General features: G+C 61.5%; 52 protein-coding genes (2 of these 52 only partly in view). 3 read left to right on the forward strand and 49 right to left on the reverse strand.

Annotation, left to right across the window (positions count from 1 at the left end):
* From FJE54_RS12785 to FJE54_RS12955, 35 genes are all read right to left on the reverse strand, one after another.
* Nucleotides 1-979, reverse strand: the 5' portion of a protein-coding gene (locus FJE54_RS12785) for an XdhC family protein (protein ID WP_180326735.1). It extends 209 nt beyond the left edge of the window; only the first 979 of its 1,188 coding nucleotides appear in the window; the start codon lies at nucleotides 977-979; its stop codon lies beyond the left edge, outside the window.
* Nucleotides 980-1,163: 184 nt separating this feature from the next.
* A complete protein-coding gene (locus FJE54_RS12790; RefSeq protein ID WP_139653200.1) occupies nucleotides 1,164-1,664 on the reverse strand; it encodes a hypothetical protein in 501 nt (166 codons plus the stop codon).
* Between the two features lie 29 nt (nucleotides 1,665-1,693).
* Nucleotides 1,694-2,749: a hypothetical protein gene (locus tag FJE54_RS12795; RefSeq protein ID WP_139653201.1), complete on the reverse strand. Its 1,056-nt coding sequence runs from the start codon at nucleotides 2,747-2,749 to the stop codon at nucleotides 1,694-1,696.
* 20 nt (nucleotides 2,750-2,769) lie between these two features.
* Nucleotides 2,770-3,708: an FAD binding domain-containing protein gene (locus FJE54_RS12800; protein WP_139653202.1), complete on the reverse strand. Its 939-nt coding sequence runs from the start codon at nucleotides 3,706-3,708 to the stop codon at nucleotides 2,770-2,772.
* 14 nt (nucleotides 3,709-3,722) lie between these two features.
* Nucleotides 3,723-6,017 (reverse strand): xanthine dehydrogenase family protein molybdopterin-binding subunit, encoded by a 2,295-nt coding sequence (locus tag FJE54_RS12805; RefSeq protein WP_139653203.1) that lies wholly within the window; start codon nucleotides 6,015-6,017, stop codon nucleotides 3,723-3,725.
* Entirely contained in the window at nucleotides 6,017-6,730 is a 714-nt protein-coding gene (locus tag FJE54_RS12810) for a (2Fe-2S)-binding protein (protein WP_139653204.1), read from the reverse strand. Before FJE54_RS12810 ends, FJE54_RS12805 begins: the two co-directional genes overlap by 1 nt.
* A gap of 271 nt (nucleotides 6,731-7,001) precedes the next feature.
* On the reverse strand, nucleotides 7,002-9,596 hold the full coding sequence (locus FJE54_RS12815) for a helix-turn-helix transcriptional regulator (RefSeq protein WP_139653205.1): 2,595 nt from the start codon (nucleotides 9,594-9,596) through the stop codon (nucleotides 7,002-7,004).
* Nucleotides 9,597-9,881: 285 nt separating this feature from the next.
* Complete coding sequence (ppdK, locus tag FJE54_RS12820) at nucleotides 9,882-12,620, reverse strand: pyruvate, phosphate dikinase (protein ID WP_139653206.1); 2,739 nt, start codon at nucleotides 12,618-12,620, stop codon at nucleotides 9,882-9,884.
* A 277-nt stretch (nucleotides 12,621-12,897) separates the two neighbouring features.
* Nucleotides 12,898-13,785 carry a pyruvate, water dikinase regulatory protein gene (locus FJE54_RS12825; RefSeq protein WP_139653207.1) on the reverse strand — a complete coding sequence of 296 codons (888 nt, stop codon included), beginning with the start codon at nucleotides 13,783-13,785 and terminating at the stop codon, nucleotides 12,898-12,900.
* A 4-nt stretch (nucleotides 13,786-13,789) separates the two neighbouring features.
* Nucleotides 13,790-15,877 carry a glycine--tRNA ligase subunit beta gene (glyS, locus tag FJE54_RS12830; protein ID WP_139653208.1) on the reverse strand — a complete coding sequence of 696 codons (2,088 nt, stop codon included), beginning with the start codon at nucleotides 15,875-15,877 and terminating at the stop codon, nucleotides 13,790-13,792.
* Between the two features lies 1 nt (nucleotide 15,878).
* A complete protein-coding gene (locus FJE54_RS12835; RefSeq protein ID WP_139653209.1) occupies nucleotides 15,879-16,826 on the reverse strand; it encodes a glycine--tRNA ligase subunit alpha in 948 nt (315 codons plus the stop codon).
* Nucleotides 16,827-16,868: 42 nt separating this feature from the next.
* Nucleotides 16,869-17,438 carry a signal peptidase I gene (gene lepB / locus FJE54_RS12840; protein ID WP_139653210.1) on the reverse strand — a complete coding sequence of 190 codons (570 nt, stop codon included), beginning with the start codon at nucleotides 17,436-17,438 and terminating at the stop codon, nucleotides 16,869-16,871.
* A gap of 269 nt (nucleotides 17,439-17,707) precedes the next feature.
* Entirely contained in the window at nucleotides 17,708-18,274 is a 567-nt protein-coding gene (gene lepB, locus FJE54_RS12845) for a signal peptidase I (protein ID WP_139653211.1), read from the reverse strand.
* A 71-nt stretch (nucleotides 18,275-18,345) separates the two neighbouring features.
* Nucleotides 18,346-19,083, reverse strand: a complete 738-nt coding sequence (gene trmD / locus FJE54_RS12850; RefSeq protein ID WP_139653212.1) for a tRNA (guanosine(37)-N1)-methyltransferase TrmD — start codon at nucleotides 19,081-19,083, stop codon at nucleotides 18,346-18,348.
* A gap of 84 nt (nucleotides 19,084-19,167) precedes the next feature.
* Nucleotides 19,168-19,563 carry a ribosome maturation factor RimM gene (locus FJE54_RS12855; RefSeq protein ID WP_255467427.1) on the reverse strand — a complete coding sequence of 132 codons (396 nt, stop codon included), beginning with the start codon at nucleotides 19,561-19,563 and terminating at the stop codon, nucleotides 19,168-19,170.
* A 120-nt stretch (nucleotides 19,564-19,683) separates the two neighbouring features.
* Nucleotides 19,684-19,938: a KH domain-containing protein gene (locus FJE54_RS12860; RefSeq protein WP_139653214.1), complete on the reverse strand. Its 255-nt coding sequence runs from the start codon at nucleotides 19,936-19,938 to the stop codon at nucleotides 19,684-19,686.
* Between the two features lie 4 nt (nucleotides 19,939-19,942).
* Nucleotides 19,943-20,188 carry a 30S ribosomal protein S16 gene (gene rpsP, locus FJE54_RS12865; protein WP_139653215.1) on the reverse strand — a complete coding sequence of 82 codons (246 nt, stop codon included), beginning with the start codon at nucleotides 20,186-20,188 and terminating at the stop codon, nucleotides 19,943-19,945.
* A gap of 253 nt (nucleotides 20,189-20,441) precedes the next feature.
* A complete protein-coding gene (locus FJE54_RS12870; RefSeq protein ID WP_139653216.1) occupies nucleotides 20,442-20,948 on the reverse strand; it encodes a GNAT family N-acetyltransferase in 507 nt (168 codons plus the stop codon).
* Between the two features lie 7 nt (nucleotides 20,949-20,955).
* Nucleotides 20,956-21,795, reverse strand: coding sequence for a hypothetical protein (locus tag FJE54_RS12875; protein WP_139653217.1), 840 nt, complete (start codon nucleotides 21,793-21,795; stop codon nucleotides 20,956-20,958).
* Nucleotides 21,789-22,535 carry an ABC transporter ATP-binding protein gene (locus FJE54_RS12880; protein WP_139653218.1) on the reverse strand — a complete coding sequence of 249 codons (747 nt, stop codon included), beginning with the start codon at nucleotides 22,533-22,535 and terminating at the stop codon, nucleotides 21,789-21,791. Before FJE54_RS12880 ends, FJE54_RS12875 begins: the two co-directional genes overlap by 7 nt.
* Before the next feature lie 35 nt (nucleotides 22,536-22,570).
* On the reverse strand, nucleotides 22,571-23,986 hold the full coding sequence (ffh, locus tag FJE54_RS12885) for a signal recognition particle protein (RefSeq protein ID WP_139653219.1): 1,416 nt from the start codon (nucleotides 23,984-23,986) through the stop codon (nucleotides 22,571-22,573).
* Nucleotides 23,987-24,114: 128 nt separating this feature from the next.
* Nucleotides 24,115-25,035: a signal recognition particle-docking protein FtsY gene (ftsY, locus tag FJE54_RS12890; RefSeq protein ID WP_139653220.1), complete on the reverse strand. Its 921-nt coding sequence runs from the start codon at nucleotides 25,033-25,035 to the stop codon at nucleotides 24,115-24,117.
* 3 nt (nucleotides 25,036-25,038) lie between these two features.
* A complete protein-coding gene (gene smc / locus FJE54_RS12895) occupies nucleotides 25,039-28,581 on the reverse strand; it encodes a chromosome segregation protein SMC (protein ID WP_139653221.1) in 3,543 nt (1,180 codons plus the stop codon).
* Between the two features lie 5 nt (nucleotides 28,582-28,586).
* Entirely contained in the window at nucleotides 28,587-29,459 is an 873-nt protein-coding gene (gene rnc, locus FJE54_RS12900) for a ribonuclease III (RefSeq protein ID WP_139653222.1), read from the reverse strand.
* Between the two features lie 5 nt (nucleotides 29,460-29,464).
* On the reverse strand, nucleotides 29,465-30,511 hold the full coding sequence (gene plsX / locus FJE54_RS12905) for a phosphate acyltransferase PlsX (RefSeq protein ID WP_139653223.1): 1,047 nt from the start codon (nucleotides 30,509-30,511) through the stop codon (nucleotides 29,465-29,467).
* A 234-nt stretch (nucleotides 30,512-30,745) separates the two neighbouring features.
* Nucleotides 30,746-30,925 carry a 50S ribosomal protein L32 gene (gene rpmF / locus FJE54_RS12910; protein WP_139653224.1) on the reverse strand — a complete coding sequence of 60 codons (180 nt, stop codon included), beginning with the start codon at nucleotides 30,923-30,925 and terminating at the stop codon, nucleotides 30,746-30,748.
* Nucleotides 30,926-31,218: 293 nt separating this feature from the next.
* Complete coding sequence (locus tag FJE54_RS12915) at nucleotides 31,219-33,030, reverse strand: ABC transporter ATP-binding protein (protein WP_139653225.1); 1,812 nt, start codon at nucleotides 33,028-33,030, stop codon at nucleotides 31,219-31,221.
* A gap of 26 nt (nucleotides 33,031-33,056) precedes the next feature.
* Nucleotides 33,057-34,322 carry a chloride channel protein gene (locus FJE54_RS12920; RefSeq protein WP_139653226.1) on the reverse strand — a complete coding sequence of 422 codons (1,266 nt, stop codon included), beginning with the start codon at nucleotides 34,320-34,322 and terminating at the stop codon, nucleotides 33,057-33,059.
* 285 nt (nucleotides 34,323-34,607) lie between these two features.
* A complete protein-coding gene (locus FJE54_RS12925; protein ID WP_139653227.1) occupies nucleotides 34,608-35,159 on the reverse strand; it encodes a YceD family protein in 552 nt (183 codons plus the stop codon).
* Nucleotides 35,159-35,629: an ATP synthase subunit B family protein gene (locus tag FJE54_RS12930; RefSeq protein ID WP_139653228.1), complete on the reverse strand. Its 471-nt coding sequence runs from the start codon at nucleotides 35,627-35,629 to the stop codon at nucleotides 35,159-35,161. The genes FJE54_RS12925 and FJE54_RS12930 overlap by 1 nt, the downstream gene beginning before the upstream one ends.
* Before the next feature lie 197 nt (nucleotides 35,630-35,826).
* Nucleotides 35,827-36,309: a pantetheine-phosphate adenylyltransferase gene (coaD, locus tag FJE54_RS12935; protein ID WP_139653229.1), complete on the reverse strand. Its 483-nt coding sequence runs from the start codon at nucleotides 36,307-36,309 to the stop codon at nucleotides 35,827-35,829.
* On the reverse strand, nucleotides 36,306-36,905 hold the full coding sequence (gene rsmD, locus FJE54_RS12940) for a 16S rRNA (guanine(966)-N(2))-methyltransferase RsmD (protein ID WP_139653230.1): 600 nt from the start codon (nucleotides 36,903-36,905) through the stop codon (nucleotides 36,306-36,308). Before rsmD ends, coaD begins: the two co-directional genes overlap by 4 nt.
* 1 nt (nucleotide 36,906) lies before the next feature.
* On the reverse strand, nucleotides 36,907-39,138 hold the full coding sequence (locus tag FJE54_RS12945; RefSeq protein WP_255467429.1) for an ATP-dependent DNA helicase RecG: 2,232 nt from the start codon (nucleotides 39,136-39,138) through the stop codon (nucleotides 36,907-36,909).
* 18 nt (nucleotides 39,139-39,156) lie between these two features.
* A complete protein-coding gene (locus FJE54_RS12950; RefSeq protein WP_139653231.1) occupies nucleotides 39,157-40,791 on the reverse strand; it encodes a DAK2 domain-containing protein in 1,635 nt (544 codons plus the stop codon).
* A gap of 70 nt (nucleotides 40,792-40,861) precedes the next feature.
* Complete coding sequence (locus FJE54_RS12955; RefSeq protein ID WP_139653232.1) at nucleotides 40,862-41,209, reverse strand: Asp23/Gls24 family envelope stress response protein; 348 nt, start codon at nucleotides 41,207-41,209, stop codon at nucleotides 40,862-40,864.
* 218 nt (nucleotides 41,210-41,427) lie between these two features.
* Between FJE54_RS12955 and rpmB the strand changes: the two genes are divergently transcribed.
* The gene (gene rpmB / locus FJE54_RS12960; RefSeq protein ID WP_139653233.1) at nucleotides 41,428-41,616 is read left to right on the forward strand and encodes a 50S ribosomal protein L28; all 189 of its coding nucleotides are present in this window, start codon (nucleotides 41,428-41,430) and stop codon (nucleotides 41,614-41,616) included.
* A 326-nt stretch (nucleotides 41,617-41,942) separates the two neighbouring features.
* On the opposite strand, the gene queD is transcribed toward rpmB, so the two are convergent.
* From queD to rpe, 6 genes are read right to left on the reverse strand one after another with little or no spacing between them, the layout of a single operon-like run.
* A complete protein-coding gene (gene queD / locus FJE54_RS16175) occupies nucleotides 41,943-42,914 on the reverse strand; it encodes a 6-carboxytetrahydropterin synthase QueD (protein ID WP_218971932.1) in 972 nt (323 codons plus the stop codon).
* Nucleotides 42,911-43,633: a zinc ribbon domain-containing protein gene (locus tag FJE54_RS12975; RefSeq protein ID WP_139653234.1), complete on the reverse strand. Its 723-nt coding sequence runs from the start codon at nucleotides 43,631-43,633 to the stop codon at nucleotides 42,911-42,913. The genes queD and FJE54_RS12975 overlap by 4 nt, the downstream gene beginning before the upstream one ends.
* Before the next feature lie 9 nt (nucleotides 43,634-43,642).
* Nucleotides 43,643-44,539 carry a Nif3-like dinuclear metal center hexameric protein gene (locus FJE54_RS12980; RefSeq protein WP_139653235.1) on the reverse strand — a complete coding sequence of 299 codons (897 nt, stop codon included), beginning with the start codon at nucleotides 44,537-44,539 and terminating at the stop codon, nucleotides 43,643-43,645.
* 26 nt (nucleotides 44,540-44,565) lie between these two features.
* A complete protein-coding gene (locus tag FJE54_RS12985; protein ID WP_139653236.1) occupies nucleotides 44,566-45,375 on the reverse strand; it encodes a histidinol-phosphatase in 810 nt (269 codons plus the stop codon).
* Nucleotides 45,366-46,571 carry a cysteine desulfurase family protein gene (locus FJE54_RS12990; protein ID WP_180326649.1) on the reverse strand — a complete coding sequence of 402 codons (1,206 nt, stop codon included), beginning with the start codon at nucleotides 46,569-46,571 and terminating at the stop codon, nucleotides 45,366-45,368. The genes FJE54_RS12985 and FJE54_RS12990 overlap by 10 nt, the downstream gene beginning before the upstream one ends.
* Nucleotides 46,564-47,295, reverse strand: a complete 732-nt coding sequence (gene rpe, locus FJE54_RS12995) for a ribulose-phosphate 3-epimerase (protein WP_139653238.1) — start codon at nucleotides 47,293-47,295, stop codon at nucleotides 46,564-46,566. Before rpe ends, FJE54_RS12990 begins: the two co-directional genes overlap by 8 nt.
* A gap of 180 nt (nucleotides 47,296-47,475) precedes the next feature.
* On the opposite strand from rpe, the gene FJE54_RS13000 reads away from it, so the two are divergent.
* Together FJE54_RS13000 and FJE54_RS13005 are read left to right on the forward strand one after the other, a co-directional pair.
* A complete protein-coding gene (locus FJE54_RS13000) occupies nucleotides 47,476-48,012 on the forward strand; it encodes a methylated-DNA--[protein]-cysteine S-methyltransferase (protein ID WP_139653239.1) in 537 nt (178 codons plus the stop codon).
* Nucleotides 48,009-50,024, forward strand: a complete 2,016-nt coding sequence (locus FJE54_RS13005) for an NAD(P)H-hydrate epimerase (RefSeq protein WP_139653240.1) — start codon at nucleotides 48,009-48,011, stop codon at nucleotides 50,022-50,024. The genes FJE54_RS13000 and FJE54_RS13005 overlap by 4 nt, the downstream gene beginning before the upstream one ends.
* 454 nt (nucleotides 50,025-50,478) lie before the next feature.
* Here the strand turns inward: FJE54_RS13005 and FJE54_RS13010 are convergent, their stop codons facing one another.
* The 8 genes from FJE54_RS13010 to cmk form a co-directional block, all read right to left on the reverse strand.
* Nucleotides 50,479-51,039 (reverse strand): hypothetical protein, encoded by a 561-nt coding sequence (locus FJE54_RS13010; RefSeq protein ID WP_139653241.1) that lies wholly within the window; start codon nucleotides 51,037-51,039, stop codon nucleotides 50,479-50,481.
* Nucleotides 51,036-52,037: an NAD(P)H-dependent glycerol-3-phosphate dehydrogenase gene (locus FJE54_RS13015; protein ID WP_139653242.1), complete on the reverse strand. Its 1,002-nt coding sequence runs from the start codon at nucleotides 52,035-52,037 to the stop codon at nucleotides 51,036-51,038. The genes FJE54_RS13010 and FJE54_RS13015 overlap by 4 nt, the downstream gene beginning before the upstream one ends.
* 114 nt (nucleotides 52,038-52,151) lie before the next feature.
* Nucleotides 52,152-52,829 (reverse strand): glycerol-3-phosphate 1-O-acyltransferase PlsY, encoded by a 678-nt coding sequence (gene plsY / locus FJE54_RS13020; protein ID WP_139653243.1) that lies wholly within the window; start codon nucleotides 52,827-52,829, stop codon nucleotides 52,152-52,154.
* A 7-nt stretch (nucleotides 52,830-52,836) separates the two neighbouring features.
* Nucleotides 52,837-54,153, reverse strand: a complete 1,317-nt coding sequence (der, locus tag FJE54_RS13025; protein WP_139653244.1) for a ribosome biogenesis GTPase Der — start codon at nucleotides 54,151-54,153, stop codon at nucleotides 52,837-52,839.
* Between the two features lie 10 nt (nucleotides 54,154-54,163).
* Entirely contained in the window at nucleotides 54,164-55,555 is a 1,392-nt protein-coding gene (locus FJE54_RS13030) for a DUF512 domain-containing protein (RefSeq protein ID WP_139653245.1), read from the reverse strand.
* A 3-nt stretch (nucleotides 55,556-55,558) separates the two neighbouring features.
* The gene (gene ispH, locus FJE54_RS13035; RefSeq protein ID WP_139653246.1) at nucleotides 55,559-56,395 is read right to left on the reverse strand and encodes a 4-hydroxy-3-methylbut-2-enyl diphosphate reductase; all 837 of its coding nucleotides are present in this window, start codon (nucleotides 56,393-56,395) and stop codon (nucleotides 55,559-55,561) included.
* Entirely contained in the window at nucleotides 56,392-57,252 is an 861-nt protein-coding gene (locus FJE54_RS13040) for a lysophospholipid acyltransferase family protein (RefSeq protein WP_139653247.1), read from the reverse strand. Before FJE54_RS13040 ends, ispH begins: the two co-directional genes overlap by 4 nt.
* Before the next feature lie 92 nt (nucleotides 57,253-57,344).
* A protein-coding gene (cmk, locus tag FJE54_RS13045; protein WP_139653248.1) for a (d)CMP kinase crosses the window boundary here: on the reverse strand, nucleotides 57,345-57,671 show its end. The gene runs 351 nt beyond the window's last position; the window shows 327 of its 678 coding nt (coding positions 352-678); the start codon falls outside the window, past its right edge; its stop codon occupies nucleotides 57,345-57,347.

Below are 57,671 nucleotides of genomic sequence, written 5' to 3' on the forward strand. Positions count from 1 at the left end.
CGTATCCGCTGTCGACCAGCGCCTCGTAACGCGAAAGCTGCGTCGTGTAGCGGCCAAGCGAGCCGATGTAGAATGCAGGCGATTCGAGCGCACACCCCAATGCGGGCACGTCGATCTTCGGATCGTGCGTAAGCGCGCATACCGCCGTCGCCGACGTAAGAGGGATGCGCGGGAGCGCTTCGTGCGGCCAAGCCCGCACAAGCTCATCAACCATCGCGAACCGCTCCTCGGTTGCGAATGCGCCTCGCGGGTCGACGACGATCGTCCGGTAGCCGAGCTCGTGCGCCATATGGCACAGGTGAACGGCCACGTGGGTTGCGCCGATGCAGACGAGCTGCGGAGCGGGATCCTGCTGCGAGAAGAACACGGTCGCATCGCCGACGTGTGCGGTGGAAGCATTTCGCTGCCCGCTTTCGAGAAACGCAGCCGAAGCCTCCCGCAAGAACCCTTCACCCAAAGCATCGCACAGGTGCGCTGGCGCGATGCAGAGCCATCCGCCCGCATCGAAGCATACGACGCCTTCGGCCCGTGCCGCATCTTCAGAACATACCGCTTCTGCCAGAACGAACGTCTGCCCGAGCATGCGCGCATCGGAAGCCGAGCATACCGACGAGCGAATATAGCGAGCCCCGCGCTCTATCAGCGCGCGCTCAAGGGCGAACAGCGACGGATCGAGCGGGGATACGAGCACCTCGACGCTGCCCCCGCACGAAAGGCCGACTTCCTGCGCCTTTCGGGTTTCAGCATGAAACGATTCGAGGCGGGCAAAGCCGTCGTCGAGGCAATCGAGGGCGGTGCCCACCACGCTGCCCTCGATGCAGCCGCCCGAAACGGATCCGCAGATGCGTCCCTGTCCGTCAACCGCCATCAGCGAACCCGCCGCGCGCGGAGACGAGCCCCACGTTTTGACGACCGTCGCAAGCGCGACCGGTTCGCCGTCCTCGATCCACTGCTGTATCGTTGCACTCAATTCCCTCATGCTTGCTCCTTGCCGTCGTCTTCGAAACACCTCGTGCTTCGGGCTCGTATCCGAATCCGACATGCGAAACCCCGGTCGCCTTTGCCGACCCTTGGTCCTGCATCCGCACCCGGTCCCGCGCTGCCGCCGCGAGCCGGGCGACTGCAGCGAGTGCAGCCGCCCGAAGTCGCGGGTTCGAGCGTTACTACGGCGCTTTATGGCACGATGCGCACTCCTCGTTTTCAAGGTCAGCCGTAGCGTGGCTCGGCGGTTGCTGGGCACCGGCACCCCCGTCTTTATGGCAGCTCAAACAATCGGCTCCGTTGTCCCCGTGCCCCATGACGGGCGGCTGGCCGTTTATCCCGTACGCGGGCACGTATTCGCGGTCGGTGTAATCGGTGATTCCCTCGATCGGCTCGAGATTCTCGGACGTCACGCCCCCGACGGCACCCCCCGCGATGCGCTCCTGCTGGAGCTCCTCTTCTTCCGAACCTTCGATGGCCTTGCCGGCAGTGATCTCGGCCTCGGCTTCAGGATCGTACGGGGTGTAGTCCCCTTTTTGCGCGCTGTCATTACTTTCAGGCTGCGACGGTTCGGCGGTCTGCTCGCCGCCGCTCGGTGCGCACGCGGCGAGCATGAGCGTGCATGCCAGCGCGAGAGCCGCAAGCCCGACGGGCAGCGCCTTGTTCAGTGCTCTTGCTTTCATATGGTTCTCCTTTTCGGCTCGTATCGTTGTTAAGCCAGCACACCCGCAATGCGGGTTAGTTCAGATTCTCGGTATCCGACCTGGGTGCATGCAATTGGGGGCACGCGTATATCCTCGAGCATCCCTTCGGGAAACGATCCGCTCGCATCCTTGCAGATAACCTGCACCGGCCGCCTCGAGCGCACCGCGCCAATGCGCTCGACGAACGCCGAGACGAACGCGGGATACGCCATGTCGGCCGGCTGCAGCACTTCGCAGAACAGATCGGGGCATACGAGTTTGAGCTTCTCGCGATCCGCCACAACCTCGATCGCATCGAGCGAATCGAGCTCGTAGAGCAGAAGTACCCGATGCCCGAGCAATCCCTCGGTGTTGCCTCCCGCAGAAGTATCCCGCCTGCGCTGTATCTTCGCACCGTAATAATCGAGCTCTCGGGCAGCCTCGGTTTTCATGGCGAACACGCGGCCGTCCTGCGTCTCGAAAGCAGCTTCGGGCATACGCCTCTCGGGCGAGGTCGTCTGCGAGCCGATGGTCACCGAATCGGTATCCACCGCGTGCACCTCGACGGTATCGGGCGAATACACCGCATAGAACCTCGTCGGCTCAAGCGCTGCAACAATCCCGAAGTACGCCCACAGCTCGTATGCGCAGCGCTCGAGGGTCTCGCAGAACGCCGGCAGCTCGAGAATCGCCCGCTTTTCGAGTCCTTCGACGCCGTATACGTTTTGCACGACGTCGAGCACGAGTCCGAACGACGGCTTTTCAAGCGCCGAAACGGGATCGGCGAGAAACGCTTCGAGCGTGGCGGGAAGCTTCAGCTCCCGCAATCCCGTCATCGCAAGCACCCTCTCGCGCTGGGCAGAGCAGAGCGAAGAGATGCGCCTGGCCTCGTCGATCCGCTCGGAGAGCACCTCCTCGGTCAGGCGGTGCTGCACCTCGGCGACTAGGCCGTAAAACCGTTCCCGCGAATCGGGGGGAACGGCGAGGCTCGTACGCGTTACACCGATGCCCGCCTCGCTCGAGACGAATTCGCAGAGCGCATCGAGCGCCCCCGTCCATTCCGCAGTGTTTCCGCTGGCCTTCATCTTGTACCTCCGTTGCGCTCTTAAGCGATGTCGAGCAGCGTGCGCTTCACGAGCGTACGCGCGATCTCGACTTTGTAGGCGTTCTTCGACATCGGCGCGCATTCGGCAACCGCAGCATCGCCCGCCGCCTGGGCGCTCGATTCGCTGATGCCGCCCGACACCTCGGCTTCGGCAGCTTCCGAGCGCACAGGGGCCGGGAACACCCCGCCGAGCACGACGCGGCATGCGCCGTCCTGCCCCTGCGCCGCCGCGCAGTTCACGAGCGGAAAATCGATCGATTTGCGCAGAGCGAACTTCTGAAACGCGCTCTTCTGCGCCTTGGGCACCTTGATCTGGGTTACCACTTCGCCGTCCTCAAGCACGTTCGAGCGGGCGCCGTTTGCACGGAAGAACTCCTCGGCAGGCACCTCGCGATCGGTCGTCACGATGGTTGCACCGAGCGCAACGAGCGCAGGTGCGGTGTCGTGCGAGCTGACCGCGTAGCATCCGTCCTGATCGCCGTAGATGGAGTGGTAGCGGTTGTCGCCTATGCGTGCCGGACAGTACTCACCGCCCTTGCGCAGGCAATGGAACCGATCGTCGGGCGTGCGGAAATACCAGCAGCGGTGCATCTGGCATATGTTGCCGCCGATGGTGGCCATCGAGCGGATCGTGGGCGAAGCAGCCCGCTCGCACGCCTGGGAAAGCGCCGCGCACCCCGTGGCCACAGCCTCGCTCTCGGCAACGTCGGCGAGCTTCGCGAGAGCACCGATAACGATCGCATCGCCCGCATCCTCGATGCCGTCCATATCCCCGATCGTTTTAAGATCGATGACCGTTATCGGATACGTCGGCAGTATCTCGTCTTTGAGCGTGCCGATGAGATCGGTTCCCCCCGCGATGAACATCGCGTCGCCCTTCGAGGCGTTCTGAGCCGCCTCTTTCGCCGAGGAGGCTTCCATATGGGTGAAGTGCTTCATAATCGATGTACCTCCTATTCCGGGAGTTTGCCCAAGGCGGCGAGCACCTTGTCGGGCGTGTAGGGGACCATGGGGATGAACGCCCCGATGGCATTTTGTATCGCCAAGCCGACCAGCGCCGGGTTCGCGTGCGCGTGCGCAACGCCGGTCGATCCGTACGCGCCGCCGCCGCAGCGCGTCTCGACTGGAACGGATACGACGTTGGGCTGATCGACGATCGTCGGTACCTTGTAGTCGTACAGATTCCCATTCAGAAGCACTCCGGTATCTTCGTCCCAGATGAGCTCTTCGCGCAAAGCGCGTCCGCTGTTCATCGTGATGGCGTTTTCGATCTGGCCGATCGCCGACGACGGGCGGATAACCTTGCCGAAGTCGTGCGCGCACACGTAATCGAGTATCTCGACAAGCCCGGTTTCTGGATCGACGGCGACTTCGCAGAAATCCATGTTCATCGTACGGATGACGTCGGTCTGGAACGGAACCTTCGGTTTGCCGCAGTACCCTACGGCAAGCTGACCCAAGCCGATGAGCGGCACCTGCGTCGAAGGATCCGCCTTGAGCGTCACCATCGAATCGATGAGATCGACTTCCTCCGCCGTGACACCGAGCGTCGCCGCACCGACCGCGAGGATCTGCTCGCGCAGCATCACGGCCGCCTCCTTGGCCGCCCAGGTACAGGTGGAACCACGGTCTGCCGCATCGCCCTGCTGCCAGTTGTTGTAGTTGGGCGCGTAGTACACGATGACGTCTTCGGGCTTCATGCCGAGCTCCTCGGCGATGACGAGCTGCGTCGCATCGGGCCAGTACGTGCCGATGAGTGCTTCGGCGTAGGGCATGTAGATCTTGCCGTCGATGCCCATGCGGAGGTTGATGTTGTACGAGATCATGCCCCATGTCTGCGAAGCGGCGGGACGGCACGAAACACCGTGCAGACGACCGTCGTCAAGCGTACGCTCGCCGGCGAAATGCCATTTCTCATCCCATTTGAACGCTTCCTTGCCCGCCGCCATACACGCTTCGAGCGACGGCGCGGTCACTTTGATGTTCTTCATGATCACTTCGGTGAGGTCCATCTTGAGCACATCGGCTATCTTCGCGAGCGCAATCGCAAGCGGCTCGTACATGGGCTGGCCCGGATCGGCCGTCGTGCAGGCGCCGTTCGTCACGTAATAGCCCATCTCGGAGTAGATGTTCGGACACACCGTCTGCTTGAACCCCTGCGCGTTCGGCGGCAGCACGAGATGGCCGTGCGTCTTGTCGCCATAGCCGCCGCGGGCGCCGGTCTGGTGCACGTTTTTCGACTGCACCGCCACAAGCGTACCGTCGTCTTTGAAGCCGATGCGCACGCTCAGATACGTTTGCGGAACCGCCGCGTCGAACGACTGGCGACGCGTTTGCACGCAGCGCACGGGTACACCGCCGAGCCGCTTGGAAAGCACCGGCGCGAACTGCGCGCCGCGTTTCTCGACGAAATCGCAGTAGCGGGCTGCCATATAGGGCGAAAGCGCCCGGTACTTGTCGGCGTAGCTGTTCGCGCCCAAAAAGGCCGAAACGATGGGCCCGTTGCTCGGGAAATGGGCGTGATTGGTCACATAGCACATCTTCTCGCCGTCGGGATTGCCCCACGGGTCGTTGTCCCAGTACGCGAAGTACGCAGGCGGCATAGGCCTGAACTGGCTCCACATGGGGCGCCCGTAATCGATCATCTCGATGTGGTCCGCTTCCTTGAAGCCTTCCTCGGCACTGCCGAGCTCCCATTCCACCGCGGCTCCGAACGTGTTGCCGGTCATATTGGAGTCGGGGTTCATCTCGGGGCGGAGTATCGGAGCGCCCGGCTTGGCGGCTTCGCGCGCATCGAGAATGAAAGGCAGCACCTCCCACTCCACTTCGATGAGGTCGAGCGCCTTCTTGCACACCTCTTCGTTGATCGCGACAACGACAGCTCCCACCTCGTCGCCCTCGAATTCCGCCTCATCGCCCAGAAGCGGGCTCGCACCGAACTCGTAGTAGCTCGGACGTCGCTGCGGCATGCTCGCAAGTTCCTCATCCTCGTAGGTGAGCACGAGTTTCACGCCCTCGAGCGCCTCGGCTTTCGACACGTCGAGGCTCTTCACCTTCGCATGGCCGTAAGGACTCCTGAGCGCCATGGCTATAAGCGTGCCATCCATCCACAAGTCGCTCGGGTATTTCGCCGCGCCTGACACCATGTCCCACGACTGGCGCCCTGGATGCTCCCACGTACCGACAACCTTGAAATCCTCTCGATCCTGATTGGTGCCCTCAGGCTCCCAAACGCTCGTCTCTCCCATCAGTTACCCTCCTTGATAGCAGTGGCGGCTTCCTGAATCGCCTGCACATGGCGCGAATACGTACCGCAGCGGCAGATGTTTCCCGCGAGCTCGGCGCGGATCTGATCTTCGGTCGGATCGCCATATTTCGATATGATGTACTTCGCAACGGTGAACTGGCCCGGCGTACAGTAGCCGCACTGGGCGGTATCGTGCTTCACGTACGCCTCTACAAGCGGCCGGTATGTCGGATCGGCCGCTATGCCCTCCGACGTTTCGATCTCTTTGCCCTGCACCTCGACGGCGAGCGTCGAACACGAAAGGGCGGGCCGGCCGTCGATGAGAACCGTACACGAACCGCATCCCCCGCGATCGCACATCTCCTTCGCGTTGCCCGTGAGCCCGACGGCCCGCTGGAGGGTCTCTTTGAGCGTCCAGTGCGGTTCGACCTGCACCTTGATCTCGTTGCCGTTGATAGTGAGCGCCGCGCACTGCGGTACGGCGGCATCGGGATGGCTTTCGGTGAAGTGCTTGACCAGCGCATCGTAATCGGTCGTAGATTGCCCGCATACCGGGCAGGTGTACACGAAATCGGTCACCGTGACGGTTTCGGCATGGGCGACCTCGGGTGCTCCGATGATCGAGCCGATGCCGAGGCTCGCGGCTCCGGCGGCCGCTATGCCTGCGAAGCCTCCTGCTTTGAGAAAGTCGCGACGTGATACGTCTTGAGCCATACTTTCTCCCCCTTGTCTTATAACGTGGTTGACTGTGTAAGCGCAGCCTACCTGCGCTTAGCCCTGACGGGCATGACGGATGATCCCCCTTTCCTCTCGCGATAACTCTACGGATAGGGGGAGTACGGGGCTATTACCCGATGGGGTACTTTTGGGGGTAATGTAGCGAAGACGGCACGTGCTTGTACCGCTCGGCACGCACACGCACACCGCATGCTGCGCGAAATCGCGCCTGAGAACTGCGCATTCCGCGCGCCTCGACTGAAAGAACCTAGATGATGCCCTGCTCTTTCAGAAGCGCGACCGCCTCCATCTTCGAATGCACGCCGAGCTTAGCGTAGACGTTGGCGAGATGCTTTTTCGCGGTATCGCGGGTTACGAACATGGCCTCGGCAGCCCGAGCGACGGTATAGCCCGACGCGATAAGCTTCACGACATCGGTTTCGCGATCGGTGAGATTCGCTCTCGTAGGATGGTAGGACCCGTGCGCAAGTTCGCGCAGAAGCGGACTTGCCGATTCCTGCTGCGCTTCGACTGCGCGAAGGGCAATCGACTGCACGTAGAGGGCGTTTCCACGCAAAAGCTCATCGAAACCGTAGAGGACGCACCGCTCGAGCGCCTGATCGAAATAGGATTCAGCGCGGTTGAACCGAGCTACCTTCTCCGAGAAGACCGCCGCAACAGCGAGCGCGTGTACCTTCAGATACCGCTCGTCTTCATCGATGTCTTCGGCAAACGAGCAGAGGTCCTCGTACTTGGCAATGCGGTCGAGGTGGTACGCCACCATGTATTCGAACAGCCGAACGTACTGCTTCGAAGCGCATACGGCGGCATGCTCGACAGCCTTGGTCCTGAACGCGTCGCAGTAGTCCTTCGCCATCGTAAACGTCGGGAATACGATGAGCGCGCCGAACTCGTTTGCCTTCATGGCGTTGAAAAACACCTGTTTCGCGGTACGGTCATTCAAGCGGTACAGCGTTTTCGCCCTCAGGGACTCCGCTTCGGCGAGCTTCTCGGGCACGATTCCGTCGCTTGAGGCGAATTCGAGCAGATCGTACGATTCGAGGACACCTTCGAAATCACCCCGCTCGTACAAGCGGATCATATCGGTGAGAAACGCATACGTGAGCATCGGCTTGAACCGTCGTTCGGAAGGCTCGTACAACCCGAGCGCCCTCTCGTTGTACTGGCGGGCTTCGTCGAGATACCCCAGGTTCGCGCATACCATCGCGAGGTTGCAGCATGCAGAGCACGTCAGCGTCTTGTTCCCGTAGCCGCTTTGCAGCTCGACCGTCTTGAGAAACGCCCGCTTCGCCGCAAGCGGGTCGCTGTCGCAGAACGCCGCCGCCTGCACCTGGCGCATCATGCCGCGCAGGTAAAACTCGTTTTCAGGCAGGCTCGCAAGAGCCTTTTCGGTGTAGAGGAGCATTCCTTCGGGTTCGTTTCGAAACGAAGCGAGGTAGGCGTTCTCCACCATGCAGAGCGCATAGAGGAAATCCTCTTCCCCATGAAGCCTGCTCATCGCGTGGGCGATGCAGGCGTCCGCCTTTTCGCTCATGTCGTTGAGCGCATAGGGCATGGCGAGGACCGCGCACACCATCGGGCTTCTGAACAGCTCGCTTTCGGGAAGAAACGAAGCCCATCGCACCACCGAATAGTGGTTGTCCGACATGTAGGCTGCCTGCCAGTTCTTGATGATCACCATCCGGATCTTCTCGTAGTCCCCGATGCGGGCGGACAATTCCACTACCGAGTCCACGTAATCGTTCTCCTCGAACCAATCGCGCGCCGCTCGGCATGCGGCTTCGATGCGATCGCGACCGCATCGGGCAAGGCGCTCGTGGAGCATGTCGGCGAGCAGACGGTGGTAGCGGTACCAGTTTTCCCGATCTTCGCGCTCGACCTTCTCGATGAAGAGGTTGTTGCCCACGATGAAATCGAGGTTCTCCATCGCCTCCTGCTGCGTGCAGCCGCAGATGCGCTCGGCAAGCGGAAGGCAGAACGAACCGACGACCGAAGTCAGCACCATGAACTGCTGCAGCGAATCCGTAAGCCCGTGCAGCACTTCTTCGAACAGGTAGTCGTCGATGCTGCCCTTCGCCTTCGCAATCGCCTCGCCGAGACGGTCCTTCGCCTGGCCTTTACCGAGCAGCGATACGAGACGGTTGCCGGTGGGCCACCCGCGGGTGACGCGGTAGATGGCATCGATCTCATCGTGCGAGAAATCGAAGCCCATCTTCGCGAAGAACTCGGCGGTCTGGGTTTTCGAGAAGCACAAGTCGGCCTCGACTATCTCGTTCAGGCTCCCCTCGACCCTCATTTTCGACGTCGGGAACCGCAGCGTTTGCCGGGACGTGATGACAACGTGCGCGTTGGGGGGAACGCGCCGCATGAAGTAGCTCATGCTGTCGTTGATTGCAGAAGAATCGTGCACGGTGTGGAAGTCTTCGAGAACGCACACGAAATCGCGGCCGTATTCGGCCATCTGGATGGCGAGCGCATCGATCACGGGCTTCATCGCCTCGGCGTCGTTGACAAGGCGCATCTCGTCGAACGCGCGGCATATCCCCTTGTCCGCAATACGCAAAGCGGCGGTAAGGTAGAGCCAGAACCGATCGAGCGAGCGGTCTTCGGGTTCGAGCAGAAACCATGCGACCGGCACACCTTCGAGCGATCGCGTCCATGTGACGGTGCCCGTGGTTTTTCCGAAACCCGCCGACGAGACGATGGAGGTTAGAGGATGCGAAAGCGCTTTGTCGAGCTTTGCGACCAGCCCGCTGCGCTCGATGACGTTCGCCGTGAGCGAAGGTACGTTGATCTTGGACGGCACAATGACGATTTCGTTCGATGCTATGCTTTCACTCACTGCAACATCCCCTTACTGCAGCTGATTCGATGCCCAAAACCGCAAGCATCGACGTTTCCCTCACGCTATTGTAGCAAATTACACGACTGCGGGCCCGCACGCTTCCGCACGCGACCAGTGGGCGCGAGAGGTCTGATCAGCAAGACCGCATCGAGAATCAGCCTTGCCCGAGACGCTGCGGCTTTGCTCGCGCATCGCACAAAAAACGCCCCGGCCACTACAGCCGGGGCGCCTATGGGTTTTTCCGTCGCGCGAACCGCGTGCTCTCGCCGCGCGTATGCGAACTTACTTGTCGCGCGTGTTGCCCATCTTCTCCTCGAGGGCAGCCTGAGCAGCCGCGAGGCGGGCAAGCGGCACGCGGTACGGCGAGCAGCTGACGTAGGTAAGGCCGATTTTGTGGAACGTCTTCACCGAATCAGGATCGCCGCCGTGTTCGCCGCAGACGCCGAGCGTGATATCGGGGTTGGTCTCGCGGCCTTTCGAGCAGCCCATGTCGACAAGCGCCGCAACGCCCGGATCGACGGTCTCGAACGGGTTGTACGGAAGCAGACGGCGCTCGAGGTAGCGCGGGATGAACTTCGATTCGACGTCGTCGCGCGAGAAGCCGAACGTCGTCTGCGTGAGGTCGTTGGTGCCGAAGCTGAAGAAGTCGGCTTTCGTGGCGATCTCATCGGCCGTGACGGCGGCGCGCGGCAGCTCGATCATGGTTCCGATCGGGATATCGAGCGCAATGCCCTCCTCCTCGGACACTTGGGCGATGACGGCCTCGGCTTCTTCGCGCAGCACAGTGAGCTCGGGCAGCACCGAAACGAGCGGGATCATGATCTCGGGCTTGGGATCGAGTCCCTCTTTCTTGAGGCGGGCAGCCGCCGTGGTGATGGCGCGCACCTGCATGGCGGGAAGCTCAGGATACAGGATCGCAAGACGGCACCCGCGAAGGCCCAGCATCGGATTCGCCTCGGCCATAGCGTCCACTTGGCCCAAAAGCTTGCGCTTCGCAGCGATGTCGGAGGCGGCGGCGCCGGTTGCCTCCATGCGCGCGATCTCCACATCGAGCTCGCGCGGGCTTTCGAGGAACTCGTGCAGCGGCGGATCGAGCAAACGCACGATAACCGGAAGCCCGTCCATGGCCTTGAACATGCCGTAGAAATCGCCCGTCTGAGCGGCGAGCAGGTCGGATAGCGCCTTCTCGCGCACTGCTGGATCGTCGGTGAGGATGAACGACTGGATGATCTGCTTGCGGTCACCGAGGAACATATGCTCGGTACGGCACAGTCCGATGCCCGTCGCGCCGAAGGAGCGCGAAAGCTCGGCATCCTCGGGATTGTCTGCGTTGGCGCGCACGCCCATGGTGCGGAACTCGTCGGCCCATTCGAGGATCGTATCGAGGTCGCCCGTGAGCTCGGGCAGCACGAGCTCGACCGCGCCGAGAACGACGATGCCCGTCGTGCCGTCGATCGAGATCATATCGCCTTCTTTGATGACGACGTCGGATCCGGCGACTTCGGCCTGCTTCTTCTCTGCGTCGATCTTGAGCGCTTCGACGCCGCAGACGCACGGGGTGCCCATACCGCGGGCGATGACGGCCGCATGCGAGGTCTTGCCGCCGTGCGAGGTCAGGATGCCTTCGGCGGCGATCATGCCAGCGAGATCGTCGGGATTGGTCTCCCAGCGCACGAGCACGCACTTGCGGCCCGCTTCGGCGACGGCCACCGCGTCGGCAGCCGAGAACACCGCTTCGCCGACAGCGGCGCCGGGGCTTGCGTTCAGGCCCTTGGCGAGCACGTCGTAATCGGCGGTCTTGTCGAACTGCGGATGCAGCAGCTGGTCGAGCTGCTCGGGATCGACGCGCATGACGGCCTCTTCCTTGGTGATGAGGCCTTCCTTTTCCATTTCGATGGCAATGTGGAGCGCGGCGGCGGCGGTGCGCTTGCCCACGCGGGTCTGCAGCATCCAGAGCTTGCCCTGCTCGATCGTGAACTCGATGTCGCACATGTCGCGGAAATGGTTCTCAAGGGTGACGAACACCTCTTCGAGCTCGCGTCCCGCATCTTCGAGACCCGCGACGTGCTTCAAATCGGCGATGGGGCTCGTGTTGCGGATGCCCGCCACCACGTCTTCGCCCTGGGCGTTCACGAGGTAGTCGCCGTAGAATTCCTTCTCACCATTGGCGGGGGTGCGCGTGAACGCGACGCCGGTTGCAGACGTTTCGCCCTTGTTGCCGAACACCATCGACTGCACGTTCACAGCGGTGCCGAGATCGTCAGCGATTTTGTTCTGCTTGCGGTACAGCGTGGCGCGCGGGTTGTTCCAGCTGCCGAATACCGCTTCGATTGCGAGGCGCAGCTGCACGTCGGGATCTTGCGGGAAGGAAGCTTTGCCGTCCGAGACGAGCGAGGGATACTCGGCCACGTCGACGTTGTCGGAGAAAATCTGCTTGAACTCGCTCACGAGCTCCTGCAAATCCTCGGCGGTGAGATCGGTATCGGATTTGACGCCGCGGGCGTTCTTCATGGCCGTGATAGCGTTTTCGAACAGATCGCCGTCAAGCCCCATGACCACGCCGGAGAACATCTGGATGAAGCGACGGTAGGAGTCCCAGGCGAAGCGGGGGTTGTCGGTTTGCTTGATGAGGCCGTTGATCGACTCGTCGTTCAAACCGAGGTTCAAAACGGTGTCCATCATACCCGGCATCGACATCGGAGCGCCGCTGCGAACGGAGACGAGCAGCGGATCTTCGGCATCGCCGATCTTCTTTCCCATGCGGGTTTCGAGATCCTCGCGGTACTCCTCGATGGTGTCCAAAGCGCCCTCGGGCCACGTGTTGTCGGCGTTGGCGTACTCCATGCATGTTTGACACGAGATGGTGAATCCCGGAGGCACCGGCAGGCCTATGTTGGCCATTTCGGCGAGGTTCGCGCCTTTGCCGCCCAGAACCGCCTTCATGTTCGTGTTGCCCTCGGTCACGTTGTTGCCTTGTGCGTCCTTGCCGAACGCGTAGACGCGCTTAACTTCTTCGGTCACCTTTTTTCTCCTTAGCGCTTGGTTGCCAAAACACACACCACGTACTCATTATGAACCAAAGCCCCCTTGACAGGCCCCCGTTCATCATATCAGCAGAGGTCGGGCGCTCTTTTATAGTACCGCAAACAGGCCTCGTCTCAATGCCATCCGAGCGCTCTGCGGCGCACCTGTACGGCAGACGGGCAGACAACGGCTTCGAGCGGCTTTGTGCAGAGACACCGAGAAATCGATCGTCGACAAACCGGGCGAAAGGGCCATCCCGCACACGGCACGCACCCTATATGAGCACGTCGCTCGAAACGGGATGTACGCGCTCGTAGTAGCGCAGGATCTCCTGGGCGGTTTCCTCGACGGCGCGGTTGTCGGTGCGCACGACGATGCAACCGAGCCGGCGCATGAGCGCCCTCGACTCCTCGAGGTCGCGGTGCACCTCTTCAGGGTCGGCGTAGCTCGCCGCCACCGCGCTCGCGTTGCCGAGGCGGCGCTGGCGGATGTTGATGAGCACTTCGGGCGTCGTCATGAGCCCGAACAAGCGGGTCGAATCGACGTCTTCGAGTTCGCGCGGGGGATCGGTATGGAGATCGAGCGGGATGTTCGCCACTTTATGCCCCTGCTGCGCAAGGTAGATGGAAAGCGGCGTCTTCGAGGTGCGCGACACACCGATGAGCACGATGTCCGCCTGCGTGAGATCCTGCGGGTTGCGGCCGTCGTCATGGGCGATCGTGAACTCGAGCGCGGCGATGCGCCTGAAGTAGTTCTCGTCGGCAACGTGCAGACCACCCGGCTTCGTAGACGGCGCGAGCCCGCTTACCTCCGCAATGGCGTCGATCGCCGCCGACAGAAGATCGACGGCGACGATGTTGGGGTGCTTTTCGACGTAGACCTTGAGCTGAAGGCGAAGCGTCTCGTCGACAAGCGTGTAGAAGACGAGCAAACGGTCGGATCCAAGCACCTCCAAATGATGCGCCCCGTGCTCTTCGAAGAACAGCTTGATGTCCGAAAACTCGTTCACCTTCGGCAGTACTTCGATGCAGGGATCGGTGACGCCGAACTGGCTCGTAGCCGCACGGGCGACGGCCTGCGCCGTCAAGCCCACCGAATCGCTGATAACGTGGATGGTGGGAAGCGGCGTCGTGTTATCGACCGTGACAGGTTCGAGCACCATTGGGCTACCTTCCGAGTTTCGCCATCTTGCCGAAATCGGCAACCTGCGAAAACACTCCGACGAAGCGGTTGAGCAATCTGAGGCGGTTGTTCTTGAGCTTGTCGTCCTCGTCCATGATGAGCACGTCTTCGAAGAAGCGGTCGATGGGCGCGCGCAGCGCGGCAAGCTCGCGAAGCGCCGTCGCGTACTCGTTTTCCGCAAGCGCGGCATCCACCTTGGCGCGCACGTCCGAAAGGGCGGTTGCAAGCGATGTTTCGGCATCGCCCATGAGCGCCCGATCCACCTCGTCGCCAAGCGATGCGTCTCGCAGATTGTTCGCACGGGCATACGCGATTGCAAGATCGTCCATCACGTCAGCCATGCCTTCGCGCGCAGATTGCAGGGCGGAAACGCGCGCGATGATCTCGGCAGGCTCGGTCGCGCCGGTCGCGAGCACCGCGTCGACCACATCGGAAGCGCTGCCGCCGTCTCGCAGCATCACCTTCGTCCGCGTGACGAAGAACTCCGCAACCTCGCGCGCCACCGCATCGCGGTCGAACTCGACGGCGGCATACGTATCGAGTGACGAGGAAATCGCGGAGTCGAGCGAGACGGGAAGCCCTGAGGCGAGCATGTTCACGATGCCGATGGCGGCACGGCGCAGCGCGAAGGGGTCGGACGAGCCGGTGGGGCCCTGGCCTACGGCGAACAGCCCGCAGATGGTGTCGAGCTTATCGGCCATGGCAACGACTCTGCCGACCGTGCTCTCAGGCATGTCGTCGCCCGCGAAACGCGGACGGTACTGATCGGCGATAGCACGCGCAACCTGGGCGGTTTCACCTGAGGCTTCGGCGTAGTACGCACCCATGATGCCCTGGACGCTCGTGAATTCGACGACGGCGTTGCTCACGAGGTCGGCTTTGCTCAGATACGCGGCACGATGCGCATCGGCGGCGTCTTCGGCGGATAGCCCCGCATCGGCTGCGAGCTCGTCGGCAAGGCGCACGACGCGTTCGGTCTTCGCCTTCATCGTACCGAGCGATTCCTGGAACACGACCTCGTCGAGCCTTTCGACGTAGCGGTCGAGCGGCACTTTGAGATCCTCTTCGTAGAAGAACTTCGCATCGGCAAGGCGCGCCCGCACCACGCGCTCGTTGCCGTCTTGGATGGTAGAGGCGCAGTCGGGATTGCCGTTCGTCACGACGATGAAGCGGTTCGTGAGCTTCTTATCGGCATCGTAGAGCGGGAAGTAGCGCTGGTGCATGAGCATCGCGTCGACGATGATCTCTTCGGGTACGCGCAGAAACTCCTCGTCGAACGAGCCCACGAGCACCGTCGGGTACTCTGCGAGGTTGATCACTTCAGTCAGCGTCTTCTGCGGCAGCTCGGCGGTAAAGCCGGTCTCGCGCTCGACAGCTGCAACGCCGGCGCGGATGGCCTCTTCGCGCAGCGCTTCGCTCGGCACGACGTACGCGTTCGAGATGACGTCGATGAGCTTTTCAGCCGATGCGACCGTATGGGGGCCGGGTGCCAAAAACCGGTGGCCGTGCGTCGTGTCGCCGGCAACGAGGTTCGCGAACGTAACCGGTACGACCTCGGTTCCGTATAGGGCCACAAGCCAGCGGACGGGGCGCGAGAAGTATACGCTTTGGGTGCCCCACCTGCACGACTTCGGCCACGAGATCGCCTCGATGAGGCCGCCGAGCACCTCGGGCAGAAGATCGATGACCGAACGTGCCGGAATGCTCTTTTTCGCATACACGTACTCGATGCCGTCGACTGTCCTGCGCTCGAGTTCGTCGACCGAAACGCCCTTTCCGCGCGCGAATCCTTCGGCGGCCTTCGTGGGCTCGCCCTCGGCGTCGAACGCGATTTTGACGGACGGTCCCTTGTGCTCTTCGACGAGCGACTCGGTCTGCTCGGCCACCTCTTCGACAACGGCGATCAGACGACGCGGCGTCGAATACACGGCGGTCGTTCCGTGCGGTATGCGCACAGCGTCGAGGGCGTCGGGCACGAGCGATTCGAGCTGCTTGGTCGCGTTTTTAAGATCGAAAGCGGGGATTTCCTCGGTTCCGATCTCGAATGCGAGAGTGCGCGCGTTCTCTTTCATGCTACTCCCCTTCCTCTTCCTCGTCGCCGACCGGAGCCTGGCCCACCACGTGCTCAAGATACGAGGCGCACACCGCTTTGGCGAGCGTGCGGACGCGCAGGATGTAGGCCATGCGCTCGGTCGCGGAAATCACGCCGCGGGCGTCGAGCAGGTTGAAGGCGTGGCAGCATTTGAGCACGCTGTCATAGGCGGGAAGCGGAAGCCCCGCATCGAGCACGCGCATGCATTCGCGCTCGCGCTCGTTGAATTCCTGGAACAGAAACTCGGTGTCGGCAACCTCGAAGTTGTATGCCGAGTATTCGCGCTCGTTTTCGAGGAACACATCGCCGTACGTGAATACGACTCCGTCAGCGCCGCGGCTCCATACGATGTCGTAGATGGAATCGACGCCCTGGATGTACATGGTCAGGCGTTCGAGCCCGTAGGCGATCTCGACGGGGACGGGATTGCATTCGAAGCCGCCGACCTGCTGGAAGTACGTGAACTGCGTAACCTCCATGCCGTCGATCCACACTTCCCAGCCAAGCCCCCATGCACCGAGCGTAGGGCTTTCCCAATCGTCCTCGACGAAGCGCACGTCATGGGCGTCCACGTCGATGCCGATGGCGCGCAAGGATCCCAGGTACAGATCCTGGATGTTGTCCGGGGAGGGTTTGATGAGCACCTGGAACTGGTAGTAGTGCTGCAAGCGGTTCGGGTTCTCGCCGTAGCGTCCGTCGGTCGGACGGCGGCAGCCCTGCACGTATCCCGTACGCCACGTGTCGGGACCGAGAGACCTGAGCGTCGTGGCGGGCGCGTTCGTACCGGCTCCCACCTCGTTGTCGTAGGGCTGCAGGATGACGCAGCCGGCGCTTGCCCAATATTGCTGCAGACCCATAATGACGTCTTGGAACGTCGGGGGCAGCGCTTCTTGCGTGCGGTCGGTCGCCGAATCGTTTGGTGATGCCATGGTTCTCCTCGTGTCCTTGGTTCGTACCTTTTCCGATGAGCCCTACTGGAGAACGCCGAAGTTCTCCAAGGGCCAATAGATGAAGCAGCCCTTGCCGGTTACGCTCGACTCCTTAACGGAGCCGAAGTAGCGGGAATCTTTCGAGTTGGTGCGGTTATCCCCCATCATCCACAGCTCGCCTTCAGGAACCGTGTAGGGATAGCTTATGTCGACGAGCGTGCTCGCGAAGGGATCGGAGGGAAGGCCGTGGGTGTAGGGCTCGTCGAGGGCGACGCCGTCGACGTAGACCCTCCCGTCGATGAGGTCGACGGTCTGCCCGCCCGTCGCGATGCAGCGCTTGATGAGGATGCGACCGGGTATCTCCTTATCCTCGAACGTCACGATGTCGCCCGGCTCTATGTCGCGGAAGTAGTAGCTCACGCGTTCGGAGAACACCTTGTCGCCGGTCATGATGGTGGTCTCCATCGAACCGGAGGGAATCTCGTAGGGCTGGATGACGAACTCGCGCAACAGCCACGAAAGGCCGACGACGAGCGCGACGAGAAACAGGAAGCTCAGCAGACTCCGCAGCACGGAGCGCTTGGGGGCATCGGCGTGTTGACCGGCATCCATGAACGTTTCGCTTCCTTTCCATCCAGACCTCGCCAATCGATACGCCTGAATACGATTCGACGGTATATGATACCGCTTCGCGTCAAAGCGTATGCGTCGGTAGATAAACATTTCAGAAATCCACGATCGAGAGCGCGCCGGGGCGCTTTCTGAAACGGTGCCCGAACGACTGCGGCGTCGCGAAAAGCCCCCGACGCACTCGTGCCCGCGCATAACCCGCACGACACCGACAAGATGCGGATCGGGGCGCGCGGGCGCCTCCTTGGCGCTTACAAGGTCCCGAAATGGGAGGGCGGCCAGTACACAAGACAGACCCGGCCGGTGACGCTCGATTCTTTCACCGATCCAAAATACCGCGAATCGTTGGAGTTCGTGCGGTTGTCCCCCATCACCCACAGCTCGCCTTGCGGAACCGTATAGGGGTAGTTCACTTCGACGATGGTCTTCGACAAGGGATCGGAGGGAAGGCCGTGGGTGTAGGGCTCGTCGAGGGCGACGCCGTCGACGTAGACCCTCCCGTCGATGAGGTCGACGGTCTGCCCTGCCACCGCAATGCAGCGCTTAAGCAGAATACGGCCTGGAATCTCGTTGTCCTCGAACGTCACGATGTCGCCCGGCTCTATGTCGCGGAAATAGTAGCTCACGCGTTCGGAGAACACCTTGTCGCCGGTCATGATAGTGGTCTCCATCGAACCGGAGGGCACTTCGTAGGGTCGCACGACGAATTCCATGATCAGCCTCGACGCACCCACTGCAACGACGACGATGACGAGGATGGTGAGAATGCTTCTGAAAAGCGACGGCTTATGGGTCTCGGCATGCTGCCCGGCATCCATGTACGTTTATTTCCTTTCGGTTCGTCGGTCGGTCTGAGCGTATACGTGCGCGCTGTGCGCGCACCATGATCCTAACGCGGCATTGCGGCCTTAAGCGACGCCAGAATAGCATGGTCGGCCGCATCGAGGTTCGCCGTTTCGAGCAGATCCGGCCTCAGGCACAGGGTGCGCTTGAGACTCTGCTCGCGCCGCCACCTATCGATGGCGGCATGGTTGCCGGAGAGAAGCACGTCGGGAACCTCCATCCCGCGGTACACAGCAGGGCGCGTGTACTGCGGATACTCGAGCAATCCGTCGTAAAAGCTCTCGTCGATGGCACCCGCCTCGTCCCCGAGCACCCCCTCGATCTTGCGAACCACGGCATCGATTACGACCATCGAAGCGAGCTCGCCGCTCGTGAGCACGTAATCGCCCACGGAAAGGATCTTGTCCGCCAAAGCGTAGGCACGCTCGTCGATCCCCTCGTAGTGGCCGCACACGAACAGAAGGCGGTCGCGTGCAGCAAGCTCGATGGCGAGCGCATCGGTGAACGGCTCGCCTTGAGGACCGAGGAAGATCGTGTAGGGCTTCGAAGCTCCCTCCGATGCGATCTCTTCGAACGCCTCGAATATCGGTTCGCACTTCATCACGAGACCTTGGCCCCCGCCGTAAGGGTCGTCATCGGTCGTACGGTGCCTATCGTGCGTCCAATCGCGCAGATCGCGGGCGGTAAATTCAAGGATGCCCTTCTCTTGCGCTATGCGCATCATCGACGCACCCATGACGGCATCGAACATGCCGGGAAACGTCGAGAGCGTTTCTATCTTCATGGAGCCGTCCTTTCTCTCGCGTAATCGTACCCGCATGCGCTACACCACGCCCTCGCGTGCGTGCTTGAGGCTACGCCCACAGCCTCAACACTCGACGAGTCCGCGGGGCACGCGCGTTCTGACCGTTTCGGCATCGTCGTCGATCGCAAGCACGATGGCGTCCACGAACGGTACGAGCACCTCGCCCATAGCACCGTCCACGGAAATGAGCCGCTGCGCCTTGTTGTCGATCACCTCGACAACCGTTCCGATATCGCCGAGCACCTCGTCTATGACCGCATAGCCGACGATCGTGTCCTCTTCGCACGCGTCGAACCCCTCGGGCAGATCGACCCTGCGCACCAAACACGAACACCCTGCGAGCGCTTCCGCCGCATCGATCGAGTCGACGCTGTCGAAGACGACATGGTAAACATCGTGCCCGAGATCGTTCGCTTCGATAACGATGCCGCGCCGGGGCACATCGAGCACCGGCGGCACGAAAGCGACCTCAAGGCCGGCGCGCAGCAAAAAAGGAAGGCCAGACGCACTGCGTGCGACCAGCCCACCTTGCAAGCTCTTCGGTTTTACCAGTTCGGCTACGTTGGCCCAATCGTGCATTTAGTCGATGAGCTCTACTTCGACATGGGTATCGGTGCGGGAAGCAGCCGCGCGCGCAAGCGTGCGGATGGCCTTGATGACCCTGCCTTGCCTACCGATAACCTTGCCGGCATCGTCTTCGTGAACGCGGATCTCGACGAGGATCGTTCCGTCGTCGGCCTCGCTCGACGCGATCTCGAGATCGTCGGGATACTCGACCAAAGGCTCGACGACCGAAGCCACCAATCCGGCGACGTCTGTCGTTTCGGCAGACATGGCGCTACGCGTCCTTGCGTGCGGTTTCGATGAGGCGGGCAACCGTATCGGTCGGCTGCGCACCGTTCTTGATCCACGCATCGACCTTCTCGAAGTCGAACTTCACCATGGCCGGATCGACACAGGGGTTGTAACGGCCGACCTCTTCGATGAAACGGCCGTCGCGCGGTGCGCGCGCATCGGCGACGACGACGCGGTAGTAAGGTGCCTTTTTAGCGCCGTGGCGGGCGAGACGAATTTTAACTGCCATGAAGTTGAACTCCTTTTACCATGTAATACAACGTGTGCTTGCCGGATCCGTGCAGAATCGGCATCCTTGAAAAACAGCAATTGCTAATAATAGGGTGAAACGGCTCGTCTTGCAAGCATTCGGGCAAAAGGCGTCACGATTTACAGAAAGTACGGCAAAAGTCCATCCACGAGCCGACCCTTTTGGATGCGCAGATCAAAATCTTGAAACGCCGAGAGTCCCGAACGCGCTCCGAGTGCAGCGCATACGGTCATCAAACCTCGTGAAAGTAGATGAACGTATCCTGAAACGTTCCGTCTTTCATACGGAACCCGCCGAAAATCGTACCGATTCGAGTAAATCCGAGATCTTCGTATAGATGGATGGCACCTGCGTTGCTCGCAACGACGGCGTTGAACTGCAATCCCCGAAACCCGATCGAGCCCGCCCGTTCAAGCGAGTCCGACACGAGCGCCCGGCCGATTCCCCTGCCCCGCGCCTCAAAGGACACCGCGTAGCTCGCGTTCGCGATGTGGCTGCAGCGCCCTGTGTTGTTAGGATGCAGGATGTAAAGTCCGAGCAGGCGGTTTCCGCATACGGCAACCGCCGTAGCCGACTGGGACGAGAAGAACTCGAGCGCCGCATCCGCGTCGAGCATCTCCTCCTGCGGAAACGCGACGCCGTCTTCGACGACCTCGTTCCATACGGTGCGCATCGCCTCGAGGTCATCCTTTTCGAACAGCCTGATCAAAAGCGGTTCATCGTTTTGCACGGCTTGCATCACCGCCTTACGCGAGGTTCGTTTTCCGGTCGATCACGTACACGCACACGGCGTAGAACACGATCGAAGTTATCAGATAGAGTACGAGCGAAACGCCCGAAGAGAGCATGTTCGCCGCTGCGTAGTTGTACGACGATTCGTACATGAAGCTGGTCGCAAGCAGGACGCTCTTGATGCTGTGGACGAGCCCCGCAGCCCATGAGAGGGCGAAGAACAAACCGATGCCCGCAGCAACCTTGTGTTTCGCGGCAAGGGCGCTGCCGAGCGCGAACGCGGCGTAGGCGGTGAGCACCATCGCGAGCACCTGCATCGCAGACGTCGACCCCGCGAGCATGAAACTCGCAAACGACTCGATGCTCGAGAACCCGTAGGAGGACATGAGCATGAAGTACGGGATCGTCTCGTCGAAATCGCCGGCAAAGCCCATCGCGGCCATCGAGGCGAAATATGCGCAGAACCCGACGATCACCACATCGATGAGCAGCCAGAGCGCGGCGGCGATGACCTTCGACGCGATATGCAGGTTCGCGCTTACGGGCAGGGTGAGCGTAAGGTAGCCCTCGTCGGTGAAGAAGTTCTTGTAGAAGCGGTGCACGATGGCGAAGAAGGTCGCCGCCGAAGCCATGAAAAGCGCGAACAGGCAGAATGCGCCCGTCATGGCGAGCATGACGAGGATCGAGGCCGAAAAGCCCGACGAGCCGCTCCATCCGTTATACGCAGAATCGATCCAGTTGCAGCCGAAGAAGCATGCGGCAGCCACCAACCCCACGGCAAGCGCGGCGATATGGACGGGTACGAGCACGCGCGAAAGCGCTGCCATATCGTATTTCAGCAGTTTTCCTAGCATCGAAACGCCTCCCTGAAGTACTGATCGAGACTGCGGCCGGTCTGCTCGCGCACCAGATGAGGAGACGAGTACAGAGACATCGTGCCGTACTGCAGCAGAATGAAATCGTCGAGCACGGCCTCGACGTCGGCCACAAGATGGGTCGATACGAGGATCGTCGAATCGCGATGGTAGTTCGTGATGATCGTACCCAGGATGAAATCGCGAGCCGCCGGATCGACGCCGCCGATCGGCTCGTCGAGCAGGTACAGGGCAGCTCTGCGCGCCATAACGAGCACGAGCTGCACCTTCTCCTTCGTTCCCTTAGAAAGCGCCCCCATAGTGCTCGTTAGGGGAACCGACAGACGCAAGAGCATATCTTCGGCAAGCCTTCGGTCGAAGTCAGCGTAGAAATCGGCGAAGAACGAAAGCGTATCGTTCACCTTCATAGCGGGGCTGAAATACGGTCGTTCGGGAAGATAGGAAACACGGCCTTTCGTCGAAGGACTCGGTGTCTCACCGAGGATGAACGCGCCGCCCGCCGTGGGCTGCAAAAGCCCCGCGATAAGTTTGATGAGCGTGGTCTTTCCGCTACCGTTCGGCCCGAGCAGACCGACGACGCGCCCACTCGGCACCGAGAACGTAACGGCATTGAGCGCGTTCACGTTCCCGTAGCGCTTGGTGAGCGATCGGCACTCGAGCACCGGCGCGCGCACGGGCTCGGGAATCGGTACATGCGGTTGAGCATAAGGTTGGTCCATGGGTCACCCCTCATAGGCTGGAAGCAGACTGCTGTCTACTTGTCGATGTCTTTGAGCATGTCCTGCATCTTCTTCATGTCGGCCATGCTCATACCGTTCATGCCGGGAAGCGAGCGCCTGCGACGGCCCTTCTTGTTCTTCTTGCCCTTTTTGGGACGCCCGTCGTCTGCTGGCATGAACTGCTTCATCATCTTTTTCGTCTCGTTGAACTTCTTGATGACCTGGTTCACGTCGGACACCTGAACTCCCGCGCCGGCCGCAATGCGAGCCCGACGGCTGCCGTTCAGGATATCGGGCTTCTCGCGTTCCTTAAGCGTCATAGAATGTATGATGACCTCCATGCGGTCGAGGGCGCTTTCGTCGACTTGACCTTGCGACATGGCCTTATCACCTCCTGGCAGCGCCGCGACGAGCTTGGACACGCCTCCCATCTTGCGGATCTGCTTGTTCATATCGAGAAAATCGTTGAGGTTGAGCTGCGCGCGCATCATGCGCTCGGCGGCCTCGGCCTCCATCTCCTCCGCTTCGATCTTCGCGGCGCTCTCGATGAGGCTCACGACATCGCCCATGCCGAGGATGCGTTTGGCCATACGGTCGGGATGGAACTCCTCGAGCGAATCGGGCTTCTCGCCCGATGAGATGAACTTGATGGGCTTGCCGGTGACCTGCTTGATGGAGAGCGCGCCGCCGCCGCGCGCATCGCCGTCCATCTTCGACATGATCACGCCGTCGAAGTCGACGCGCTCGGAGAACGCCGAAGCGACGTTGACCACATCCTGGCCGGTCATCGCGTCGACGACCATGAGGATCTGGTCGGGTTTGACCTCGCGCTTGATGTTTTCGGCCTCGGCCATCATCTCCTCGTCGACGTGCAAGCGTCCTGCTGTGTCGATGATGACCACGTCGCGCAGGTTGTCGATGGCATCCTGAACGCCCTCGGCTGCGATCTTCACGGGGTCTGTGTCCTCACCCCGGTACACGCGCACACCGATTTCACCGCCGAGCGTTTGGAGCTGGTCGGCGGCCGCAGGACGGTACACGTCGCATGCCACGAGGAGCGGCTGGTGGTTCTCCTGCTTCAGGCGATACGCGAGCTTGGCTGCTGCCGTCGTCTTGCCGGAACCCTGCAGGCCCACGAGCATGATGACATTGGGGATGCGGCTTCCGAGCACGAGCTTGGAATCGGTGCGGCCCAAAAGTTCGGTCAGCTCGTCGAGCACGATCTTGATGACGTTTTGCGCCGGCGTGAGCGAATCGAGCACTTCGGCGGTCAGACAGCGCTCTTTAGTGTTGGCGATGAAGGTCTTCACGACCTTGAAGTTGACGTCGGCTTCCAAGAGCGCCATGCGTATCTCGCGCATGGCGTCGTTGATATCGGCCTCGGTCAAACGGCCTTTCCCGCGCAGCCCCGAAAAGATTCCCTGCAGTCGTTCGGAGAGGTTTTCAAGCATGGATCGCAGCTCCCATCGTACGGTTTTACCAGTGTGCGATACCACCAGTATAGCCGAGCACCCGAAACCGAGCCGATTCCTTCGCTAAAACTCCCTTTCAACCGATACAGCGCTTTGCGAACTCGCCCTTATCCCCGCTCGTCGAAGTCGCCGACAAGCGCTTTCGCGAAATCGCGGGCGTCGAAATCCTTCAAATCGTCGATGCCCTCCCCGACGCCTATCTTGAGCACGGGAAGCCCAAGCTCGTGGGATATAGCAAGCGCGATGCCGCCTTTGGCCGTACCGTCGAGCTTCGTGACGATCACGCCGTCGAGGTCGAGGGCGCGGTCGAACTCGCGCGCCTGCGAAAGCCCGTTTTGGCCGGTAGTCGCATCGGTGACAAGCACGGTGTATACGGGCATGGTCGCGCGCTTGCGCACGACGTTCACTACCTTCTCGAGCTCGCGCATGAGGTCTGCCGAAGTATGCAGGCGGCCCGCCGTGTCGACGAGCACGAGATCGGCGCCCGTCTGCTCGGCGCGCTCGATAGTGTCGTAGCACACGCTCGCCGGATCGCTGCCGCGCTCGCGCGTGCATATCTCAACGCCCGCGCGTTCGGCCCACACCTCAAGCTGCTCGATGGCTGCCGCGCGAAACGTATCGGCGCTCCCCAGAAGCACGCTTCGACCCCCATCGGTCGCCTCTTTGGCGATCTTTCCCACTGTGGTGGTCTTGCCCGTGCCGTTGATGCCCACGAAAAGCACGATGGCGTCTTCGCCGCCGAACACCTCTTCCCCGCCCTGGGCAAACGTATCCGCAATCTGGTCGTTCAAGAGGTCGAGCACCGCGTACGCATCGGGCAGCGCCTTGCGCTTAGCCTGGTCGCGCAGACTTCCCACGATAGACGCCGCCGCAGGGGCGCCGACGTCGCTTACGATGAGCGTTTCCTCGAGGCCATCCCAAAACTCGTCGTCGAGATCCGGACCGCGGTCCAGAAGAACGTTCATCGACTCCTTGAACTTGTCGCGGGAACGGGTGAGTCCCTCGCTGATCCTATCGAAAAAACCCATGCTTTACTCCTCTGCATACTTGAGCGCATGGTCGAGCTTCTGGCTCACCACACGCGTCACGCCGTCCGCCTGCATCGAGATGCCGTAGAGCACGTCGGCCATCTCCATCGTTCGGCGCTGATGGGTGATCATTATGAGCTGCGTCGAATGACGAAGCGAATCGAGGTAGGCGCAGAGCCTGCGCAGGTTCGAATCGTCGAGCGCCGCCTCGACCTCGTCGAGGATGTAAAACGGCGTCGAGCGGATACGGTACACCGCGAACAAAAGCGCAAGCGCCGTCAGGGATTTCTCGCCGCCGCTCATGAGCATCATCTTCGTGATGCGCTTGCCGCGCGGTTGCGCCGTCACCTCCACGCCCGTATTCTCCGGGTCTTCAGGATCGACGAGCGAGAGCTCTGCCGAGCCGCCGGGGAACAGGATCGCGAATATCTCCTGGAAGTTGCTGTTCACCTGCTCGTAGGTTTTGATGAAATCCTCTTTCATGCGCGCATCGATGACGCTCACGATCTTAGAGAGGGAGCGGCGCGCCGAATTGAGATCGTCGAGCTGGGTGGCCATGTAGTCGTACCTCTGCTTGAGGTGCTCGTACTCGACAGCCGCATCGGGGTTGATCGTGCCCATGTTGGCGATACGGCGCCTCAGCTTGAAGGTCTTGTCCTCGGTTTCGGCGCGGTTCTCAAGCGGCGGGGTTACAAGCGCGGTTTCGAGTGGGACCTTGCAGTCGTTCACGATCGTGCTTATGGCCGCCTCGACCTGCACTTCGAGGCGCCCTTTGTCCACGCGCGCCTGCGAGAGCTTCGCGTTCACCTCGTCGAAGGCGTCGTGAGCCTCGCGCGATTTCTTGCGCGCCTCGTTCATAGCCGCATGCAGTCCGCTCGACGAATCCTGCTGGGCAAGCGTTTCGTCCTCGAGCCGCTGCGTCCACTTCTTCGCGCTGTCGGACAGCTCCTCGAACACGGCAAGCAACGGAACGACGCGCGTGCGGGAAAGCGCTTTTCGGGCAAGGCTTTCCTTCGCCGCCTCGTCTTGCGCGAGCATCGATTCGATCTCGCGTGCGCGGGCTTCGACGACGCGCTTGGTGTAGGTCTCGCGTTCGGCGGAGGTGGCTGCGGCAAGGCGCGCTTCGGAGAACTCGTTTTGGAGTTCGTTTGCGCGGCGACGCAGCGGGGCGACGTCTTGCTGAAGCTCGCCCGTCTTCGCCTTGGCCTCCTCAAGCGCCCCTTCGAGCTCTTCGAGCGATCGCTCGAGCTCGTCGGCGGTCGGCTGCGCGGTCTTCAGCACTTCTTGGGCCTCAGCGCGCTGGCGCTCGAGGTCCTCGAATTCGCGCGTTAGGGCGGCAAGTTTCTCCTCGGCGCGCTTGAGCTCTTCTTTCGACGACTCCACCTGCCCTTTGAGCTGCGCGAGCTCTTGGGACAGGGCGAGGCTCTTCGCCTGCGCATCACGCAAGGCCGCATCGGTTTTCTCGCGCTCGGCTTCCGCCCGGGTTTGCGCGGCTTCCGCTTCGGCAAGCGATAGCTTCAGCTCTTCGATACGGCGATGGCGCGCGAGGGCGCCTTCGCCGTCGTGCCTGTTCGACCCGACAACGATCTTGCCGTTCGGCCAGATGACGAATCCGTCGCGCGTAGCAAACCGTGCACCGGTTTTATCGGCTGTATGGGCGGCGATGGCTTCCTGCCTGCTTTCGCACACGTATACGTCGCCGAGCAACCCCGAAACGGCCTCGGCATGGGAATCGGGAAACTCGAGCAGGTCGATGAGACGCTCGCCCGCAGACGCGCGCGTCTGCGGTGCGCTCATGCCGCTTCGGGGGTACAGCAGCACCTCTCCCGTCTCGTCGATCGAGCACAGCGCCTCGGCGATTGCGTTCGCGCCCGCAACATCGGATACGAACAGGCCGGCGAGATCGGCGCCTAAGAGGTGCTCGACGAGCGCTTCTGACCCCTTCGGCGCAACGATGATATGGGAGAGCGGCTCAAGGCGCGCCTCGAGCTCGTCAGCGTGCTCCATGAGCCACGAAAGGGCGGGGCCTGCCGCCTCGCTTGCACGCTCGACCTCTTCGAGTCCGCGGATTTCCGATGCGAGAAGAGAAGCCTCGTCGCGCGCGGAGTCGAACGCTTCGCGGGCTTCTTCTCGAGCCGCAAACGCCTCGGAGACCTCGTGGCGCGCCTTCGCTTCGCGCTCCGAAAGCTCGGCAAGCTTCGACTCGCCCGCCTCCTGAGCCGCATGGATGCGGTCGTAATCGCTTTTCGCATGCGCGAGCTGAATTTCAAGCTCCTTGCTGTGGCCCGCGATAAGCTTCTCGTGGGCGCGGCTGTTGGTGAGAAGCTCGTTGTTCTCGGCTTGCGCAAGGCGCGTCGCCTCGATGCGGCGGGCAAGCGATTTCTCTTTGCCCGACCACTCTTGGACGGATTTCTCGAGAGCCGACCTTTTCTCGGTCAACTCACGCTGCTCGGCAAGAAGCCTTTCCACCTGGGTATCGGCGGCTCGCCTTTGGGCCGATGCTTCTTCGAGCTGAGCCGCCGCCTGTGCGCGGTCGGCTTCTGCCTGCTTCGCCTTCTCCCTGTTGGCGGAAAGGGTCACCTGCAGTTCGGCTTCATAGCTTTGGGCGGCCCGCTTCTTCTCATGCAGTAGCAACGTCGTCGCATCAAAGCGCTCGAGAGCCGATTGCGCACGGCGATACCGACGCGAAAGCTCGCCTGAGTTGGCGTTGCGCTCCTGGATGGTCTGCTGGAGCGCCTCGATCTCGCGTTCGACCGCATCGATCGCGGCGCGCATTCCCAAAAGCTGCTCGTCGAGATCTTTTTCGAGGCCCCCCGCCGACTCCCATTTCTTCTGGAGCACCCGCAGATCGTCCACCGCAAGCAGCAGGTTCAGCTCGGCAAGCTCATCGGCGAGACCCTGATAGGCCTGTGCGCGTTTGGCTTTGCGCTCAAGCGGTTTCAGCTGACGCTCCACTTCGGCGGCAACGTCTTTCACGCGCGTGAGATGCGCGTCCATCTGCTCGAGCTTGCGCTGGCTTTTGAGTTTGCGCTGCTTGTGCTTGAGCACACCTGCGGCTTCCTCGATGATGGCGCGGCGATCCTCCGGCTTCGACTGCAAAATCGAATCGAGACTTCCCTGCGAAATGATGGAATGGGTACCCGTACCGAGCCCCGAATCGTGCAGGATGTCGAGCACGTCCATGCGACGTGCAAGCGCGCCGTTGATGAGGTATTCGCTCTCGCCGCTGCGGTACATGCGGCGCGTGATGGCAACCTCGGAATAGTCGACGGGAAGCGTGCCGTCGGTATTGTCGAGCACAAGATCGACTTCGGCGATGCCGACGCTCTTGCGCGCCGAGGAACCGGCGAATATGACGTCTTCCATGGCCTGGCCGCGAAGGTTCTTCGCGTTGCGCTCGCCGAGCACCCAGAGCACCGAATCGGATATATTCGATTTGCCCGAGCCGTTAGGACCCACGATGGCCGTGATGCCCGGCTCGAGCGAAAGCACGCTCCTATCGGCAAAGGATTTGAATCCTTTCAGGACGAGGGATTTCAAGTACACGTTTGCTACTCCCGGTTTTTCTGCTTCGTTTGCTTGTTCTGTTTATTCTGCTTATCGAGCCGCGCACGGTCCCGCTCGCTTTTCTTGCGGGCCTTGTCCTCCGCCTTCGCAGCGGCGAGCGCCGCCTTCGCAGCGGCTTTCTCGGTGCGGGCCGCCTTCGCATCGGCGCCCAAACCGAGAAAATCGCTCAAACGGGCGAGCGTTGATTTCGCCGCCTGGCTTTCGGCTTCCTTCTTCGTGCGCCCGGTTCCCCGCGCAAGCCCTTGCGTACCTGCGAACACCTGCGCAACGAATGTGCGGTCGTGCGGAGGGCCCTGCGTTTCCACGAGCTTGTAGGTGGGCGTGATACCGTCTTCCTGAAGCTTTTCCTGCAACGCGCTTTTCGGGTTCTCGGGCTCGCTTGCCATATCGAGCGACATGCGCGGTATGAGCGTGCGCTGGACGAACGCCGTGGCCGTTTCTATGCCCCCGTCGAGGTAGAGCGCGGCGACGATGGCTTCGTACACGTTTTCAAGCGCCGAATGAAGCCCGCGCTTGCCGGTTCCCGTCTCGGATGAGCCGAACACGATGATGTCGGCGAACCCGAGTTCTGCCGCAACGTCCGAGAGGCTCGTGCCCGACACGAGCGCGACCTTGATGCGCGTAAGGCCGCCTTCGTCGAGATCATGGAACCGATCGAACGCAACCGTGGCGACGATGGCCCCAAGGATGCTGTCGCCTAAGAATTCAAGGCGCTCGTAGGAGAACTTGACCGATTTCCCCTCCGTCGCCGAGGGGTGGGTAATCGCAGAAAGCAGCAGTTCCTTGCGCTCGAACGTGTACTCGAGTATCTGCTGCGCCCGATTGAGCTTCTCGCGCTGTTCTTCGGAGCTCGTCATGCAGATCACCGGGCTTCCGCAGCAGGTTCGGCATCGTTTGGCTGCACGGTTTTCGGCGCAGCCTCTGCAGCGACGGTTTCGGCGATGAGCTCGGATACGTGCTCGCGCACGATCTTCGCCGTGGTATGGATGCCGTTTTTGATGGCGGTCGCGTTCGACGAGCCATGCCCGACGATGCAGGCTCCCTTAACGCCGAGCAGCGGTGCGCCGCCGTAGGTATCGGGGCTCACGCTCGCCATGAGGTCCTTAAGCCCGCCTTTGATGGTAAGTGCACCGAGCTTGGTGAGCGCACTTGCGTAGAAGATGTCTTTCAGCGCCTTGAACAGCGTTTTCGAAGTGCCCTCGATGGTTTTCAGGCACACGTTTCCGGTAAAGCCGTCGGTCACGAAGATATCGTAGGTACCTGGAAGGATGTCGTTGCCCTCGCCGTTGCCGACGAAGTTGGGCAGATTCGCTTCGAGCAGCCCGAACGCCTCCTGCGCGAACGCAGAGCCCTTGGTGTCCTCTTCGCCGATGTTCAGAAGCGCCGCTTTCGGATCGGAGACGCCGAGAATCCGCTCGGTATAGATGGTGGCCATCTGGGCGAACTGCACAAGGTATTCGGGCTTGCAATCGGCGTTCGCCCCGACGTCGCACATGACGACCGGTTTGGCGGGCGACGGAATGACCGTGCAGAGCGCTGGACGCGACACGCCCTTGATGCGCCCCATGACAAGCGTTGCCGCAGCAAGGCACGCACCGGTCGATCCCGCCGAGAAGAACCCGGCGGCTTCGCCTTCTTTCACAAGGCGACACCCCACGACAAGCGATGAATCCTTCTTCTTGCGCACCGCGTTCGCCGGATGCTCGTCCATGGCTATGAACTCGGTAGTTGCAACCGCACGGCAGCGCTCGTGCTCGGCAGCGAACGGCTCGACCGTTTCGGCAGGACCGCACAAGACGATTGCGAGATCGGGATCCTCGGCAAGCGCCAAAGCCGCTCCTTCGAGCACAACGTCGGGTGCGTGGTCTCCCCCCAGCGCATCAACCGTTACGGTAACTTGTTCTGGCATCGTTTCTCCTTGCGTGGCAGACGGCGCGGGCGCCGTTGCGTATTCGGGCGACATGAAAGCCGCGAACCAATTATAGGCAAAGAGGATGCGCGATCGCAGTCGGTTGATGCGATTTCATCCCCTTTGCACGCAAAACGAAACGAAGCTCTCGGAGATGCCTCGTAGCAAGGCAGCCCGGAGAGCTTCGCTTTCCGATCCGAGCGGGATGCACCGCGCGGATGCACGAGACAGAGGTTAGTCGGTCTCGATGACTTCGCGGTTCTTGTAAAAGCCGCAGTTCGGGCATACGCGATGCGGAAGCTTCACTTCGCCGCACTGCGGGCACACAGAACGCGAGGGAGCTGCAATTTTATCGTTTGCGCTCCTGCGGGCATTGGTGCGAGCACGGCCCATTTTACGCTTAGGTACTGCCATGATCCTTGACTCCTTTTCCAAGCCGGGCCGTTTGCCCGGTGTTAAGTGCAATTGGTAAACACACGAAAAGTTATTCTAACAAACGATACCCTCGCGTGCAATACGGGTTTTGTGGAATAGTGCGTCGATTTGGACGCGCTCTCCGCTGCGATCCGGTGTGCCGCACAAGAGACCGCGCGGTGAAATTGTCGGCAGGAAAACACGGATTTACCGCAGAAACCGTGTCTTTCAGCCGACAATCGTCGGCCGGGCTCCGGCACTCCGCGTAGCGAGCGCACGGCAATCCTCGCGAGCTACCCTTCCCCGAACTGCATGCGGTAGTAGCGCGCGTAGGTGCCGTTCGCCTCAAGCAGGCTCGCATGGGTGCCGAACTCCACGACGCGCCCCTGTTCCACGACGGCGATGGCGTCGGCGCTGCGAATGGTCGAGAGACGGTGCGCGATCACGAGCGTCGTCCTGCCGCGCGCAAGGTCCTCGAGCGATTTCTGCACCTTGCGCTCGCTCTCGTTGTCAAGCGCACTCGTCGCCTCGTCGAGGATGAGGATGCGCGGGTCCTTCAAGAACACGCGCGCGATAGCGATGCGCTGCTTCTGGCCACCTGAAAGGCGCGCGCCCCGCTCCCCCACATACGTATCGTAGCCGTCTTCGAGATCGCAGATGAACTCGTGGATGTTCGCAAGGCGCGCCGCTCGGGCCACGTTCTTATCGCTCGCGTCGGGTTTGCCGTAGGCGATGTTCTCGCGGATGGTCCCGTCGAACAGGTACACGTCCTGCTGCACGATACCGATCGCGCGTCGCAGCGATTCTACCGTAACGCGCCGAACGTCGATGCCGTCGATCTCGATCGTACCCGCCTGTACGTCGTAGAAGCGCGGCAGCAGCGAGCAGGTGGTGGTTTTGCCGCCGCCCGACGGACCCACGAGCGCCACGGTAGCGCCTGCGGGCACGTGAAGGTCGAGGCCCGAGAGCACGTCGTGTTCGCCGTCGTAGGAAAAGCGCACGCCTGCATACCGGATTTCGCCCGTCACCTCCCCTTCCGTATCGGTGCGCTGTTCGCGCTCGAGATCTGCAAGATCGCGCGCACCCGGCTCATCGACTATGTCGGGCCGCACTTTGAGCACTTCCATGAAGCGCCTGAACCCGGCATAGCCCTTTTGGAACTGCTCGGTGAAGTTGATGAGCTGCTCGACCGGCGAAACGAAGATGCCGATGTAGAGCGCGTAGATGGCAAGATCGGTGACTTCGAGGGTTCCTTGGGCGACGAAATATCCGCCGCCCACGATGGTCACTGTGTACAGGACCCCGATGAACAGCGAGTTAACCGCATGAAACGACCCCATGAACCGGTACGAACGTTCCTTGGTATCGACGAACCGGTGGTTCGATTCGTCGAACTTGTCGATCTCGATGCGTTCGTTGCCGAACGACTTCACCACGCGGATACCGCCGAGCGAATCCTGGAGCCGCGCGTTGATGTCGGCCATCTTCTTGCGATTTTCAGTGAAGATCGTTCGCTTGCGGTAGTTGCGCCAAAACGCGTATGCCGCCATGAGCGCCGTAGCGACGAGCATGATAAGCGTAAGCGGCACGTTCACGAGGAACAGAAGCGCAAACGATCCGGCTATCTTGAGAATGCAGATGAAGAGGTTCTCGGGCCCGTGGTGGGCGAGCTCGGAGATGTCGAACAGATCGGTGACGAGCTTGCTCATCATGGTGCCCGTGTTGTTGCGGTCGTAGTAGGAGAAGCTCAGACGCTGGTACTGCTCGAAAAGGTCTTTGCGCATGTCTGCCTCCATGCGCGCACCCATGATATGGCCCCAGCTCGTGATGAAGTATTGGCACGCCGTACGCACCGCGTACATGAGCGCAAGGAGCGCTGCAATGAGCCCGAGCGAGGCCACGATCACCTCGGGAGGCTCGAGGAAGAACTCCTTGGTGAAGAAATTGAGTATCTGCGGAAACGCGAGATCGACGATCGCGAGCACGAAAGCGCAGACGAGGTCGAACGCCAAAAGCACCCGGTAGGGCCGGTAATACGAGACGAACGCCCCCAGCACTTCGGAGGCGCGCACGCTTCGGTCGGTCGTTTCTTCATTCGGTCGCATCGGTTGATTGTACCTCTTTTCCGAACCTAACGGACCTTTTGCTTCGCACGCACGGCACGGTACTCGCGTCTGACCGATGCCCACATGCCCCGCCCGTACATGCCGAGCTCCGAGGTGACCAACGACGAGACACCGACCGCGAGGGCGAGCGCGGGCAGAGCGGCTATGCCGAAGAGCTCCCCTCCCATGGCGATTGCGGCAAGCGGGCATTTGCTGCACGCCCCGAAGAAAGCCGCGAGCCCGAGCATTGCGCAAAACCCCGCATCGAACCCTATGAGCTGACCGAGCGCATTTCCGAGCAGACCCCCGATGCAGAACACCGGCATGATCTCCCCGCCTTTGTAGCCGAATCCGATCGCCGCGACGGTTAAGACGGCTTTCGCTAAGAAATCCGTCGGAAGCACGGTTGCCGTGAGCGCCTGATCGAGCACTGCGGCACCAGGACCCGCAAGATGGTACTGGCCAAATCCCGCAACCACGGCGATCACGATCGCTCCGCCGAAAACGATGCCGAGCGCGCCTTTGCCGGGCCATGCGCCCGTACGTCTCCGGGCCGTGCGGAGCGCCCATGAAAACAAGCTGCCGAACAGCCCCGAAAGCGCGCCGACGAGCACGCAGGCCGCGACGAGCAGCACCGATAGGTCAGGCAGAGAAACCGCCGCAACCCTATCCCCGATGTTGACGGCTGATGCCACGCCGAACCCGCAGAGCGCTGCGATGAATAGATAGGGCACCTCTTTCCTGACGCCTTTCTTCAACCGCACGAGCTCCACCACGAAAACCGTAGCGCCGACGGGAGCGAAGAACAACGCGCTGAACGCCGCAGCCATGCCGCACGAGATGGCAAGCCCCTCCGTTTCGGATGCGTCCTCGGGTAGCCTCAATCCGAACGCCCGCGCGACAAGCCCCCCGAGCGATGCGCCCATCTGCAGCGTCGCGGCCTCTTTGCCGACCGAGCCGCCTCCGAGCACGCTCAAGAACGTGCCGGCGAAGATGGCAGGCGTCAAGGCGGGCGGGATATTCCTGCCCGCCCGAGCGTCGTCGATGACGGTATCGGTTCCCGTGGTGAACGGTATCTTGAGCAACCGATACACGAGCATCGTTGCAAAACCGAACAGCGGCAGCAGAAAAAGCGCCTCGTGGTGATGCGAAAAGTACTTCGCTGCAGCGTCGACCGCGAGGCAGAGCGCTACCGAGGCGAGGCCGCCGACCACCCCGACACAGCACGCGAACGCGATCTTGCGAGCCATCAACCCGAACCGCCCGCGATCCACATGATCGAATCGCGCCATGGGCAGTCACCCCTTTTCCCAAGCTTCATCAGCCCGTTTCTTTTTGTACCGTATTACCGGTACCATCGTAGGGCTGATAACGACAGCGAGCGGGACGAAAGCAGGCTTGTCACCGGTGCGGAATCGATCGTTTTACGATTCGTTGAAAAAACCGCCCGAAAGCGGTTTTCGTACGGTCTTTTCAGGAATGGCGATCGGATCGTTTTGTGCGCCCGCGCGGACGCTGCTCGAGGTTCGGAGTCTTCCATGCCAGACCGATCGCTCAGCCTTGAACACGGGCGCAGGCTACTTCTCGAAAGGAAAATCCTTCAGTACCGCGAAGGGGTTTTCAGTTTCGGTTCCTTCCGCCCCATCGCTCTGCTTTTCGCAGTCGCACGGACCCTCGTTGAGGTCGGCTCCGCAATCGGGGCAGATGCCCTTGCAGTCCTCGTCGCACAAAGGAACGAGCGGCAGCTCGAGCAGAAGAGCCGCCCGGATAAGCGGATCGAGGTCGATCACGTTGTCCTTCGGAAGGTATTCGAACTCATCGTCCTCCATGTCCTCGGGCGCCTCCTCCTCGTCCGACAAGAGGAAGTACCCCTCGATCTCGCCGGTCAGCGGAAACTCGAACGGACCTAAACACCGCGCGCACGACGTTTTCGCCGTGCCCTCGACGGTGCCGGTTACCAGCAGAGCACCGCCCGTGTTCGTCACGGTCACCTGCCAGGCGAGCGGACATGCGAACTCGTAGAGATCGGGGCCCGTTTTCAGAATATTGAGGTCGTACGTACCTTCAAAATAAGAACTCTCCGCACAGGCGAAGAGTTCGCTCGGTACCAGGATGCGGGTATCGGACATTATCGACCCGCCATGGAATTGGCGTTCAAGCGGTCACGGCAGCGGCGGACGTTGCCGAGCAGCGTATCGAGGCTCGACTCGACATGTCCGAACACTTCGTCGGCGTAGTCTTCTGCGCCGGCGCGCGTTTGGCGCTCCAGCTCGCGAGCATCGGCCATGATGGTGTCGGCCTGTTGCTGGGAAATGCGGACGATCTCCTGCTCGCTGGCAATGGTCATAGCCTGGCTGCGCGCATCGTCGATCATGCGGCTCGCCTCGGCCTCGGCATCGTCGAGCAGGCTTTGGCGCTCGCGAACGATTTGGCGGGCTTGGGAGAATTCGCTTGGGAACGTATCGCGGATCTCGTCCATGATCTCGAACGCCGCAGCGATATCGACTTGGCGCATGTTGCTCTTGCCGAACACCGGCTTAGAATCTTCCAAGAGGATAGAGAGCTCTTCAAGTAAGCCCAGCACTCCCGTTTCGTCCATTGTTGTCCTTCCGACCTTGCTGCTGCGTTTGAACTGCGTTAATGGGTATGAAGCGATGCTTCGGTATACACCATCGCGCTATTTTAGCATGAAGCTTCCATAAATCGAAACTTCCTGCATAAAGCGCACATTTACGTTGCGCAAGGGTTACGGCGGCGTCAACTACCGCGCAGACGGCAATCCAAGGCCCGATACGCTCACGGGCGGGCGTATTTCGCCTCGAGCGCTTCTTTCACATGGGCGGGCACGAACTGCCCCACATCGCCGTGCAAGCTTGCGATCTCGCGCACGACCGATGACGAAAGGTACATGTACTGCGGCGGCGACATGATGAACAGCGTCTCGAGGTCGCGGTTGATCTGGTAGTTTATCGCGGTCATTTGAAACTCGTACTCGAAATCGGTGATAGCCCGAAGCCCCTTGATCACTACCGTCGCCTCCATGCGCTCGGCGAATTCGACGAGCAGCTCGCTGAAGGGCTCAACGCGCACGTTGGGCAGATGCTCCGTCGCCACCCGTGCAAGTTCGACGCGCTCTTCAAGCGAGAACAGCGGCTGCTTTTTCGGGGATGCCGCCACAGCGACGATAACCTCATCGATCAGCTGCGCCGCCCTCGTGATGACGTCGAGATGGCCTTCGGTGATCGGATCGAACGTACCGGGCGTCAATGCGCGTTTCATAGTGTGTCGAGCTTCCTTCCAAACAAGGCGATCCCCGTATCGCCGTACTGCTTCTTCGAAACGGGTTCCCATTGTAGCGATGCGAACGCCGCCGATACAGCAGAATCATCGGATTTCGCGTATTCATACGAAACGAGCGCTTCAAAAGCAAGCGCATTCGCCTCGGCGAGCTTCTGCACAAGTGCGGCGATCTCGCCCGGATCGGTGGCATAGGGGGGATCGAAGAACACGAGGTCGAACGCAGGATACGCGTGAACGGGCGGATGTTTGAGCACGTCGTCGCGGCATATCCTGGCGCGCGCACCTCTTCCCGACGTCTCGATCCCGAGCGCTTTCGCGTTATCGCCGAGGGCTCGCACGGCCGCACCGTCGCGCTCGAAGAAACAGACCGTCGCCGCTCCGCGGCTGAGCGCCTCGAGCCCGAGCGCGCCCGAACCTGCGAACGCATCGAGCACCACGGCGTCTTCGAAGCCTCCCCGGGCGCTTGCGATGACGCTCATAAGCGCTTCGCGTACCCGATCCGTCGTGGGCCGCGTATGCTCGCCCTTCGGAGCTTTCAGCACCCGGCCCTTGAACTTTCCGGCAACGATGCGCACGTCAGCCCCCTTTCACTTCATCGGACTCGCGAAACGCGAGCCGCATTTCCCGCCCGAGGGCGCGGTAGCGCTCGCTCGCAAGCTCGGGATCCTGCTTTAGAATCGCACGCGCATCTCCATGGGCGGCCTCGATGATCTTTCCATCGCGCACGACGTTCACGAGCTTGAGCGCCGATGCGCCGTGTTGGCGGTTGCCGAGTATGTCGCCTTCGCGTCGAAGCGATAGATCGTAGCTCGCAAGCTCGAACCCGTCTTCGGTCTTCTCCATAGCCGCAAGCCGATCGAGCGCAGGGGGCGCCTTCGATCCCGAGACGAGGTACACCTCGCCCGGCTCCGTACCGCGGCCGACGCGCCCGCGCAGCTGGTGGAGTTGGGAGAGCCCGAAGCGCTCGGCGTCTTCGATGATCATCACCGAGGCGTTCGGCACGTCCACGCCGACCTCGATCACGGTCGTCGCGACGAGCACCTGGCACTCCCCCGTCCTGAAACGGTCCATGACCTCCTGCTTCTCGGCTCCGCTCATCTTGCCGTGCAAGAGATCGACCCGGTAGTCCACAAATGTCTTCTCCTGCAGAAACCGCGCCTCCTGCACGGCCGCCTTCGGGTCGTCTTCGATATCGGCTTCGTCTTCGATGCTGATGACCGCGTACTCGTACTCGTCGGACTCGAGATCGTTTTCGCGGCGCGCCGTGCGCTCGCCCTCCGACGAAGGATGCGGCTTGCCCACAAGCGGGCATACCACGTAAACCTGACGGCCTGCCGCGAGCGCTTCGAGAGCCGCATCGTATGCACGGCCCCGCTCGTTTCTCGAGAGCACCTTCGTCGTATTGCCCGCGGTGTTGAGCGGCCTCGAGGTGATGTAGGAGAGCGTCAGGCTTCCGTACAGCGCAAGCGCGAGCGTGCGCGGTATGGGGGTCGCCGTCATGAAAAGCGCATCGGGCGCCTCGCCTTTCGCAAGCAGAGCCGCACGCTGATCGACGCCGAAGCGCTGCTGCTCGTCGATGACCGCAAGCGTAAGGTTCGAAAACCGCACGTCGTCCTCTAAAAGCGCATGGGTGCCGAACACGACGTCGATCGTACCCGCGCAAACGCGCTCGAGAATAGCCTCCCGCTCGGCTGGTGCGGTGGAGCCTGTGAGCACCTCCCAGGTGATGTTCGCCGCGTCGAAGAGCGCGCCGAGCTTTTCGGCGTATTGGCGTGCGAGTACTTCGGTGGGAGCCATCATGGCCGCCTGGGTACCCGTATCCGCCGCCGCCGCAAGGGCGAACGCCGCAACGGCTGTTTTACCGGTGCCCACATCGCCTAGAAGCATGTGGTTCGCCGTGTGATCCGACGCCAGCGCGCACAAGATGTCCTCACGGGCGCGCACCTGCTCGTCGGTCAGGGTGAAGGGCAGGTGCTCGTCGAGCGCACGCATGCGTGCGCCGTCGACCGTATGGGCCGTCGCGCGCCTGCCTGCGCAGCGTTTCATCTCATCGGTCATGAGATGAAGCTCGAGCAGCAGCACCTCTTCGTACACGAGCCGCCGCCGTGCCATGGCCACCTCGTCCATGGTTGTCGGAAAATGAATGGCCGAAAGGGCGCTTGCCCGGCTCGGCAGACGGTATTTCGAACGTAGGTCGATGGGAAGCGGATCGAAGGCTCCACGGCAGAGGGCGAGCGCATTTTCCACAAGCCGGCGCATCCACGCTGTCGAGAGCTTCTCGGTTGCGGGATGGACGGGAATGATGCGGCCCAGCCGCTCGTCGAACGAATCGTCCGCCTTTTCGATGAAAGGGTTCACCATGCGCTTGAAGCCGTAGTTGAACTCGAGCTTGCCCGCTACAGCCACCCGGTCCCCCTGTTTGTACTGGTCCATGAGCCACGGCTGGCGAAAGCACGTGATCATGAGCACGCCCGATCGATCGACGAGCGCTATCTCGACAAGCGTGAAACGCGGCTTCGGCCGCTTGAGCTTGATCTCGTGGACCTCGCCCACGATCGTCACCATCTCCCCGATGGGGGCCCTGGCAACCTGTTCGATACGCGACATGTCGATGTAGCGGCGGGGAAAGTGCGTAAGAAGCCCCCGCACCGTTCGTATGCCGAGCTTCGCAAGCGCGTTCGCCCGTGCAGGACTCACGAGCCGCACGCGGCCCACCGGCTCATCGAGAGCCAAGGTAGCGGCAAGGCGGTCGAAGGATTGCTCCTTCGCCGCCTTGCCCGATGAAGATGTCACAGCACCTGTACTCAAACGGCTCGTTTCCGCTGCCTACTCGACCGACATTACGATCGGGTACAACGGCTGCTCGCCCCGGTGCGAATCGATTTCGAGATCCTCGTACTTCTCTTCGATATCGGCGATGAGCGCGTCGAACGCGGCGTCATCCATGTCTTCGCCGGCAAGGATCGTGAGCGTATCCGCATCATCGGCTTCCATGGCTTCGAGCAGCTTCATGACGACCTCTTCGGTCGACGAGCCGACCGCTTCGATGGAACCGTCGGCGATGCCGATGGTGTCGCCCTCTTTGATCGGGTTGTCGTGCGCGTCCTTCGCATCTTTTATGGCGACGGTGACCTCGCCTGTTCTCACGTCCTCGTACGCCTCGGTCATCGATTCGACGTTATCTTCGAGGCTTGCCGTCTCGTCGAATCCAAACAGAGCCGAGAACGCCTGGGGTACGCTTGTCGTGGGCACGACCGCGCACGGCACGTCGGACAATCCAGCGCAGCTTTGAGCCGCCATGATGATGTTCTTGTTGTTCGGCAGGATGATGACTGCATCGGCGTTCACCTTGTTCACCGCGTCGAGCAGGTCCTTCGTGGAGGGGTTCATCGTCTGGCCTCCGGAAACGACCACATCGACGCCCAGGCTCTCGAGGATCTTCGCATTGCCCGTGCCCGGTGCCACGGCAACGAATCCTATCGGCTTATGCTCCGCCTCGGCCTCTTCGGCGGCGAGCCCCGCAGCGCGCGCCTCGCTCTGCAGCTGCATGTTGTGGATATGCACTTCCGAGACCTGGCCGCGGTCGAGGAAGTACTTGAGCACCTGGTCAGGCGTGTTCGAGTGCACGTGCACCTTGAACTTCGGCGCCTCGCCGACGCACAGCTCGCAATCGCCCATCGTGGCGAGGAAATCGAGCGCTTCGTCTTTATCGAGCCTGTCGGAATCGACCAAGAACTCGTTGCAGTAGCGGTACTGCGAACCCTCCCAGTCGTTCACCTGCTCGATTTCGACTCGGGGAACCGCACCGCGCGCGAACGCGAGCTCATCGACCATCGGACCCTCTTTGCCGATGAGCGCGGAAGCGAACGCGTCGAAGAGTATGGCGAGCCCGAACCCGCCCGCATCGACGACTCCGTTGTCCTTGAGGACCGGCAAAAGGTCGGGCGTGCGCTGCACCGAAGCGTACGCTTCGGACACGATGAACTCGAGGGCCTCGTCGACGGGAAGCTTCTTCTTGCGGGCTTTCTTCGCAGCAGCCGCACTGTCCTTGAGCACCGTGAGAATCGTGCCTTCGACCGGCTTGCGCACGGCCTGAAACGCCACTTCCGCCGAATGCGAGAACGCCGCCTCGATGCCTTCAGTGGAAAGCTCCTCGAAGCCGGCGCTTCCCTCGCACAGACCGCGCAAAATTTGCGAGGTAATGACACCGGAATTGCCGCGTGCGCCCATGAGCGCGCCGGTTGTAATTGCCTTGCGAATTTCAGCGCCGCTCGCCCCGATGGGGAGCTTGGCGAGGTTATCGACCACCATCTCCACCGTAAGCGACATGTTCGTACCGGTGTCGCCGTCGGGCACGGGAAAGACGTTGAGGCGGTTCACCTCCTCTTTTCGGTCGGCCAACGCCTTCGAAGCGACCGCAATGGCGTTGAGGAGGTCGTTTACGGTGTATGAATCTGACATGATGTGTCTAACTCCTAGCTTGCATCCAGCACGCATCCGCCCAGGATCGCGTGATATACGTATCCTTGCGTTACTTGCGTACCTTGATTCCCTGAACATGCACGTCGACGCCGTCGAGCGGAACGCGGGCATATTCGGTGAGGGCGAACGAAACCTGATCGATGAGGTTCTGCGATACGGCGTTTATGTTGGTGCCGTACTCGATGACGACGTACAGTTCCACGTGAACGCCCTTCTCGGTGGTGGAGACGACCACGCCGCGGCGAAGCCTCGATGCGGGAAGAATCTTCGCGATCCCGTCTGCAGCCGTAGGTGCCGCCATGCCGACGACGCCGTAGCATTCGAGCGCAGCGTTTCCGACGATATCCGACAAAACGTCATTGGCAACATGGAGGTTGCCAGGAATAGTTTGAGCCATGATGGTCCTTTCGCGAACAAGCTTGCCACGGCGTGCCTTTGTGCTTAGACTAGCTCAGCAGTATAACGCATGGGGCATACGGTGTGCAGAATGCCTGATAATTCCACGGGCGATAATACACTAAAAATTCTTGTATGGGTCAGATTTCCTGTGGTATAGTGTTTAGGCTTTTTTGTCATCAACGGTTTAATGCCGAAACGTACATGGAGTTGATTGAGATGTCTAAGGTTTGTGAAATTTGCGGGAAAGCTCCGGTTGCCGGACGCAACGTCAGCCACTCGCACCGCGTGACCAATCGCGTCTTCCGCCCGAACGTGCAAAAGGTCACCATCAAGGTCGACGGCAAGGTCAAGCGTGCCAACGTGTGCACCAAGTGCATCAAGGCCGGCAAGATCGAGCGCGCCTAACCGCGCATCCGTTCGCTCGCTTCGGAAAGCTCGCCTTAGGCGGGCTTTTTTGCGTTGCAACGATATCGTGGGACCCTTGTCCGACAGCGCTCTTGGGGCTCGCTCGGCCCCTGCTGGACAGGCCGGGCCTTCGTGCGACAGCAATCGTGCCATATGGCACGGTCCGCATCGGAGAACAATATTCTCAAAAAAGGGTACATAACCGTTTGATCAGGCTTTATTCAAAGGCGTCTTTCACTGACCAACATGCAGTGCACTCAGCGTAACAGCAATCGTGCCATATGGCACGATTGCTGCACAGCGGATGCGGATGGACCGAGCGCGCTTTACGGGCGGTACGCTACCCGCGCGAGGGGGCTCTCCCATACGGCGACCTCTTTGAGCGAGATGGGCGCCGGCAGCGTTTTCTCGAGTTCGTAGAAGATCACGCGCGCCAAGTGCTCTGCCGTTGGGTTGATCACGTCGAAAGGGGCGACTTCGTTGATCAAACGGTGGTCGAAGTTCTCGAGGATCGCATGGAGGTCGCGCTTGATGGTCTTGAAATCGTAGAGCATGCCCACTTCGTCGAGGTGCTGACCCGCAAGGGTCGCCTCGATGTCCCAGGTGTGCCCATGCAGGAAACGGCACGGGCCGTCGTAGCCGGGCAGCGCATGGGCGGAGTCGAAGTGATCCTTCACGGTCAGTTCGTAATGACCGCCTGCATGCTCGTAGGTTTCCCCGGAAAGCCGACCGGGGCCGGTGTAGGCGGGGTTGTGTTCCATTGCTGATCCTTCCATCATAACGTGCTGCGACCCGGTCTGCTCGGGAAGATTTTCGCCACCTGCACGAGCCGGCGCTTCGAGATCGAACAAGCTTGCCGGTGCATCCTCCCACGGCACGAGGTAATCCCCCACCGGCCCTCGCGCATCCATGGTCTCGTTCGCAAGCGCATCGGCGTTCTTGTTCTCGCTGCGGTACACATGCGCGATCCGAGCGCTTTCGAAGCGAGAGAACAACTCTTTCGCCCGCATGTGCAAAGGCTTCAGATCGTCGCTTTTCACCTTGTACTGTCCGAGCATCTGCTTGACCATGAGCTCGGAGTCGGCACGCACTTCGACGGAGGTGACGCCTGCGGCGAGTGCATTTTCGAGACCCCAGATGAGCGCAGAGTACTCGGCGACGTTGTTCGTCGCCTTCGGCAGGAACCATCCGCCCGAAACGATACGCTCGCCGTGCTCGTTTACAAGATCGAAGCCGAAACCCGCAACGCCCGGGTTGCCGCGGCTTCCCCCGTCGGTGTTAAGGTACGCTTTCTTCACTCGTCCACCACCAACATACGCTTACAAGCCGGACACGTGCTCAGGGGAGCCTCGGCTACCACCTGCAGATACTTGCCCTCAGTAATGGCCGCGCGGCATACGCTGCACGATCCTCCCGTAAGGCGGGCAAGCGCGATGCCGCCCGATTTGCGCGCTGTCTTCTCGTAGGTTCCGAGAAGCTCGGGCGGGAGCGCTTCCGCAAGCTCGGCACGCTTCTTCTCGGCGGCGGCTATGGAGGAGGTAAGCGCTCCCCCCTCCTCCTGAAACGAGGCCACGTGGGTGTTCTCTTGCGCGACGATTTTGTTGAGTGCGTCGGTTATCTGCGCTTGCACTTCGTTGACCTGCGCAAGCTTCGCATGAGCCTCGGCAAGATCAGCCTCGAGCGCAACGCGGCGCTTCATGATGCCATTCAAATCCTTGCTGAGCGCTTCAACGCTGCGGTAATCGCCACGCGATTCGTCTATCTTGTCCTGCGTTTCGCTCTGGCGTGCGGCCAGACGCTCGTCTTCGTCCTTGATGCGCATGACGACGTGCTCCGCCTCGCTTCTCATGGCGGCAACCTTGGTCTGCTTGTCTTCGACCGCCTGTCGCTTCTTCCTGATTTCGAGTATCGCTGCGCGCTGCGGAAGCTCTGAGAGCTTCTTCTTCGCGCGTATCAACTCCATGTCGAGGTGCTGCATGGTAAGCAGCGTGGCAAGATCTTTGGTGTCCGCCTTCATGAACCTTCCTTACATTCGGGTGGTTTCGGGGTGCATCCAATTCGAATTCTGATCGAGAACGGTCATCTTTTCCTTCGGAACGCCCGCAGCCTCGACAGCGGCCGCCAAAACAGCCACAAGCGGAAGCTCGCTCACGTCATGGCCTAAGTCTATCACCGCAAGGCCCGCTTGCGAGACGGAAAGCGCATCATGGTACTTAACTTCGCCCGCAACGAGGCAATCAACATGCGCGGCAAGGCATGTTTCGGGAAGATCGCCCGCACTGCCGGTGCAGGTAACCACCGAAGAGACCGTACGCGAGAAATCGCCCCACACGCGCGGCTGCCGGCCGAACACCGACGTACAACGAGCGGCAAGCTGCCCGAGCGTAAGCGGGGCGTCGGCCGCGCGGACCGCGCAGAGCTGACCGTACCCTTTGCGCTTGCTCGATTCGAGCGGGCAGGCGATCCCCTTGAGCGTGAGGTTGAGCATACCCGGCAGGGCGCGTGCGGCATCTTGGCTCACATCGAGGGCCGTGTGAAACGACATGATCGCGACGCCGCGCTCGATCGCAGCCCATACCACCGCCCCATCGACGAGAGCACTCGATGCGGCGGGCTTAAAGGTACCCGGTGCTTCGAGGTAGGCGGGATGATGCGTGACAAGCACGTTCGCCCCCAAGTCGGCTGCTTCGCAGACCGCCTCGACCGTCGCGTCGAGCGCAAGCGCCACTCCTTCGACCGAACGGGTGGGGTCGCCCACCGCAAGGCCCGTCCTGTCCCATGCCTCCGCATCGGCTGCGGGGTATTTCTTGAGAAGCGCCTGCTCGAGCGTTCCGACGCTCATGGTGAACGCCTGCTTCGAAAGCGTGCCCGAAGCCCTCTGCGCCAAGCCGTTGTTTGCCTTTTCTTTTCGAGCTGAAGCCATAGCAACCTCTTTTCTTCGACTGCCGTTTACTCGATTGTAATGCTTCTGCCGCCTCCGCCCCGTGTCGGTACCGTAACCTCGCGGTAACCAGCTTCGTTCATAACACGATACCCTTCTTCGATTCCCCGCGCTACCAGACTCGGGTGATGGGCATCGGTTCCGACGGTACAGGGAACGCCTGCGCGGCAGAACTCGGCGAGCAGCTGGGGTGCCGGAAACATCTCCTTGCACGCGTAATGGGCACCCGATGTGTTGACCTCGACCATTCTGCCGCTTTCGGCAAGTGCCTCGGCCGCCTTGCGGTACAAGGGCGCAGGATCGAACGAGGGGTAGATTCCGAATTTCTTCACGAGATCGGGATGCGACATGACGGTGAACGGCATGTCGGACAGCACGCATTCGCACCACACCTCGAAGTAGCGCCGCCAGATGTGGTCGGCACCGACTTCCTCCCAGTGGCCGCGCTCGGCCGGGTTGTCGAACGCCCATGCATCCACGAAATGGACCGATCCCAAAACGACATCGAAGCGGTCGAATTCGTCCGCCCCGAAGATGCGGTCCTCGTCGTCTCCGAGCCAGTCGAGCTCGCAGCCGAGGAGGACCTCGACGCCGCGAACCCGCTCGCGCTCCGCTTCCACAGTCGCCACGTACTCCTCGAGGCGATTCGCCGGCATGGCAAGGTAGGCGTCAGGATCGAACGCGCTCGAAAGCGGGTAGTGCTCGGTCACGGCGAGCGTTGCGATGTTCGCCGCGCAAGCGGCGTCGACAAGCTCGCGCACAGTCCCTTCGCCGTGGCCCGTGAACCCGGTATGGGTATGGGCGGTGATCAGCTCCATGAGAAGGCTTCCTCCGTGCTTTCCTTAAATGCGGCCAAAAACGTTTCTACGTCTTCGGGAACGGTCGAGCGGCCGAGCGAGATGCGCAGCGACCCGAGCGCCCGATCGCTTGCTATGCCGAGCGCTTTGAGCACATGGCTCGGATCGAGCGAATGGGACGAGCAGGCCGATCCGCCCGATACCGCGATGCCTTTTCTGTCGAGGCGCAAGATGAGCGTCTCGCTTTCGAACCCGTCGACGCAGACGTTCACCACGTGCGGTGCGAAATCCCTGCTGCCCGGTTCCACTTCGACGCTCGGGTACACGCGCTCGTATGCGCCGAGCCGCTCGTAGAGGTGGTCGCGCATGCCGCGAAGCCGCGCCGCCTCGTCTTCTTGGGCAGCGCAGGCCGCCTTGCAGGCCGCCGCGAAACCGACCGCGCCGCAGACGTTCTGGGTGCCGCTTCTGCGCCCGGACTCCTGCCCGCCGCCCACGATGAGCGGATCGAAAGGCGTGCCGGTGCGCAGGTAGAGCACCCCCGAGCCCTTCGGGCCGCCGACCTTGTGCCCTGAAAACGAAGCCGCGTCGACACCGAGTTCGCCTACGTCGACGTACTCCTTGCCGAGCGCCTGGACGGCGTCGGTATGGAAAAAGGCGTCCGCACCGTGAGCTAGCGCCGCCAACTCGGAAACGGGCTGAACCGATCCTATCTCGTTGTTCACCATATGGATCGAGACGAGCACCGTGTTTTCGCGAAGTGCGGCCTCGAGCGCGCGCGCCTCGACGAATCCTTGCCTATCGGGCGCAAGTACGGTTACCTCGCAACCGCACCTTTCGAGCACGCGCACCGCTGCAAGCACCGCATCGTGCTCGATCGAGGAGGTGATCACGTGGGGCTTGAAGTCTTTCGCACCCTTTTGCCGCTTGCGCGCTGCACAGGCGGAAACGATGCCGAACAGCGCCGCGTTATCGGCCTCGGTCGCCCCCGACGTGAACACGATCTCATCGGGGCGCTTAGCGCCGAGGTCGGCCATGACCGAACCGCGCGCTTCCTCGAGCGCGGAAAACGCCGCCCTGCCGATTCGATGCAGGGAATTTGCATTGCCGCCGAGTTCGAGGTTTTCGATCCCGGCAACCTGGAAGGGCTTCATGGCGCAGGCGGCCTCCGCGCACAAAGGAGCGGTTGCCGCCCAATCGAGATACACGAGCCTATCCACGCGATGCCTCCGTTTCCCCTCCCGCGCGATTAAGCGCTTCGTCCTGCGCTTTCGTCGCGATGCGTGCGATTTCGGCGATAGCTGCCGCCGGATCGGGCGCGCCGAACACCGCGTTTCCGGCCACGAGCACATCGGCCCCGCAGGCGGCAACGAGGCCCGCCGTGGCCGCCCCCATGCCGCCGTCGACCTCGATGAGCGGCCGCGATCCCGCCTTTTCGGCAAGTGCTGCCACCTCGGCAACCCTCTCGTCGCTTCCCTCGATATAGGACTGCCCCGAAAAACCGGGGTACACGCTCATCACGAGCACCATGTCCACACCTTCGATGTACGGTGCAAGGCTTGAAACGGGCGTATCCGGCTTGATGCTGAGCGCAGCTTTCGCGCCTGCGCCGCGAATCGTCGCAAGCGCCTGCTCGACCTCGCCTGCACCCTCGTCGAGCGCCTCGAGGTGCAGGGTGAGGATATCGGCGCCCGCATCGATGAACCACGGCAGCTGCTCGAGCGGATTCGATATCATGAGATGCACGTCGAGGGGAATCCGGGCTATCTTCTTAAGCTGTTTGACGAAAGGAACCCCGAGCGTCAAGTTGGGAACGAAGTGACCGTCCATAACGTCGACGTGCACGTATCCCGCGCCGCCTTGCTCTATCATGCGGATATCGGATCCCATGTTCATGAAGTCTGCCGACAGTATCGAAGGCGCTATCTGTACTGGTTCAAACATGCAAGGCATTCCTTTCCTCTCGGATAAGCCGATTGTAGCGCAAGCGCCGCCGCGCTCCTGCTGATTCGATCCTTTTGAGAAAAAGCACACGTCGGCGTGCAGAACCGTCACCGGTTCGTCACGCACACGCCGCAGTCCTGCACTATAATCACCGTATCGTTTCCGAAAAGAAAGCATACCATGGCTGCCGCTCATCCGACGTTCTTCACGTACGCAACTCCGGTCGGGCACCTCACCATCGCTTCGGATGGCACCTCGATCACCGAGCTCGCCTTCGGCGTACGCGAGCTTTCGGGGGAAAAGAAGCCAAGCGAACTCACGAACCGCGCCGCTAACCAACTCCAGGAATACTTCGCAGGCAAGCGAACCGTGTTCGACCTTCCCCTCGATCCGCACGGTACACCGTTTCAGAAACGGGTATGGACAACGCTCCTTTCCATTCCCTACGGGCAAACGCAAACCTACGGAGATGTCGCGCAAGCCCTCGGCGATCCGAACGCCGTGCGTGCAGTCGGCGCCGCGAACAACCGAAACCCTCTTCCGATCCTCATCCCCTGCCACCGTGTCGTCGCAGCGAATGGCAACCTGGGAGGCTGGGGCGGCGATCCGAAGGCGAAGGCGTTTTTGCTCGACCTCGAACGAAAGCACGCAGACAGCCGCCCGACCGAGCACCGAGCGGCAGACGATCTCGACAGTTCCGATGGAAAGGCATCATGAGCGTTTATACGAACAACATCATCACCGCGGCGATTGCGTTTCCCTTCATCGCATTCGTCATCACCGTCCCGTACATGATCTACCAGTACCGCAAGTTCGGCTCGATACCGTGGCTGAGAACGCTCATCGTGTACTCTTTTGTTTTCTACCTCATGTGCGCATATTTCCTCGTCATTCTACCTTTGCCCGAAGACCGCACGGCAACGGTCGCCTATGCGGCGACGCCCCAGCTCATGCCCTTCAACTTCGTGAGGGAGTTCCTTGCGGAAACCACGTTTTCACTTTCCGATCCGTCCACTTGGCTCAAGACGCTGCGCGATCCGTACGTCTACGAAGCGGCGTTCAACGTGCTTTTGCTCGTGCCGCTCGGCATGTACCTGCGCTATTATTTCAGACGCACATGGTGGCAGACGCTCATCATCGGGTTTCTCACGACGCTCTTCTTCGAAGTCTCGCAGCTTACCGGCCTCTTCGGCGCATACGCCCACCCGTACCGGCTTTTCGACGTGGACGACCTTCTGCTCAACACGCTCGGGGCAATGGTGGGCTTCTGGATCGTCGGTCCCGCCATGCGGCTTCTGCCCGACATACGCATCGTAAACGAGGAGGCGCGCGAGGCAGGGCTGCGCGCAAGCGTGACGAAACGGGCGCTCTCGTTTGCAATCGACCTGTTCATCGCCCAAACCGCCGCATCGCTTGTCTTGGGCGGCCTCGACGGTGCAGGGCTGCGCGAGCTTGCGGCTTCGCAGGACGTTTCGTGGGGGGTTCTGAGCACGGCCGTCGAGCTCGCGTTTTACCTCGTCTGCTTCGTACTCGTTCCGATACTTACGAAAGGCCAGACGCTCGGCCAAAAGCTGCTTCGCTTGCGCATCGTGCGGCCCGACGCAAGTCAGGCCCGGTGGTATCAGTACCTCGCCCGCTACGGGCTTTTGTACGCATTCGTGCTGCTGCCGGTGGTTGCGCTCGGCGCCATTGTATCGATCGACCCTGCGCAATCCCCGGAATTCGGCGTTCTCGCTTCATTCGTCGCCGAACATCGCACCGGGTTCGCCGTCGCATGGACCGTCGTCATGGCCGTATGGGCGGCTTCGCTCGTCGTGCGCGCCATCCGCTCCGCCGTGAAGAAGCGGCCGTTCGTCATGCTCAACGGCGTGCTGAGCGCCACCCGCGTCATGACCGTCGAAGCTGCCGACGAAGAGCGTGCGCGCAGAAGCCCACTTGCCGTTGCCGAGGTCGTAGCGCTTGAGCAGATGCTCGCCGAAGACGGAACTTCGCTTGCCGAGCTGATGGAACGCGCTGGCACCGCCGTCGCCGACGAGGTGCGCGCCTGGGTTCCCGATCCTTCGCGCATCGTCGTGTTCGCCGGATCGGGCAACAACGGCGGAGACGGATGGGTTGCAGCGCGTGCGCTCGCCGAGAAGGGCTACCCGGTAACCCTCGTTACGCCCGATATCGCCGAGCGCATCAAAGCGGAGCCTGCGCACTCAACGGCCATGGCGGTGTTCGCCGCTGCAAACGAGCAGAACCTTTCCTTGAGCGTCCTTGTCGCACCCGACGCCGATACCGTCGCCGATGCGCTCGATGTTGCATCAGCCGTTGTCGATGCGATGCTTGGAACGGGTTTTTCAGGGGAAGAGGTACGAGAGCCCTATGCCGGTTGGATTCGAGTGGCGAACAAGCGCCGCTTCGAGGGAGCGCGCCACAAAGGACGCGGATTCCATCGCAAACGCCGCTTCGAGCGGGGCGATCACGACCGCGACCGCAAGAAGCTTCCCAAGAAAGCAAAAGACGCCCCGTTTGCCGTGGCGGTCGACGTACCGAGCGGCCTGTCGGCCCAAACGGGTTCCATCGGCCGCCCGACGTTTGCGGCCGATACCACCGTAACGATGCTCGCCTACAAGCCCGGTCTCGTTAAGCCACAGGCCGCACGTTTCACCGGAACCGTCGAGCTCGCCGCCCTCGCAGACACCGCACTGTATCGCGAACGGCTCCAGGCGCAAAGCGAAGCGTAGAGCACCCGAAGGCAACGGCAGCGTGTACGGCCGAAGGGCGGGAGCTGAGTACGAAGGGAACTCAGGCACGCAAGCCAGAGCACGTAGAGCGATCCGAAGTTCGCCTGCCATTGCTCGGGGATCGATACCCATGTTTGCCCGCCAGGGCACGTGGGTTGATATTTGATGACCGATGATCGCCCGCCAGAGCTCGTAGGCCGATGTTCGATGATCGATAGGTACTGTACACCCTACGTCGTTTTGCGACGATTATCGTCCAAAGCGTACGTACAAAAAATATGCGAACAGGGAAAACGTTCGCACTCCCGAAGGAGCGCTGCTGTTTTTTATCACATAACAACGTAGGGTGTACAGTACCAATTGCGTACGCCTCATTGGGTACATCTTCGCCTCATCGGATACGCAGTAGCGCCCAGGCGTCGTTGCGAGCGCAACGACAACCGCTCGGTAAGCGTCAGAACGCCTCGTGGTCGTTATCCGTCAGCAAAAACGAAAGCACGCCGTCGGCCAGGTCGAGCGCAGCATCCGCGCCGAGCACCGAGGGCAGAGCCGTGCGGGCAAGTGCATCGATCTCGCGTTCGCGGCGCAGATCGATCTTCCGCTCGATGCTGCAGAACGGCACATCGACGACGAAGAGCTTTCGCATACCCTGCCCGTTGCGGACGGCGACGGCGGTCTTGTTTGCCAGGTCCGCGTACGTTTCGCGATCGATGCCCACCTTCTCGTAGAACTCGGGAACGCTCGCCACACCGAAGGCTCGAAAGAATTCCTTGATTTCGCCGCATCCTGCAAGCGGGTACGGTGGGATGTCGTAGCCGAGCTGACGGGCGTACACATAGATATAGCGCACGCCGTCGCAGACGGTGATCGCAGGTCCAAGCGTTGTGAACACGAGCTCGAGCAGACCGTTTTCGCCGATGCTTCCAAGGCGTGCTTCGAGTACCTGCTCGAACAGCCCGCAGGTGCGCTCAAGCTCTTCGCCCGGCTGTCTATCCTCCGCGCCCATGCCGCTCAAATGCCGTAGAACTCCGTGGTGAGCGGGCGGCTCGCAAGATCGAGGGCCGCCTGCTTCACATCGGCACCCTCCCACACCACACCGCGCACGACCGAGGTGATCGGCAGCTCGACATGGTACATGTCGGCGAGCGTCTGGATCGTCCTGCAGGCAAGCGCACCCTCCGCCACCATGTGGGTCGCCTCCGTGAAATCGGCGAGCGACTTGCCTTCGGCGACCATCGCCCCGAAGCGGCGGTTCCTCGAGTGGGGGGAGGTGCAGGTTGCGATGAGGTCGCCGGTGCCCGCAAGACCCATACACGTGATGGGGTTTCCGCCGCACGCCGCGACGAGTCGGCTCATTTCGGCGAGACCGCGTGTCATGAGCAGGGCCGCGGTGTTGTCGCCGTAGCCGATGCCGTAGGAAAGCCCCACCGCGATGGCGATGACGTTCTTGAACGCGGCGCAGAGCTCGACACCGCACGTGTCGTCGCTCACGTACGTGCGGAACGTCTCGGTTGCGAACAGGCGCTGAAAATACTCCGCTGTCGCCTGCGACGACGAAGCGACCACCGTCGCAGAGAACATGAGCTTCACAACCTCTTCGGCATGGTTGGGGCCTGAGAGCACCGCAAGCCGGTCCCTGCCGCCGAGCTCGGCCTCGAACACCTCGACCGGCAGAAGACCGCTTCCCTCCTCGACGCCTTTCGAGCAGATGACGATCGGGGTATCGTCGATGAGATACGGGGCTATCGCCTGAGCCGTTTCGCGCATCAGGCTCGACGGCGTCACAATGACGACCGATTCGGCTTCGGCAAGCGCCTGCTTATGCGAAACGGTTGCGCGCACATTCTCGGAAAGTGCCACGTCGCTCAGATACCGGGGATTGACGTGCCGCTCGTTGATCGCATCGACCACCTCGTTCTTGCGCGCCCATACGACTACCTCGTGCCCGCTTGTTCCGAGCAGCTGAGCCAGAGCCGTTCCCCACGATCCCGCTCCGATAACCGCAACGCTCATGAAGCCTCCTTCGAAGCGGCATCCGCGCCGCCCACAAGCCGCTTTCCGAACGAACGGGAAACGGCGAACAAACCTTGTATCCGAACTCGAAGCGCAATGCCGCGAACTCTGCGCTTACGCCTTCTTCTTGCTTCCGATGCGGTTCTCGGTGCCCGAGAGCAACCGCTTGATGTTAGCCCGATGAGCCCACACTACGGTAAGCCCCGCAATCGAACAGAGCGCAACGGCGAGCCAATCGCCCCAGAAGAAGTACAGCGCGAAAAACGGACACGCGAGCGCTGCAGCGATCGAGCCGACCGAAACGTATCGCGTGACCAAAACGAGCACGATGAAGATGGCGAGCTCGAGGCAGGCGCCCACGACGCCGTACGTAACGAAGATGCACCCCACGGCGACCGCGATCCCCTTGCCGCCCTTGAACTTGAGCCATGGCGAAAAGATGTGGCCCCATGTGCAGCCGAGAAACGCGACAGCCAGCAGATCATCGTAGCTCAACAGCGATGAGCCGTCCACGGAAAGCCCGCCTCCGGGAACGAAATACCAGCACGCGATCATCGCGAGTACGCCCGAGAGCAGGCCTTTCCCGAAATCGAGCACGAATACCGCCGAACCGCCCACTTTACCCATAGTGCGCATGGCATTGGTGGTGCCGATGTTTCCGCTGCCGTGCTCGCGGATATCGGTATGGTAGAACACCTTCGAGATGATGAGCCCGAAGGGAATTGACCCCAGCAAAAACGCCACCGCGAACAATCCGACGGCTACGGCGGCGAAATAGGCGACCCCTTCCATGTATCCTTTAATCCTTCCGCTTGAATTTGAGCTTGATGGGCGTCCCCGTCAGATCGAAGCTGTCGCGCAGACGGTTTTCAAGGTACCGCTCGTAGTTGTCGTCGACGATTTCGGGGTGGTTGGCGAAGAACGTGAACTGCGGTGGCTTGACTGCGGTCTGCGTCACGTATTTGATCTTGAGGATCTTCTTCCCCTGACTGATGGTATGGCCGAAATCCCTGATGCCTTGCAGCCACGTGTTGAGCTTGCTCGTAGAGATCCCCTGGCTGAAATTGGCGTATGCGGTGTCGACGGCATCCCAGATGCGGTTCACGCGCTTGCCGGTTATGGCCTGGATCGAGATGACGGGAGCGTAGCCCACAAACGTCATACGGTCGGCGATCTTCTCGCGTATCTCGGCTTTGGCATCGGGTCCGTCGATGAGGTCCCACTTGTTCAGCACGATCACCATGGCGCACCCGCGCTCGGCGGCAAAGCCCGCAACGCGCTGATCCTGATCAGTCAACCCGATCGAGGCGTCGATGACGAGCAGCGCCACGTCGGCGCGGTCGATGGCCCGCATTGCACGCACGAACCCGTAGTATTCGACATCTTCGTCGATTTGGCTTTTACGGCGAAGCCCCGCCGTGTCGACGATCGTATAGAAGCGGCCCTCGTGTTCGATCGTGGTATCGACAGCATCGCGCGTCGTGCCCGCGACATCCGACACGATAGACCGGTCGTTTTCGATCAGGCAATTCGCAAGCGAGCTCTTGCCCGCGTTCGGGCGGCCGATGATGGCTACGTTGATCGTCTGCTCAGGCTCGTCCTCATCCTGTTCGGGCAGCTGTTTAAGCTCGTCGACCAGCGCGTCGAGCAGATCTCCCGTACCGTTTCCGTGCATTGACGAGAGGGGCCAGGGATCCCCGAGGCCGAGCTGGTAGAACTCCCACATCTCGTCGACGCTGTTCGGCGTGTCCATCTTATTGACGGCGAGCATGATCGGCTTATCGGATTTGCGCAGGATGCGCGCGACTTCCTCGTCGTCGGCGTTGATGCCGGTCTTCCCGTCGACGAGGAACACGATCACGTCGGCCTCACGCGTGGCCGCAAACGCCTGGGCGCGAATCGAGCCCTGGAAGGCGTCTTCGGTTCCCATCTCGATGCCGCCGGTGTCCACGAGCGTGAAATGCACGCCGTTCCAATCAGCCTCGTGATACGACCGGTCGCGCGTCACGCCGCGCATCTCGTGCACGATGGCCTCATCTGCTTCGGCGATACGGTTGACGAAGGTGGATTTGCCCACGTTGGGCCTGCCCACCACTGCTACTATCGGTAATGCCATGCCTGATACCTTATTCTCTTCGATTCCCAGCTTCGGATGAAGCGGTTTCGGGCGATGCGAGGGCTGCTGCGGATTCTATGCGCTCGGCGATCTGCCCGAAATACTCGGATGCATTACAGGATACCACGCCAAGCGGAACGCTTACCTCGTTTTGCAGTTTCCCCAAATCCCAATCGTCGAGCGTCATGTTGTCGACGTTGAACATCACCGCGGGCAGCGCCACGAAGTCCAAATCCGCCAGAGGTCCGATCTCGCGCACGATGTCGGATGCCGTGAGAAGCCCCGTCACATCGACGTTGCCGCCGAAGTACTCGTTTTTTACCGGCAGCACCCTGAATCGCTCACGAAGCGGACCGCGCTCGATAAGCGGGATGAGGAACTCGCGCTGCGCGTAGCCGACCGCGTAGCCCACCTGCGCATCGTGCTGCTCGAGCACCGACGCAAGGCGCGCCTCTTCTTCCGCGCTCGCCTCCCAGTCGTCCACAAACGAGCGGATGATGCCGATGCCGTCTTCGAACATCTCAAAGGCTCCGTAGTGCGATGCGGGAGGCAGATGGTCGAGCAGGTCGTTTGGGTAGGCGTTTCGGTAGAACTCGTCGGCGGCGAACACCCAGGGGGTGTTGCGCTCTGCGAGCGCGCGCGCCCGAAACGGCTCGATAAGCTCAATGACCGCGCGCGCATCGCCCTCGTCGTTGAAGCTTTTGCTGAACGTTCTCTGGTGCTTGGTGAACCCGATCGGCACGATGCCGACGCTTCTGATGCCCGACCGCCCGTATGCCCACGCAAGCGTATTCATCAGCTCCTCGCCATCGTTTACCCCGGGAAGGAGCACGATCTGCGCATGCACCTCTACGCCCGCTTCGAGCAAGCGGTCCAAAGCGGCGATTCCATGCGGCGCGTGCCTGCCGATGAGGCCGCGGCGCACGTCGGGCGAGACGGCATGAAGCGATACGCGCAACGGCGAGATGTGCTGCGAGACGATGCGCTTTTCGTCCTCTTCGGTGAGGTTCGTGAGCGTGACGAACGTGCCCTGAAGAAAGCTCAGGCGAAAATCGTCGTCGCGCAGCACGAGGGAGGGCCGCACGTCGTCGGGGAGCTGGCGCATGAAGCAGAACGTGCACGCGTTGCGGCACAGCTTCACCTCATCGAAAATCGCGCCCCGAAACTGCACTCCCCACCCCTCGCCGGGTTCGCGCTCAAGCACAACGGTTCCCGCATCGCCCTCAGCGTCGATATAGGAAACCTCCATTTCGTCGCCGGCCGTAAGCCAGCGCCAATCGATGATGTCGCGGACCGGTTTGCCGTCGATCGCCGTGACAAAGCAGCCGGGATAAAACCCCGCATCGTCGAAGGGGCTTTGCTCGGCCACCTGCGCGATGGGCGCTTTGACGGAGTCGCTCATGGCCTACAGCGTCTCCAGCCGCTCGATGACGGCGGCAATCTGATCTTCGGGCGTCGAAGCGCCCGCGGTCACGCCAACGACCGCGCAGCCGCAAAACCATGCGGGATCGATCTCGTCGGGCACCTCGACATGGTACGATTTCGGGCAGACGGCTTTGCAGATGTCGTAGAGCCTCGTCGTGTTCGACGAGTTGCGGCCGCCGATCACCACGAGCGCGTCGACCTGTTCGGCAAGCTCGGCAGCCGCTTCCTGACGCTGCCTGGTCGCGAAGCAGATCGTATTCTTCACCTGGGGTTCGATTCCCCGGGCCAAAAGCTCGTCCACCACGGCGTCGAGCGCTTCCTTCGCCTGGGTGGTTTGCACGACGATGCCCACCGGCTCGTCGATATGCTCCGGCAGCTCATCGGGCGTTGCCACGACGAGGCACGGTTTGCCGGTAATCTCGGCATGGGCTTTCATACCCTCGACCTCGGGGTGTCCCGCCTCCCCGACGGCGATCACGTGATATCCCGCTTCGGCAAGGCTTGAAGCCGCTTTCTGGGCGCGCGCGACATGGGGGCAGGTAGCATCGATGATGGGGAGGCCCTTCCGTTCCGCCTCCTGCTTGACCTGCGGCACCACACCGTGGCTGCGGATGATGACAATGCCCTCGGCTATATCGTCGAGCGAGGATGCCTCCCCGACCCCGCGCTGCTTGAGCTCGGCTACCACCTGGGGGTTATGGATGAGCGGCCCGAGTGTGTAGGCGGTGCTGCCGTCGCAGATGGCCGCATAGGCCATGTCGAGCGCACGCTGCACCCCGTAGCACGCACCTGCGTGTCGCGCCCGTATCACCTTCATGCTGCACTCGCTTTCTTTTCGGCGGTTGCTGCGGTACCGAGGGTAGCCGCGAGCTCGCCGGTCGTATGCGTCGGGATGGGATGGGCGGCGAACGCCTCGGCATAATCCTTCGAATCGGGGAACAGCTCGCGCATATCCACCTCTTCGGGCGCACAGCGCTTCGAAAGCGCGAAGCACTCGCGCATGGCGTACCACGTGCACGCGTCGAGCCGCTCGTCTTTCGGGAGGAAATCGAAGTCGGAGACGAGGATCGGGGTCCCAAACTCGATCGTGATTTTCGGAAAGCGGAAGAATTTGCCCTTCTCCTTCACCTTCTCGGCGTTGCGCACCGTCATGGGAAGGATCGGCGCATGTCCCATCCGCGCGATGAACGCAGCGCCGCTATGCAACTCGGGCTTCATCGAGCCTTTGTTGCGTCGCGTGCCTTCGGGAAGGATGCCCACGCATTCCTTGTTCTTAAGCATGCGGCTCGCGCGTTTGATGGCAGAGCGGTCAGCCGAATCCCGCTTGATGGGAAACGCGCCCACACGCGACAGTATCTGGCCTACGAGCCCGTGCGCGTTGTCGAACAGGCTCTCGCGCCCAAGAAAGCGGATCCATTGGCTCGGTCGGGCGGAAAGGTACATGAACGCCACGTCGAGAAACGACGTGTGGTTGCTCACGACGAGCACGCCCGACGTATCCTTGAAACCACGCAGGTTCTCGCGCCCATCGACTCGATAGCGAAAGCACAGCTTGAACACTACTGCGAGGAATCCGTATATGATGTTTCCCGCCCAGTGGGGCACTTGCTTTTCTTGGGATACACCGCCAAGCGGCATGTCCCACATCTTCTCGTATGGCAGAAACAGACTCATCGGGTTCCTTCGAATGGCTCGCATCGCGCCGAAACCACCGGCTTCGGCGGATTGGCCGTACAATCTGACGGCCCTGACTCAAGCACCCTATTCTAGCGGTTCATAGCCTCGCGTGCCATCTCGCAGATACGCTCGATCACATCTTCTATATAGGCATCGGTCGAATCGATGCGCACCGCGTCGTCAGCGGGCCTGAGCGGGGAGGTCGCGCGGGACGAATCGTGCTCGTCGCGGCGCTTGAGATCGGCGAGCACCTCGTCGTAATCGATCGAGCCGACGCCGCGATCGACGTTCTGGCGCACGCGGCGATGGGCGCGCTCCTCGTCGGATGCGGTCAGAAACACCTTCACTTCGGCCTCGGGGAACACGACCGTGCCGATGTCGCGGCCTTCGACGACGTAATCGCCCGCGCGCCCGAT

This window comes from Raoultibacter phocaeensis (assembly GCF_901411515.1).
Taxonomy (GTDB): domain Bacteria; phylum Actinomycetota; class Coriobacteriia; order Coriobacteriales; family Eggerthellaceae; genus Raoultibacter; species Raoultibacter phocaeensis.

Bases quoted from the DNA above. Each gene is read 5' to 3' on its own strand.
- plsY (WP_139653243.1), bottom strand. From the start codon at position 52,829: ATGGAAGGGGTCGCCTATTTCGCCGCCGTAGCCGTCGGATTGTTCGCG.
- FJE54_RS13005 (WP_139653240.1), top strand. From the start codon at position 48,009: ATGAGCGTTTATACGAACAACATCATCACCGCGGCGATTGCGTTTCCC.
- FJE54_RS12985 (WP_139653236.1), bottom strand. From the start codon at position 45,375: ATGGAGCTGATCACCGCCCATACCCATACCGGGTTCACGGGCCACGGC.
- rpmF (WP_139653224.1), bottom strand. From the start codon at position 30,925: ATGGCAGTACCTAAGCGTAAAATGGGCCGTGCTCGCACCAATGCCCGC.
- FJE54_RS12980 (WP_139653235.1), bottom strand. From the start codon at position 44,539: ATGGCTTCAGCTCGAAAAGAAAAGGCAAACAACGGCTTGGCGCAGAGG.
- FJE54_RS12870 (WP_139653216.1), bottom strand. From the start codon at position 20,948: ATGCAAGCCGTGCAAAACGATGAACCGCTTTTGATCAGGCTGTTCGAA.
- lepB (WP_139653211.1), bottom strand. From the start codon at position 18,274: ATGGATGCCGGGCAGCATGCCGAGACCCATAAGCCGTCGCTTTTCAGA.
- FJE54_RS12955 (WP_139653232.1), bottom strand. From the start codon at position 41,209: ATGGCTCAAACTATTCCTGGCAACCTCCATGTTGCCAATGACGTTTTG.
- rpmB (WP_139653233.1), top strand. From the start codon at position 41,428: ATGTCTAAGGTTTGTGAAATTTGCGGGAAAGCTCCGGTTGCCGGACGC.
- FJE54_RS12925 (WP_139653227.1), bottom strand. From the start codon at position 35,159: ATGTCCGATACCCGCATCCTGGTACCGAGCGAACTCTTCGCCTGTGCG.
- ispH (WP_139653246.1), bottom strand. From the start codon at position 56,395: ATGAAGGTGATACGGGCGCGACACGCAGGTGCGTGCTACGGGGTGCAG.
- FJE54_RS12915 (WP_139653225.1), bottom strand. From the start codon at position 33,030: ATGCGACCGAATGAAGAAACGACCGACCGAAGCGTGCGCGCCTCCGAA.
- FJE54_RS12950 (WP_139653231.1), bottom strand. From the start codon at position 40,791: ATGTCAGATTCATACACCGTAAACGACCTCCTCAACGCCATTGCGGTC.
- glyS (WP_139653208.1), bottom strand. From the start codon at position 15,877: ATGAAAGAGAACGCGCGCACTCTCGCATTCGAGATCGGAACCGAGGAA.
- lepB (WP_139653210.1), bottom strand. From the start codon at position 17,438: ATGGATGCCGGTCAACACGCCGATGCCCCCAAGCGCTCCGTGCTGCGG.
- FJE54_RS12920 (WP_139653226.1), bottom strand. From the start codon at position 34,322: ATGGCGCGATTCGATCATGTGGATCGCGGGCGGTTCGGGTTGATGGCT.
- trmD (WP_139653212.1), bottom strand. From the start codon at position 19,083: ATGAAGATAGAAACGCTCTCGACGTTTCCCGGCATGTTCGATGCCGTC.
- FJE54_RS12825 (WP_139653207.1), bottom strand. From the start codon at position 13,785: ATGGTGCTCGAACCTGTCACGGTCGATAACACGACGCCGCTTCCCACC.
- FJE54_RS12880 (WP_139653218.1), bottom strand. From the start codon at position 22,535: ATGGACCAACCTTATGCTCAACCGCATGTACCGATTCCCGAGCCCGTG.
- FJE54_RS13040 (WP_139653247.1), bottom strand. From the start codon at position 57,252: ATGAGTCTGTTTCTGCCATACGAGAAGATGTGGGACATGCCGCTTGGC.
- der (WP_139653244.1), bottom strand. From the start codon at position 54,153: ATGGCATTACCGATAGTAGCAGTGGTGGGCAGGCCCAACGTGGGCAAA.
- FJE54_RS13000 (WP_139653239.1), top strand. From the start codon at position 47,476: ATGGCTGCCGCTCATCCGACGTTCTTCACGTACGCAACTCCGGTCGGG.
- FJE54_RS12930 (WP_139653228.1), bottom strand. From the start codon at position 35,629: ATGGACGAAACGGGAGTGCTGGGCTTACTTGAAGAGCTCTCTATCCTC.
- FJE54_RS12790 (WP_139653200.1), bottom strand. From the start codon at position 1,664: ATGAAAGCAAGAGCACTGAACAAGGCGCTGCCCGTCGGGCTTGCGGCT.
- FJE54_RS12860 (WP_139653214.1), bottom strand. From the start codon at position 19,938: ATGTCTGCCGAAACGACAGACGTCGCCGGATTGGTGGCTTCGGTCGTC.
- rnc (WP_139653222.1), bottom strand. From the start codon at position 29,459: ATGACGAGCTCCGAAGAACAGCGCGAGAAGCTCAATCGGGCGCAGCAG.
- rpe (WP_139653238.1), bottom strand. From the start codon at position 47,295: ATGTTTGAACCAGTACAGATAGCGCCTTCGATACTGTCGGCAGACTTC.
- plsX (WP_139653223.1), bottom strand. From the start codon at position 30,511: ATGCCAGAACAAGTTACCGTAACGGTTGATGCGCTGGGGGGAGACCAC.
- FJE54_RS12805 (WP_139653203.1), bottom strand. From the start codon at position 6,017: ATGGGAGAGACGAGCGTTTGGGAGCCTGAGGGCACCAATCAGGATCGA.
- FJE54_RS12975 (WP_139653234.1), bottom strand. From the start codon at position 43,633: ATGAAGGCGGACACCAAAGATCTTGCCACGCTGCTTACCATGCAGCAC.
- coaD (WP_139653229.1), bottom strand. From the start codon at position 36,309: ATGAAACGCGCATTGACGCCCGGTACGTTCGATCCGATCACCGAAGGC.
- ftsY (WP_139653220.1), bottom strand. From the start codon at position 25,035: ATGGGTTTTTTCGATAGGATCAGCGAGGGACTCACCCGTTCCCGCGAC.
- rpsP (WP_139653215.1), bottom strand. From the start codon at position 20,188: ATGGCAGTTAAAATTCGTCTCGCCCGCCACGGCGCTAAAAAGGCACCT.
- FJE54_RS12795 (WP_139653201.1), bottom strand. From the start codon at position 2,749: ATGAAGGCCAGCGGAAACACTGCGGAATGGACGGGGGCGCTCGATGCG.
- FJE54_RS12875 (WP_139653217.1), bottom strand. From the start codon at position 21,795: ATGCTAGGAAAACTGCTGAAATACGATATGGCAGCGCTTTCGCGCGTG.
- FJE54_RS12835 (WP_139653209.1), bottom strand. From the start codon at position 16,826: ATGGCATCACCAAACGATTCGGCGACCGACCGCACGCAAGAAGCGCTG.
- FJE54_RS12810 (WP_139653204.1), bottom strand. From the start codon at position 6,730: ATGGCTCAAGACGTATCACGTCGCGACTTTCTCAAAGCAGGAGGCTTC.
- FJE54_RS13015 (WP_139653242.1), bottom strand. From the start codon at position 52,037: ATGAGCGTTGCGGTTATCGGAGCGGGATCGTGGGGAACGGCTCTGGCT.
- FJE54_RS13030 (WP_139653245.1), bottom strand. From the start codon at position 55,555: ATGAGCGACTCCGTCAAAGCGCCCATCGCGCAGGTGGCCGAGCAAAGC.
- FJE54_RS12800 (WP_139653202.1), bottom strand. From the start codon at position 3,708: ATGAAGCACTTCACCCATATGGAAGCCTCCTCGGCGAAAGAGGCGGCT.
- ffh (WP_139653219.1), bottom strand. From the start codon at position 23,986: ATGCTTGAAAACCTCTCCGAACGACTGCAGGGAATCTTTTCGGGGCTG.